The sequence below is a fragment of the Phycisphaerales bacterium AB-hyl4 genome, assembly GCA_041821185.1.
Lineage (GTDB): Bacteria > Planctomycetota > Phycisphaerae > Phycisphaerales > Phycisphaeraceae > Natronomicrosphaera > Natronomicrosphaera hydrolytica.
Window position 1 is genome coordinate 515,403 of the sequence record JBGUBD010000001.1, and the last position, 47,276, is coordinate 562,678.

The window sequence follows — 47,276 nt, forward strand, 5'->3', positions numbered from 1 at the left end:
CAGCCCGTAGGCAAGCCGCGCCCCCCGCTGGTCGATACCTTCGTGATCCATGTCACGGCAGAAAGACAGCAGCCGCACGATGCGCCCGTGAACCGCTTGGCGGTGTTTGCCGGGGTCGGCGTCGGTGGTTCGCTTTAGCGTCGTCGGCATCGACTTGGGCCGTGCCGGTCGTCCACGCCCCCGATACGGACGCGGGGGCAACTCCGTCGCCTGCTCTGCCGGGGTGTGGTCGATGATGAACCGCTGCCAAGGTTCGGCCAGGTCCGGGTGTGGTGGACGATTGACGAAACGGTCTAAAAGAAGGTGCTCCACTGCTGACATAGCATGCGCTCCCTGCCGGTATCCGGCGTTGGGGGTGATGCGTGTGGAGCGCGCGCGAAAAAGTCCGGCGTTGCTGCCGGATGGCGATGCGTCGATGCGTTACTATCATGGGTGTCATCCACTGGCGCGCTCCAACGCGTTGGTGGTAGGGTCGGTAGGAAGCTCACTACTTCCTGCCGGCCCGACTTTTTTGATACGCCCCCCATCATGACCACCCGCCGTCATCCCGTCAACAGGCTGGCACGAAATCACAATCAACCCTGTTTCTCTTCCTTGAATCGCTCTTGGAACAGGTCGTAGATGTTTCCGTATGCCCGGCCTGTTTCTTTTCTTTCCTCGCTGCTTAACTCGATCCTGTATCGTTCGGCAATCTTGCCGAACAATCTCACCACGAAATGCCACGCAAACAACAGGCAGACGTCAGGTCGAAATAGCGGCCTTGGGGCAAGTGCGAACGCGCTTGAGTGAACAGAGGCTCCAAGGTCATGGGTTAACAGCAGGTACTCATCCTTGTATCCGACTGCTTCCGCAATTTCCTTAAGGGTGCCAATTTTATGCGCATACCAATTGTGGGGGCGAGCATTACTTCCGGGCTTACGGTAGGAATCAACGCGACGCTGGTACTCAGCTTGTATCCGTGGTTCTGCGTTAGCCCGCAAGGGGCTAGTGCTTAGTCGACGGCTAAAGGCAGATGCGTCGTCGTCTACGCGTTTGATTAGCTCGTACTTCTCGATCGCGGCGAAGCCCTCGTACAACTCGCCCCGAATCTCCATTTGGTCGGGGTCTGCAATGATGTAAAGCGCTTGAAGCATGGCGTCGTAGAGAATGCGCAATAGCGACGTGGCATCCACGTTCCATTCATGCTCTGCATAACGCCGTAGGGTTGTGAGTGTGTCAGCGGACATGAACACGCGATGAGTAAGGTGCTTGACCGCAACTGCCGCTTTGCCAGTAGGGGGGATATCGACAAATTTTTTGCCGATCGTAAGTGCAATGGATGAATATAGAGCCCATGTCATCAGATCCGAACGGTGATCGCCCCATGGAAGCTGTCGAGCCGGGCGCTTGTCGCCCACAATTTCATATCGTAGATCATCCAGCCTTGCCAATACTCCCGGCAACTCGTCTTCGGATCGTGACGGTAATGTGGTAATCAGGTAATCGCGTTCACCGACAAGCTGTTGCCGCTTCGTTGACGTGTTCTCTTTCTCATCATGCGTCATCGACGCCCCCTTGTTTTCTGCCCTAAGCCTATGCCGGTTCCACACGATCTACGTCAACGCCTTTCGCTGCACCCTTTTGCATCGCGTCGGTCTGGTCAGTCGCCTGTACCACCACCTCAGTTTCAAAACCGCTATCACGGTCGCGGCCCCGCACGATGAACTTGCCCGGCCGCTGCCTCGCGGGCGGTGGTGTAGGCGTTGGTAGCGGTGCTGGCGCGGGGTCGGGTGGTGTAGTTGGTCCTACCGCCATACCTCCCCATTGGTCCCGAATCTCCACAAGCGTTTCGTAAATGCGAAAGATGATAATGACGGCCTCGGCCCACAGTCGCAGAAACAGCGGGCCAACCACCGCCACAACTCCCCCCATTACAATGGGGTACGCTTCCTCGTTCATGATGCCAACGATGAACATGCCAACGCCGACAATGACCGCGATCGCTGATAGAACCCAAAACAGCGCCGTTACGATCTCCGTCGTAATCATGCGATCAAAACGCATCGCCTTGGTCAAGCTCATAATGTCCCCCTGTAAAGGTGCTGAAGTGTCCCGGTGCGGTGAGCCAGTTTATAGCAAAATGCCGGGTCTTGTCACCTCTTAGCCTCACGCACCCATGCCGACGCCCACCGCACTCCCTCGAAGGCGAGCAGGGCCAGCACAACGGCTAACGCGATGACGTTGACGATGGCGACGATCATGGCTTGAAGTCGGAGCAGGATGCACAGCAGCCCGGCACGCCCTCGGCCTTACGCTTGACGGTGCAGCGTCAGGATGCGTCCCATGACCATTGGTCGGAGTTATTCGCCATTCGCATCAGCAGGAAGCCGCCATGTGCGGCAAGCGCGATAGGGGGGTTGGTCCCGGACCCTGTCCGTGGCGTCTCCCAATCCCACGTGATGTCCAGAGACGAATTCAGCCGAACCACAGAAACTGGCTGCGACATGCTTGTGCGGAGGCCAGCGTATACGTCGCTACCGTCGCGGGCCAACTTCATTACGGACCCAGGCATAGACACTGAACCGATCTCGCTGCCGGAAGATGCGTTCAGTCGCAGGATGGAATTGTTCGATGACGAACCAACAAGCAATTCCCCTGATGGACCAAGCACTATGCCGTTGAGGTTACCGCTGAACGTTTCATTCCATGTGTCATTGCCCGATAGATCCAGTCGAATCACACGACTGGTCGAACTACTACTGTTAAGTACGTACACAGCACCTCCGGCATAGTGGACATATTCCACCGCCCCACCGCCGAAAGTGAAGTTATCCCCCACGTTCACAATGCCGCCTGAAAGGTTGTATTCTTCCAGTCGCGCGTTGCTCGTTCCGATCTTCCGAACCTGCCAAATGCGGCTTGAGGCGACATCGAAATAAGTCGATCCTGACGTTGATTCCTGAGGCGCATCCCACAACTTCAAGCCGTCCAAATCCCACGCACTGAGATGAAAGTCCGATCTCGAATATAGTCGATTGTCGTGATAGCGAATCAAGCCCCCGACGTCATCGTCTTCTTCGCTCCAGACGGTTGTAGCTTCGCCGCGTTCGTACCGCTGGATAAGATTCGGAAATGCTTTAGCGGTGTAGGGGTTCGATTCCTCGTCCAGCGCGCAATGAAACGCGCTTGCGCTGGCATCAGCCAGCGCCCACTGCACGCTTGCGCCGACCTTGATATAGAACAGGCGAGCCGAAAACGCGGGCTTTACCAAGACACCTCTCGCTCCGCCCGCGCTCATGCGAAACGCGCCGCCCGGTGACATGTGAAAGCGGTAGCGGCTCATCAATCATCGTCCTCTTCAAGACCCCACACGCGGCCGGTGGTGTTCGTGTCCATCCATCGCAGCGGAACTTGCTCTTCCCCTTCCTCGACTTCAACACGTCTCGCCATCGGCGTACGTGTGGCGAGTATTTCGCTCGCGTGCTTCCCACCGCCACCAGTGATGTAAGGGGGCTTGGTCACCCACGTTTCATCATCCTCGCCGCTGATTGCCACCTCAACCGTCTGTGCGTCCGTGGTGGACACGCTGTCCACGTCCTCGTAATAAGCCGCGTCGTGACGTAGCTCAGGGGGCTTGGCGACGTTTACCGGGTCGCCGGTCATATCTCCATCCTTGTCGATGCGACGACACACCAAATAATCATTTTCAATCCCCGTCACCCTGAACGCGACAAGGGGGGAGGGGCTAGGCGCTGTCCGATTCTTCCGCCTCGGCGTACGACTCAGATTAATCGGTTGCGATTCATAGCCAATGACCGTGCGGGAAATCCGCTCTACCGACCGCCGATTGAATACGTAAGGTTGCTCAGCCATGATGCCGCTTTCAGGTAATCGCTATGGTGCCGTACTTCGCCCCGATGCGCTCAAGCCGCCTCTCAATCGCCGCGATGCGTTGGGCTTGTGCCTGCACCAATCGGCGCAGTTGCTCGACCTCGCGGGCCTCGTCCGTCTTCGTGTCGTTTGCGTTCATCGACTATCACCTTTCAAAACCCTCGCCGCCGCGCTAACGACGGCAAAGGGGAGAACACCGAAACCCCCACCACCGCCGGCTTGCAATGGCAGGGGGATGAGCAACAGCGTCAAATACGTAGGTGCCGAGCGCGTCCGCCTTCGCACTCCTGATTGTGCCGCTTTCGCGCGGCTTCCAGCGTTGCGACGCTATTGCGGATGGTCTGCGCCCGGTCCAATAGCTTGCGGTCTTCCACTTGCTGATTGCGTCCGGCTCTGGTCGATGGGTAGCCGCGTGCCGCGCGAGCCTCGGCGTCGAGCAGGTCGGCCAGCAAACTACGCTGCCCGGCGCGGGCCTTGCCGAGAACCATGCGGCGACCACGCAGATAGCTGGTGGAGACAATGGCGCGTTTTGCAGTTGCATGTTCGATCATGTTGTTTACTCGCTGTGATACTCGCGGGCTTCGCGCAACCAGCGTTCGGCCTGCGATGGGTTGGTGCCGTCGCTGACGGCCCACGGGATCGTTTTGACGTGCAGCCGCGATACGCGAACACCGCCGCACTTGGCGTCTTCGATGAACCGCCGTTCCTGCTCGGCCAGCTTCGCCAGCGCTTCGACGTGCTCGGCCATCTGACGAACAAGCTCGCTGTATGCGGGCTTCGCGGCGTCAGCCAGCTCCACGCCGGCGTCACGCTTTGCCTTGTCGTATCGGGCTTCGGCCCGCTCGATGGCTTGCTCAACGATGCACTGCTCGCGCTCAAGACGTTGTGTTTCGCCCTGCACGTCGAGCACGCTGGTCATGGCCTCGGCGCTGTAGCCTTCACCGGCCAAGGTGTCGACGACGTGCTCTGGCGCGTCCCGCCCCTTTTGAATCGCGTCATTCAATGCTTGGTCGATTTCGCGTTTGCGGTCTTTCAGGGATCGCAGCGCCTCGCGGACCTGCTTGACCTCGGGGTGGGTGTCGATGTCGAATTGAATCTTTTGCTTGCTCATCGGTGTATCTCTCCGGTCGGGGTTGTGGCGGTCACGCGCCGCCGTGTTTTGATAGATGCCGGCGAACGATCGCCAGCGCTTCAGTATCGAATAGTGGCCGGTCGTCAATCACAAGGGACGGTTTCACCTGCTCGGATGTGAGCGCCCGCGTCACCGCCGCGTAATCGGCCCCCGTCATCTTGACGAGTCCAGCCACGCTCATTAGCTGGGTAGGTTGTGATTGCGTCGCGTTCATGTTTTCAAGAGTATCAAGCATGAAATACGGCTTTCCATATATGGACTAATCCGCGATGACCTTGAAAGAAACTTTGCATATCTCACATTTGCAATATCGCTCTATGCGTTCGCCGTGTCCGTCCGATCCGTCACGGGGGCGGGTCTTATAGACTTCGTGGCGAATTGATCCGCACTCAGGGCAACGCGCCGCCTCCACCATCACCACCGGCAACGGTTGACGCTTTCGTCGTTCAGGATGGCGCGGCGACACCATGATCACGCTTCGGCCCCCTTCGCCTGCCGTGCCGTCCACGACTTCACAATCATGGCCTGGTAATCCTCATCCGACATGCCCTCATCCAGCACGGCCACCGCCCACAACGGCGTACCGTCGCTCCGGGTCGGCGAGTCGGCGAGCATTTCGTCGCGCACGTCCTCCCACGTTTCGCGTACCTGCTCGATGTTCTGCCATCGGGTACGTCGAGGGTCGTAGAGCATCAGCCCGATTTGCAGGGCCAGCCGTTCATTGATGTTCAGGTCGGCAAGCGTGATCCGCCCGCGCCGTGTCTTTCGTATCGGTTTCATCGTGATTCCTCCATTGCGGCAATTGCCACCACCTCGTCAGCAGTCAACAGATCCAGACGAGACAGATATTCGACCTCGGTTTCATACACCGCATGGAAGTCGTCAAGGACGCATAGCGACGCCGGACGGCCGTAATACAGTCGGTACATGGCTTGCTTGTAATCGCCAGCAGCTTTCGGCTTCGACGCGATGTGCTCGATGTGCTCGATGCGTTCCGGGTTATCGAACGGGTGCGGGGGGCCATCAACACGCTGGCGACGCTCCGGGGCGTCATAGCGCCACCACGCCCACGGTCGCGTACCTGGGTGATCCGCGATCCACTCCGGCAGCAGGTCGTCGCGCAACACTTCCCACGCTCGCCGGCGTTCGGTGTCGCAGGGGAACTCGCCGAACCAGTCGCAGCCCGTGCGCAGGATGCGGACATGATGTTCGCCATAATCGCCCGTGTCGTTTCTTCGCTTCGGTCGGCTCATCGCTTTGCACTCCGGGGTTGGGCCACCACCGCCGGGCGTCGGCCGGGGGCGTCGGCGTCGGGTTCCTCATCCAGTAAGCCGATAAACTTCACCGCCTGCCGATACTGGTGCATGTAGTCCCGCTGCGCCTTCGCGCTGGGATGCTCCCGCACCTGCTCGAAGCGGTCGCGGACGGTCGGCCCGTCGTTCGCCACGATCTGCCGATGCTGCTCGGCCGCGTCCATCGCTTCGCACGCCTGACGCAGCAGGTGCAGGTGGGCCGGCTCAAGGTCGAAGTCCTGAACGATTCGCAGCCAGAAAGCTTTTGACTCGGGTTTCAGGTGCTTCGGGGGTTGTGGGGTCTTTTCTGCCATGTTCAAGTCTCCTGAGAATTGTTAATCTGCTCGAAATCGCTTCCGTGTACGCGAGCGGAAGCAGACGGTCTGCGGCAATCTCACCTGCCGTACTTATTTGCCCCCCCCTGGGGGTGCCCACTACCCCACCCTGCTCACTGCGTCCGCTGTGTGGCGTCCCATCTTCATCACCGATGCTGTGTTCGCCCGCCTCACGCTCAGGCTCACGCGGGCTTGTATCGCCTTGGCGTTGACCGTCGGTGTGTCCGGCATTTCGGACAGCCCATGCAGGTGCAGGTAGCTCATCCAGATTGACCGGCTCGCTCGCGTTCAGTGCCAACGCTTCACGAGCACACAGACGCCCGACGTGATGTTCGGCGTCGTCGTGGTCGACGTGTCCCTGCTCCACATCGGCGGCGGTCTGCTCGATGTCGCTCGCCAGCTTGTGCCAGCGCTGCACGGTGACGGTGCGGGTGGGTGGTTGTTTCGTCATGGCTTCATTGCCTTTGTCCGTGGTCGTGGTACGTGGTCGGTTGCTTCACCTTCACCCGGTCGCCCGCGCCGTGCCCTACGTGGTCGGGTGGTCGGTGCCCCCTATAAGGGGCACCACCCCCAACGTGGGGGCACGTGGTCACGTGGTCGGGTACGTGGTCGATGACTCGCCGACCACGCCCTTTTCGTCGTGCTGGGACAGTTGATATTCACGGGTCTTATTGCCTCTGACTTCCACGTCGTTGGCGATCAGTTGACCGTCGGCGTACAGCTTGCCGATCAGTCGTTCGGCTCGGTCACGGCTCAGCCCGGTGTGGTTGCGGATCGCCCTTGCGGTCAGCGGCCCTGTCTGTAACGCCTTCGTGATGGCGTCCAACCCTTCGGCGTCGCGCTTGTCCTGTTTTTCCTCGCTTTGTGACTTCCGGCCCTTGAGCGCTTGCGTGTCAAGATCGTGCGCCCGCTGCCATGTAGGGAACTCCCACCGCAAGCCGACCGGATCAACGGGGGCGAATGACCGAACAGCAGCTTCCAGCACGATGCAGCCGGGTTCCTCATGTGGGCGGAGCACAAGGTGCGAGTCTGCCGCCCGGCTCTGTGCTCCAGCGCCCGCCCCCACGTCCGTTACCGATTTCTCGCCCTGGTTGCCCTTAGATGAATGGTGAATCACCACCCACGCCGCCCGTGTTTGTGCCGCGTAGTGGTCCAGTTGGTTGTAGAGGCTCATCACATCGGCGTTGCTGTTCTCATTCATGCCGGGGGGAATGAAGCGATACCACGCGTCCGCGATGATGGCCGAGTAGTGCCCAGCCTCGATGCGGCCGATGTAGGGTTGCAGGCTGGCGATTGACACGCCCAGCCCTCGAAGCGAAAGCACGTCCAGCTTGTCGGCGTACTCTGTCGCCTCGATATGCTTCGCCTCGGCCACCTTCGGGATGCGGTGGGCGATGGTCGGCGGGTGTAGCTCGTTGTCGATGAGCAGCACCGGGCCGGCGTGACACTGAAACTCCGTCAACCACCATTGCCCGGTGATGATGGATAGGGCAAGGTCGTATGCCAGCCACGACTTGCCGACTTTGGGTGAAGCGATAATGTTGCAGGTTTCCCCACGTCGCAGTAGTCCCTCGATTACGGGTGGGTTCAGCTTCGGGTTTTGCTGGCGAAGGGTGCCGAACGCTACTACCTCGACGGGCGGGGTATCGTCGGGCGCGTCTGCCATCTTCGGAACATCCGATGATGCGCTTCGCCGACTCGTACCTCGCATGTCGTTGCCGACGATCTTCGCCTCTCTCGGCGTTCCGTTTCTCCCGGCCGAGTTGACCTTATCGACGATCTCCGTATCCGTCAGCGGTTCGGGGTTGCGAGCGTTCCAGTCCCGCATCAGCCGGAGCGCGTCTTCGTGGTGCAGCGTTTCGCCGTTTTCATTGACGAACGCGAGAATATGCCCAGCCAAGCGGAACGCGCCGTTATCGCGGTCGCCGGTGATCTTCGGCTCGGCGTTGGCAACGTACCGCTCTGCTGCTGCGAGTAGCTTGGCGTAGGTGTCGCCGTTGCTGGCGACGGTGCGGATTGCTGGCGCATCTGTAAGATTCTTACAGTTGGGTTCCTTGAGGCCGACGCCCATGTGCTCGCGCATGATCTTGTCGATTTCAGCTTGTCGGTTGGGGATCGTCTTCATCGGTCCACCTCCATTCCGGTCGTGGCGAACCATCGCCCCTTGTGGTAGACCTCAAGCATTCCGCCCCACATCGCGCGGGATTTTGTGCCGGTCGTGGTCAATGCCAACGCGCCTTTAACCCACACCTTTACGCCAGTCTGAGAAGGTGATATTTCCGCGTATCCATCCAATGAGTTGATAAGCGCCATGGCGTCAGGGTGAATCACATCACCACTGACACAATCGTCTAGGTCAAAACCGACGAACGGGTCATCATCACTGAAGACGTAGCCCATGCCGGTGAACTGGTCGTCGTCGCCTTGCTTGTCTAGGAACTGCTGCAACGCCTGGTCGAACGTGCCCCACGTCGACGGGTCGTTCACCTTGGCACGGCCGCGTCGGGTTGGTGAGTAGGGAATCTTGGTTCCGCGTTCGCTTCGCCACGTCACCCACTGCGGACGATTGACAAGCTCGTCGGGCAAGTTGATGAGGCGCTCGGGCAGGGCATCGGTGGGGGTGATCGGCTCGCGGCATGTTTCGGCCGACAACTGGTTTTGCGGCAATGACTTAGTGGTGATCGCCGACGGTGATTCTGAGGGTAATTCATTGACAGGCAATGGGTTGGTGGTGGTGACCGGCGTCATGCTCCCCCCCCTTCCACGTCCGTCAGCGACGGCACGGGCGACGGCCACCCGCGTGCATCCGTCCAGCGTTCGACCTCATCACGCCATCGCTTCATCTGCTCCGGCGTCGCGCCCGCGTTGATGTGTCGTCGCGTTTCGTCAATGCCGGTGAGCACACCCGCGCGGTATCCGATCTGTCGGCGGTCGGTGTCGCCTTCCATCACCGGCCCCCTTTCAGCAGGGATTCGGCGACGAACACGGGCCGGCCGTTCGGCGAGCGCCAGTAGGTGAACTTGCGCGGCCCATCGCTCAGGGTCAGGCGGTTTTCGTTGGTCATCACATTGAAGTAATGGCCGTCGTGTGCGCCGCCTTGAATTTCGATCTGCTCCCAGCCCTCGGGCGGGGTCTTGTCTTTCTCTGTGTTTCGTGTGATCATGTGTTTGCTCTTTCGATTCGCCCCGTCTGACCACGGGGCTTTTTTTATGTTCAGACGTACTGCGGCACTGCCCGCTGTCGACGTCGGCGCGGAGTAGTGCGTTGGGTTGCGTTCGTGGTGAGACTGGATCGACGGCGCTCGAAGCGTTCGATGGCTTCGCTCGATATGCGCCATCGGGGGCGACCGATGCCGGGGCGGGTGGAAACGTCGATGGCCTCAAGCTGTCCGTCGCCAATCCACGCCAAAACCTTGGAGACATTGCAGCCGAGCAACTTGGCGTAGGCCGGCGGCGATAGATAGCGGGCGGTGGTCATCTCGCCACCTCCTGCTCCGCTGCCCGCTGGAGTAGCGCGCGCTCGACGGCCACACCGTTGAAACGGATTCGCCGTCCAATCTTGATGTGCGGTATCCGCCCGTCCCGCGCCTCGTCACGCAGCCACTTGGCGGGGATGCCAAGGTCTCGGGCCACCTCTTTTGCGGTCTGTAGCGACTGCCTTTCCATGTGTGCTATTGGAAAGGCAGTCGCGGGGCGGGTCTGGTCTATTTCGCGGGATTATCGGGGGATTCTGGTGGGACCAGCGAATAATGCGTGCCGTCTTTAGCAATCATGGTCCCTAGTGCTGGGTGCGTGACCTTCTTCCCGTTGACGGTGTTGCGGAAGGTCTTAGATATGCGAAACTCATCGCCCCCATCGACTTTTGATCCGATGCGTACCTCTGATATTTGCGGAGTGCCGTTGTCGTAGCGTTCTTTTAGCGCCGCCACCACCTTCGCCTGCATCGGTGTAAAGGTGAACGTGTGATCTCCCCATCGGACCACGTCGCACTCGTCCGAAAACGTCCACACCGGTTTACCGGATTCAGATTCGGTCTGCTGCGATGGCTCGGGCGTCGTCTGGTTGCGATCTCCAATCTTCGCGTTAACCATCCACGCCAGGCTGCGCAGGTAATCCGCTGTTTCCTCGGCGTAATCCATTACATCATTGAACTGCTCGCGGATGTCTTCCCCGTAGCGGTCCACCAACTCTACGTGACACCCTCGCTCGATCAGGTCGCGGCATCGTTCGTATGATTCGGGACTATTCGCAGCAGCCCGTGCCGCGTCTTCCCACGCTCGCAGCCTGTCCCGAGCTTCTGCTGTCCGGTTCTCAAACTCTGCTGCCGTCGCGCCGTTGATGAACATTTGAAGCCATCGCCGGGCCTGCTCCCGTCTCCCCGCTGGCACACGTCGATCAGGTCCACGGTATTGATCGGCCAGCCACCCGCTCGGGCGCTGCGTTGCCGATCCAGCTAAGCGGTCGGGTAGGTCTTTCGTCAGCGTGTGAGCCGAAAGATTCGCCAGTGCCTCGGCGATTGGTTTAATGGCGTCCCTGCACGGATGCCACGGCTGCCGGTTGCTGTTTGACATGATTGCACCTTTCATTGTCGGGCCGGTCGGCCAGCCGCAACGCGAAGGTGCAACGCGTCACGGCCGGCCAGCCGTTCACCGGGGGATCAATCCCGGTGCCCGATGGTTACATTTTACTTCGCGGTCGCCTTCGCGCCACGCTTCGCTTTGCCCTTGGATCGCGTCTGCCGCGTCTTCGCTTGCTTCCCGCCCTTGGCGTCGGCCTCGCCCTTGCTCGTCTTCGTGGTGGCGTCAGCGTCGGGGTACAGCCATTGGCGGACGTACTCGACTACCACGCGCAGGTCCGCAAGCTCCACATCCTCTAGGTAGTGCTCGATCATGCCCGCCCCAGCGTGCCCCATGATGGCGCTTACCGCGTCGTAGTCTTTCGTGCGTCGCCCCACGGTGTAGAACGTGTGCCGCAGCCATGAGAAGCCGCAGCCCTCGGGCCGTTCAATCTTCGCCTTCGTGAACAGCTTGCGGAACTCCTGCCCGACGTAATCTCCGTGCGTCACGCTCTTGATGCCGCCGTTGTCGTCGTGGTTGGCGCTTTCGGATTTCACCCACAGATAACCCCGGCGGGTGATGAACACGCGGTCGGCGTGTGCCTCATCACGCGGGGCCGGGCGTGTCGCCATCGCTTCGCGGATCGCGTCCACGGTGACAGTCCACAGCGGGGCCACGCGGTCTACCTCGGTTTTGAATCGGGCCATCATCACCACGCCCCGGTCTAGGTCAATGTCGCCGTGCCGTAGGTCGGCGCAGTCCACCGCATAGAAGCCGGCGTTAATGCCGAGCAGGATCATTGCCCGCATCTGCGGCGACGCCTCGGCGAGTAGGGCGCGGACCATCGGCCCGTCGAGTAGCTTTTTCCCCTTCTCCCGCCGGCTGCGACGTACCGCACGTTTCAACCCACGGGCGCGGAAGTCGTCACCGAACCGGGGGGCCTGCTCGATATGCCCCTGGTCGTATGCCCATGTGAACACTGACCGAATGGCGTTGATGTGGTTCGCCATCGTGGTTGTGACCATCGACGCGCTCAAGTGCTCTTTCACCACCGCGAAGTCTTGCGGGGTCAGCTTGTCCGCTGCCTTGTTCCGCCCCAGCGCCTCGGCCACGGCTCGGCCAGCACGCTGATACCGTCGCCACATCGTCGGCCCCATCGCCCGGTCCCGGTTGTGGTCGGTGTCGCTGCGCGATGGGCGAACGTCGGGGCGTCGATAGGCAAGGTAGCGGTTGAAGCAATCCGCCACGGTCGTAACGCCGGTGGGCGAAGTCTCGACGGGTAGGCCGGCGTGCAGCCTGCTCGCGTTTTCTAGGTAGCGGTCGCGTGCGCCGTCCGGGTCATTCCACGGGCCGAAATAGTGCAACCGCTGGCGAATCTTCTTACACCATTGGCCGTTGCGGTGGGCGGTCATCTTCACCGTGTCGCTATGCGGCCACTTCGGTTTACTCGCCTGCTTCGCCATCGTGATACCTCCCTTGGGCCGCCACTAGATTAGAACGATTCTAAACTAGATAGCTGCCGGTTGTCGTGAACGGTTGTCGTCACGTCAAACGGTATCACAATATGCCGTAAAAAGCTAGGTTCTAGAACTACAAAACAAACTTGCTCAAATCCTTGTCCTTTACGATCGACGCCACCTGCTCGCGAACAAATTCCTCCGTCACCTTCAACTGCGAATCGCCCGCTTCCACCCGATCCGGCGCGTCGAAGTTCACCTGCTCGAAGACCTTCTCCACGATCGTCATCAACCGTCGAGCGCCGATGTTTTCCAGCGACGCATTCGCGTCCGCCGCCAGTTCCGCCATCGCTTCAATCGCGCCATCCTCGAACGTAACCGTCAGCCCTTCAACGCCAAGCAGCGCTTCCTGTTGGCGCGTGAGTGCGTTGCCAGGTTCGGTGAGAATCCGCACGAACTCCTCCTTGCCCAACGGCGAAAGCTCCACGCGAATCGGAAACCGCCCTTGTAACTCCGGCATCAGATCGCTCACCGCCGCGGAATGAAACGCGCCCGCCGCCACGAAAAGAATGTGATCCGTCTTCACCATGCCATGCCGGGTGTTCACCGTCGAACCTTCAACGATCGGCAGCAGGTCGCGTTGCACGCCCTGCCTCGAAACGTCAGGCGAACCACCACCACCCCCACCGCCTTTCCCGCCGCCGCTGCCCGATGCGACCTTGTCGATTTCATCGAGAAAAATGATCCCGCTCTGCTCGGTGCGCTCGATCGCCTCGGCGGTGATCTTTTCCGTATCCAGCAGCTTCTCCGTCTCTTCCTCGGCGAGCACGCGGCGGGCGTCCGTCACCTTCATCTTCCGGCGCTTGCTCTGCTCGGGCATCATCTTCTCCAGCATGCCCGCCATGTCCGGGTCCATCTGGTCCAGGCCCATGTTCGCGAACATCATGCCCGTGTTCGGCTTCCGCTGAATGACAATCTCCACCTCCCGATCATCAAGCTTCCCCGCGTCAAGCTGCTCGCGCAGCCGCTCGCGAATGCGCTCCCGCCGCTCCTGCGAAGCCTCTGGCGGAACATAGCCCGAGGAACTCTCGCCGCCATCGGAATTGCTCACCGTCGCCCGCGAGCGAAACGTCGGCTCCGAGCCGGGCAACAACAGATCGATCAGCCGATCGTTCGCCGCCTCCGTCGCCCGTTCGGTCACCTTTTCCGCCTGCTCCGCGCGAACCATCGAGATCGCCTGCTCCAGAAGGTCGCGAATCATCGACTCCACGTCCCGGCCGTGGTAGCCGACTTCGGTAAACTTGCTCGCTTCAATCTTGATAAACGGCGCGGACGCAAGCTTCGCCAGTCGGCGGGCGATCTCCGTCTTACCCACGCCCGTGGGCCCGATCATGATGATGTTCTTGGGATATACCTCGCGCGCGATCTCGCCTTCAAGCCGACGACGACGCCAGCGGTTGCGAATCGCCACCGCCACGGCCCGCTTCGCATCGGCCTGGCCAATAATGTAACGATCCAACTCATCCACAATCTGTCGGGGGGTCATGTTCTCCATGGCTGTATCGTAGGGACTACGACCAGATCCAGCCAAGCGAGGTGCTCATCTGATGGGTTGACGACCTGCCAGTTGGATAATCTGACCTTTGGGGTGACACCGAGCGGCCACTCGCCCGCCCGCCCCACCGCTTCACATGTCCAACCCGAAATCCAGCGCCCGCACCGAATGCGTCAACCCGCCCACGGAAATACGGTCCACCCCCGTCGCGGCAATCGCGGCGGTCGCATCCAGCGTCACACCCCCACTCGCTTCCAGCAGCACGTCCACCCCCGCCGCATCGCGCATCGCCACCGCCTGCCGCAGTTGCTCCACCGACATGTTGTCCAACAGCACCATCTCTGCACCGCAAGGCAGCACATGCTCGAGTTGCTCAAGCGTATCCACCTCCACCTCGACGAACTTAAGATCAGCATACATCGCCCGCGCCCGCCCGATCGCATCGCGAAGCGTATCCGTCATTGCCTCAAGCGACACCCCAACAAGGTGATTATCCTTGATCAGCATCGCATCGTGCAGGCCCATGCGATGCGTCGCCCCCCCGCCACACGCCACCGCATATTTCTGCAACGATCGCAGGCCCGGCAGCGTCTTGCGTGTATCGCACACCCGCGCCTTCGTGCCCTTCGTCGCCGCGACATACGCAGCCGTATGCGTCGCGATGCCCGATAGATGCGACACGAAATTCAACGCCACCCGCTCCATCGCCAGCAGCGACCGCACCGGGCCGACAAACCGCGCGACTGTCTGCCCCGACACCACCGCCGCACCGTCGCGCGTCCCGCACGTTACTTCGATTCGCCCATCGTACGCCTTCGCCACCGCAGGCAGCACCGCCAACCCCGCCACCACACCCGCCTCGCGTGCAACCATCCGCGCGTCGCCCGACCGCTCCGCTGCGATCAACACCCGCGACGTCACATCCAACCCGTTGGGGCCAACGTCTTCCTCCCGCGCCCGCTGTACCAACCCCGCCACATCGTCCGCCGAGGCGAATCCGTCCAGCATCACATCGGTATCTATCATCAAGGCAGCCCTTTCGCATTCGCACACGCGAACGCCACACCATACCGCCGCCCGCCGAGCATCACAAAACGCACCCGATCGCCCGCCACCACCCCAGCGTCGGCAAACAGCGCCCGCCAACCACGCCATCGCACCCGTTGATCGCGGTACAACGTCGTCTGCACCACGTCCCCTCGGGGCAGCATCAACTCAAACGTGCCTTCACCGAAAAAACGTGAACGCCCCGCCACCGAAACATATCCGTTGCGCAGCGCCCCCGCCGTCAACGCCACCTCCAGCCACGGGCTCGCCTCGTCCGCCAGCACATGCCACGCCTTGTACGCCGACCGCCCATAGCTCGGCCCGACATCGCACGCCGCCACCTCACGCAACTCAACAAATGTCGCATATCGGCTCGCCCGCTTCGCCTGCCAGTACACATCATCCCCACACACCCGCGCGTCGAACCGCTCGCGCAGCCTCACCACCGCACTCGGCGTCAACGCCTCAAAAAACATCACCCGCCCCGCAACCGCCGTCGCCATGAACGGCCCGCCCGACGCCTTGATAAACAGCCGCTCCCCCGTCCGCACAACCCCATAAGGCTCAACCGCCGACTTCGTCAGCCGACTCTCCACCGTCTTCCGCCCCGCAAGCACCGCCCGCACATAAGGCCGCTGCAAAATCGCCACATGACACGCCATCAACACCCCCCCAACTCAAAACCAGAAACGAGAAACGAGATTCCAAAAACCCAAACCCCACCATTTACCCGTTCGCCGCCTCCCACAACATGTTCCCCGCCGCCAGCGCCGCCCCCACATACATCACCACCACAAACGGCCGCTCCGGTATCCGCTTGTACATCCATATCCCGATCACCACCCCCACCGGGATCATCGGCACGAACCACAACCCCTCAAGCAGTGTCGCCGGGTTGATCAACCCCAACCAGACAAACGTCGGCAGCTTCGCCACGTTTGTGATCATGAAAAACAGCACCATCGTCCCCACCAACGCCGCTTTCGCCATCCGCTGCTCTAACAGATAAATCGACACGATCGGCCCCGCCGAGTGTGACAACGTCGAGGTCAACCCCGCCGCTAACCCCGTCCCCCGTCCGCCCCAAGGCCCCGGCGGAATCCGCGGCACCGCGCCGCCCACCATGCGATAACACTGCAGCACCACAAACACCAGGCACAGCGACCCCACCAACAAATTCAGCCAGAACGTCAACGTCCCCCGCTCCGACAACTCCCACAGCACCGCCGAGCCGAGCACAATACCCGCCATCGCTCCGACCAGCAGCCAGTTCATATGTCGCCGAGACTGTTTGCGAAAATGCGTCCCCACCGCGAACACGTCCGCCACAATCAACAACGGCAACATCACCCCCACTGCCCGGTCCGCCGGCACGACGTTCGCCACCAACGGCAGCGCCACAATCCCCACACCACCGCCGAAGCCCGCCTTCGAGATGCCCACCAGCAGCACCGCCAGGCACATGGCCGTGACATACCACCACACCGGCGTGCCATCGGGTATCACAGGCAGCGGAAGCAGGTCGAACATGCCCGCCAGTGTAGTAACGCGGCGTCTGCCCTGCCCGCCCGACCTTGCCGACTGATCACACTTCCGGATACGCTTGCAGGCACGAGATGGCCAACAACCCGCATGACAATCCACCGCCTCCCAACCACCTTCACCCCTCAGCCGTCATCGCCCGCGGACGATTCGAGTTCAAACGTAAACTGATCGCACGCGCATGATCGTACGCCACACCCAACCCGGCCCCGAAACACACGGCCTCACGCCCGGCCGACTCTACGCAGTCATCGGCATTGAAGCCGACGATTACCGCATCCTCAACGACTTCGGCGAACCCACGCTCTTCCCGCCCGACGTTTTCGAACTCGTCGACACCCGCGAGCCTGCCGACTGGATCACCACCACAGGCGACGACGACGAACGCTACGCCTACCCCCCACCGCTGAACCGTCCCGGCTTCTTCGAAGGTTATTTCGACCGCGACCCCGCCACCGTCGCCGCCTTCTGGCAACGCGTCAACGACCAGTTGAACACCGCTGCGGCAGGGTGAGGAACATCGTTGGGTGCCTCGACACCGAATTCAACGAGCACCAAGCAAATATGCAATCCAACCCACCGTGCCGCCGAATATGCCGCCAACCAAACCGCTCGCAATTCCAACGAGAGCAATCTCAAAAATACCACTGACAACGTCACCAGTGGAGAAGGTTGGCTCCAAGGCCATAACCATCAAAACCACATAGGCGCTTATTGCGGCGACTCCAAGCACACAACCAGTGACTGCACCTGCAATAGCCCCTCGCCTAATCATGATTGGGTCCTCGCCAGCATAATGCACCAGCCTATATGATCTCGCTCACGTCAGGTACGTATACCCCTGCAATCCATCTTCATAAAACCGCCGCAGCACGCGCGACTCTTCCAGCGTCAGCTTCTTCTGGCGCAGCGCCTGCTCGACCGACTTGCGGAAGTTCCGTCGCAGGTCTTCCGTGTCGAACTGCACGTATCGCAACACTTCCGTGACGGTGTCGCCTTCGACGATTTCCTCGATTTCGACTTCGCCCTGTTCGTCGATGCTCACGTGCACCGCGTTCGTGTCGCCGAGCAGGTTGTGCAGGTCGCCGAGGATTTCCTGGTATGCACCGACGAGAAACGTCGCCAGATAATAGTCATCGCCCTGCGAGTACGGGTGCAGTTCCAGGACAGGCTTGACGTCCTGCTCGCCGATAAACTGGTCGATCTTGCCATCGCTGTCGCAGGTGATGTCCGCGATGATGCCCTGGCAGGTCGGCTCCTGCTCCAGCCGATGGATTGGCATGATGGGAAACAACTGGTCAATCGCCCACGCGTCCGGCATCGACTGGAAAATTGAATAGTTGCAGAAGTACGTATCGCTCAGCCCGGCTTCCAGGCCTTCAAACTCCTCCGGCACGTAAGGCAGTGTGCGGACGATCGCAAGCACCTTCGAACACACTCCGTAATACAGCCGCTCCGCCAGGCCGCGCAGCTCCAGCGTGCAGTAGCCGAGGTTAAATAGATGCAACACTTCGTCGCGTGCGAGCTGCGCATCGTGGTAATACTCGTGCAGGTTCTTTTCGCTGATCTCGTGGAAGCAGTCGAAAAGCATCTGGATCGCCTTAGGCAGCTTCGCTCGTTCGTCATCACTCGGACGGTCCGGCAACTCAAACTTGTCAAAGCCAGACCAGCCGAGCACGTTGAACACCAGCACACTGTGGTAAGCGACCATCGCCCTGCCCGATTCGCTGATCACCGTCGGATGCGGCACGCCCGCCGCGTCGCAGGTTTCCTTCACGTGATAGATCACATCGTTGGCATACTCCTGCAACGAGTAGTTGATGCTGCTGGCGAAGTTGGTCTTGCTCCCATCATAGTCCACCCCAAGCCCGCCGCCGACGTCGACGTACTGCAACCCCGCGCCCATGCGATGGATCTCAACATAAACGCGCATCAGCTCGATGATCGCGCTTTTGATGTTGCGGATATTGTTGATCTGACTGCCCAGGTGGAAATGCACCAGGTTGAGGCAGTCGAGCATGTTTTCGCTGCGCAGGTAGTCCACCGCTTCGACCACTTCGCTGACGAACAGGCCGAACTTCGACCGCGGCCCGCCGGACTGTTCCCATCGCCCCGCACCGCGGGCCGACAGCTTGACGCGGATGCCGATCTTCGGCTTCACGTTATGCAGCTTCGCATAACGCACGATCAGCTTCAGCTCGGAATACTTCTCAACCACCGGGATGATGTTCTTGCCGATCTTCGTCGCGAGGATGACCGCTTCGATAAACTGCGCGTCTTTGAAACCATTGCAGACAATCGGCGTCTCGTCGTCCTGCACCATCGCCATCACCGCGAGCAGTTCCGGCTTCGAGCCGGCCTCCAGCCCGAAGCCGTGCGCTTGCCCGAACGCCTGAATCTCTTCGACGACGTGGCGTTGCTGGTTGACCTTGATCGGGTAGACGCAGCGGTAGCCGCCTTGGTACTCGTTCTCGGTGATCGCCGTCTTGAACACCTCGGCAAGCTCGGCCAGTCGATGGCTGAGGATATCGCTGAACCGGATCAACAGCGGCGGCTGAACATCGCGCTTGCGCAAGTCATCGACAAGCTGTTTCAGGTCCACCTCGCGCTCGGCCCGCTTGTCGGGGCGGACGACGACGTGGCCTTTCTCGTTAATCGAAAAATAGCCTTGCCCCCACTGGTGAATGCCGTACAACTCGCCGGCCGCGTCCAACGACCAGCCTGCGGGTGCGGCGATCGGCGCGTCAGTCAGTTTGTCGGCAGCAGCGCGGTCTTCGGTGGCGGAACGCTTATTCGGCATGGCGATCGATTCCCTCCAGGTATGGCGGGGCGGGCGGGTCAAACAATGAGTTTAACGCAGGCGGCGCGGAGTTTCTCGTTTCTGGTTCCAGATATAAAGCCCACCAATGGCAGCCGGGAGCTTCTTCATCCCAACCCCAAACCAGAAACGCCCCCTCACGCCTTCTTCAGCGTGATGTGCACAATCTCCGCCGGAGCGTTTGTTCGCAGCGGGAACCAGTTGCCCGCGCCGTTCGAGACGATCAGCTTGCTGCGATCCTTCTCGTACAGCCCGGTCCAGTACTTGAACATCAGCGGGCCGGCCCCGAAGCCGTCATTGAGCATCAACTGTCCGCCATGCGTATGCCCCGCCAGCGTCAGCGGAATGCGATGCTCCGTCGCACGATCAAACGCATCGGGGTGATGCGCCAGCAAGATGGGGAATGCATCGTGATCACGCCGCGCCACCGCCCGATCCACATGCGGCGCGATCGGCTTGCCTCGGCCGTGCCAGGCAATGCCCATCAACTGCACCCGCTCGCCATGCACACGAACCGTTTGCGCCTCATCCACCAGCAACGGCGTGCCGTGCTCGCGTACCGCCTCGCGGAAATTCTCCCGCCCGTCGAACAGATCATGATTCCCCTCGCACACGAACAGGCCCGACCGCGGGTCGATGCGATCAATCATCCGCAACGCTTCGGGCAAGTCGTGCAACGTGTTATCAATCACATCGCCGGTGATCAGGACAAGGTCTGCAGCAAGATCGTTCGTCGCGTCCGCAATTCGGTCCAGAATACGGCCGCGCGTAAACTTGCCCACATGCGTATCACTTAAATGCGCAATCGTCATCCCATCCAACGCCGCAGGCAAATCATCAAACCGCAGCGTGTACTCGGTAATCTGAAACCGCCGCTTCTGCGGAATGCTGACCGCCGTCGTCCCCAACGTCGCGAGCATCGGCAACGTCACCGCCGCCGTGGTCATCATCTGTCGTCGCGTCATCCGATCACTCGGCAGCATTGCCGACTCGACCACCTCCGGCACGTCGGCCTTGCGGACCCACCGACGAACCCGCCGCATCAGCCACCCCCCGCCCCGCCAGATCGTCCACAACCCCATCGACGGCAGCGCCACGAACGGCAGAAAGATCAACCCCCACAACATCATGTACGCCAGAATCCACGAATGCGGCGTCCACGCCACACCCATCCATCGCGTGCCCAGCAGCCACAGGTAACAGACGCTGAACACAACAACGAACACCCCCATCAACAGCCGCCACCCCCAGTTGTAAGGCAGCCCGCGCAGCCGACGGTCGGCCCACCACCACCAACCCAGCCCCGCCACCAGCGGCAAGCCCAGGATCGCCAGGTAGTAGATGACTCGTATGCTTTCCATAACCTCACACTATACGCGAGCAACCGCCGCAACGGACGCTTTATTCCGCGTCACCCCGCCGATCGCCGATCACCGAATCAACGACGTCGCCGTCATCGCCATCGGCTGCTCCAGCCCCATCATCGCAAGACAGGTCGGCAGCACGTCCGCCAACTTGCCCCCATCATGCAGCGCGGGCGACGCCTTCTCCGGATCGCCCGTCGCCTCGGCCTTGCGATCCGGGTCCACGATGATGCACTCGACCGGAAACAACGTATGAGCCGTGTGCGCCGCGCCGGTGTCCGGGTCGAACATCTGCTCCGCGTTGCCGTGGTCAGCCGTGACGATAAGCTTCCCGCCGCGCTTCAAAGCCGCTTCGACAATCTTGCCCACGCACGCGTCCACCGACTCCACCGCTGCGATCGCGGCGTCCAGCTTGCCGGTGTGCCCCACCATGTCGCCGTTGGCGAAGTTCACCAGGATGAAGTCTTCACAATCCTCCGCCGCGATGCGATTGAGCACGATCTGCGTAATCTGCGGCGCGCTCATCTCCGGCTGCAGGTCATACGTCGCCACCTTCGGCGATTGCGCCATCTCCCAACGCTCACCCTCAAACGGCTCGTCCCGATAGTCATTAAAGAAAAACGTCACGTGCGGAAACTTCTCCGTCTCCGCGCAACGAAACTGCGTCAGCCCCTTCGCACTCAAATACTCGCCCGCAATGTCCGTCATCTTCGGCGGCTTGGGAAACGCCACCGCAAGCCCCGGGAACGCGGCAAACCCTGCCTCATACGCCGTCAAACAGACATAGCGCAAATCACGCTGATCCCCGCGGTCAAAGCCCTTCTCGCCGCTGTCCGGGCTCGGCGGAACGTTGCCATAGAAGTCAGGCTGCATGAACGCACGCGTGATCTCGCGCGGGCGGTCGCCGCGATAGTTGTAGAAGATCACACTATCGCCATCTTTGATGCGCGTATCAGCCGCATCGTTGGTCGGCGAAACCGTGCGCGGCGTAATAAACTCATCGCCGTTCTGCGAGTCGTTCGTCGGATGGTCGTAATAGTCCTGAACCGCAGCGCCCGCCGACGCATGATTCTCCGCCGGGCCGCGCCCGGTGAGCAGATCGTACGCCTGCTTCACGCGCTCCCAACGGTTGTCGCGGTCCATCGCGTAGTACCGGCCGACGATCGAAGCAATCGCTCCAACGCCCAATTCCTTGCACTTCGCTTCAATCCGCTCGATAAACCCCTTGCCCGAATACGGCCCCGTATCGCGCCCGTCGGTAAACAGATGCAACGCCACCTTCGTCTGCCCGCGCTGCTTGCACAGCTCGATGCACGCATACAGATGATCCAGCAATCCGTGCACGCCCGCGTCCGACGCGATGCCCAGCAGGTGCACCGTCTTGCCGTTCGCCTTCGCACGATCCACCGCTTCGACCAGCGCTTCGTTGTTGAAAAACGCGCCTTCGCGGATCGCCTTCGTAATGCGCACCGACTCCTGGTCCACCACCCGCCCGGCCCCGAGGTTCTGATGCCCCACCTCGGAGTTGCCCATCGTGCTTTCAGGCAACCCCACGTCTTCACCGCTGGTGTGAATCAACGTCCACGGATAATCGCGCAGCAGCGCATCGCCCACCGGCGTCTTCGCCAGCTTCACTGCGTTGAACTTGTCATGGGCCGCGTTCGGATTCCGCCCCCACCCATCGCGAACGATCAACACCATCGGTTTCGGACGATCTGCCATGCCAAATACCTTCTCTTTTTCATGCAACAATCGGTCAAGAATAACCCGAAACTCACGGATTCAATCCGCCAGTTCCCGCTTCCCCCGCGGAATGGATCATTGTATACGAACAGCCCTACGGGGCAGGGCGTTCCGACACAGGCTCGCCCTTGACGGTCAGGCGGGCGGGGTGAGCGAACCACGCGTTGTTGGTTTTGCCGGTGTATTGCTTTTCGAGCAGCTCTGTAACATCCTGCATGTTGCCGTCCGCGGGAACCCACGCAGGCGAATGGGGCGTGCCTTCCACGTCGGGGAAATCGATCTTGCAGTTCTCGCATTTCTTGCTGCTGTCGAATCGGATCGGGCACCAGAATGATTCGACATTGCGAAGCATTTCCGAGCCGAGCGACCAGACGCCGGTCATCCAGTCGCAGTAGAGACACCAGATCAGGTCGTGTCCGACGAGGCCCTGGAACTTGTGTCGTGAGACATTAACCCAGTCCCCCGTGCGGTACCTGGGCAGGCCGACGAGCCAGGTGATCGGCGGGTAGACGATGATTTGTGTGACGCGGACGATCCAGAACAGCGGGACAGCAATCCCGGTGATCCAGACCGCGGTGTGGTTTCGCCATCGGCCGACGATGCGGTTGAGCGTTTTGACGATGCGCGGCCCCTTGCGAGCGGCGGGGTTGGCGAGTTCGTGAAGAAAGACCCATGTTTGCAGGCCGACGATCTGCCCCACCACCGCCGCGAGCAGCCCCAGCCAGCCCGCGACGATCGCCCCCCCGAGCGGCGGGCCGATGAGGAAGTAGGTGATGGCGATGTCCAGCGCCGGCGCACGACAAAAAGCAGCGGACACGCGACGCCCCACACCGCCAAGCCGCGGCAACAAATGCAACACACCCGCCCCCGCAAGCATGGCGACGACGGAAGCAAGCACGATATAGAGAAAAGTCATCATGCCCCCAGCATACGGGCAAATTCGCCCTGCGCCGTCATTGGCCTCACAGGAATTGCCAGTTTCGGCTGACTGGGCGCCATAGGCTGACTTGACGCCATGGGCGTGCTATATTGAACAGCCACACATTCAACGTCACCTGGAGGCGATGACATTGACCACCCACGCTGCTGCAATCCGCCTGCACCCTGTGATCCGCACCAGACTGTTCCTCACGGTTGCCGCGGTGATGCTGGCCCTGCTTTCAAATCCAGCCGGGCTGCTTGCGGACGATTTGTCCATCGTTTATCGCGGCACGTTCGACCTGCCGGGCTCGACCACCGATCAGCACGGCAACGTGTTCGACATCGACGGACTCAGCGGCATCACCTGGACAGGCGGCAACAACTACTGGGCCGTCATGGACAACTCCGACAAGCTCGTCCAGCTTCAGGTGGACCTGAGCGCCAACGGCTCGATCGCCTCGGCCAGCGTGGCCGGCGGCCTCACCCTCGCCCACAGCCGTGACCACGAAGGCATCGCCTACACCAACCCGCAACGCAACAGCGTGTTCATCTCCGATGAAAACAGGCCGATGCCCGGCGTCCGCGAATACAGCCTTGCCAACGGAGCGCTGATGCAAACCGTCAGCATCCCCAGCGTCTTCAGCAACATCCGCAGCAACTACGGCTTCGAATCACTCACCCGCCAACCCAACGGGCAGGTCATGTGGACCGCCAACGAAGAAGCACTCACCGTCGACGGCTCACTGTCCAGCACAAGCGCTGGCAGCGTCGTCCGACTTCAACAATTCGACGTCGACGGCAACAACGTCGCCGCCGGCCCGCAATACGCCTACATCACCAACCCCGTCCACCGCAGCACCAACGACGACCCCACACAGACCGGCGCCCGCAGCCGAAGCGGGCTGGTCGAGCTGGTCGCTATGCACGACGGCCGACTCCTCGCCCTCGAACGTTCCTTCGCGCAGGCGGGTATCTTCAACCTCAGCTCCGCCTACCGCAACAGTATCTTCCTGATCGACCTCAACGACGCCACCGACGTCTCCGACATGGCTGGTCTCATCGGGCAGAACTACACCCCGGCAAGCAAGTCCCTGCTCTGGTCCGCCACCCGCGCCATCGACCCCATCGCCCCCATCGACCCCATCGGCAACCTCGAAGGGCTCACCCTCGGACCCCAACTGCCCAACGGCAACTGGTCGCTGCTGGGCATCGTCGACTGGTCCGACCCGATCGATCTGATCAGCGCCAATCGACTGGTGGCGTTTGAACTGATCGGCGTCATCCCCGAACCCGGCACAGCCGCCACGTTGCTTACCCTCGCCGGCTTCACCCTGCTGCGCCGCCGACGCCATACCGCTTGTCCATCATAAAAGCTGTGAGAACACTGCACCGTGTTGCGTCGCATGTCGACGAATGTAGTTCACCGCAGCAAGTTGATGCCCACGATTCCGGATCGGTTCAACCTTCGGCCGACGCGCCCACAGCCCCGCGGGCACATCGCAAAAGTGCCCCCGCTGCTTCAGTTCATGCGTCACCCATGATCGCGCGAGGCCTAGAATCCGACGCGGCACCGGATCGTGATCATACGCCGAAAGCCCACGCGTTGAATGCCCACCTGTTGAACGTCCACGCGCCGAAAGCCCACGCCCGCCGGGGCGTGGGCCCCCGCCCCCGCGGGGCGGGGCTTTCGGCGTGTGCGCGCCTTTTGAATCAGACACGTTTTTCCGCGCATGCGTGAGCTTGATACCCAGGTTTTCCAGATGTTCATACGGGTCCATCCCCACGGGCACGAACCGCGCCAGCAGGTGATAGTGAATCCCGCCCACACTTAACTCCACCACCTCGGCCTTGTAATCGTCGCGCAGCGTATCCGCGAACAGTCGGCAGACCGCCGGGCGAAGTTCCGCCGGGAAATACACCGTCGGCCGCTTGAGCAGTTGCTTCGATCGCTCGAACAGATCGTCGTAGATGCCCGGCGGGGGCGGAAACTTGTAGTCCCCTTCCACATGCTCGCGATGATGCCGCGTCCGAAACCCCCGCGGATCCCCCGGCAGCCACGTGCCGTACGTGTTCCCCATGCAGTGATACCAGTTGTTCCACGGTGCGGGCATGAAGTAATGATCCCCCTCCCCTTCACAAGCGTCACAAAAGCAACCCCCCACCGCCCAACGTCTGCCCTTGTTACACCCGTCCGAGAAAATCCCGCTTTCCGCACTGCCACCCGCATCACCCCACCCGCGACCCCGCTTGCGCGTAGGCGCAAGCGTCTAATGACTACTCATAAGCCTCTAAAACCTACTCATAAGCCCCTTGTGAGTAGGCGTAAGGCTCTAAAATCTACTCATAAGCCTCTTGTGAGTGGGCGCAAGCGTCTAAAGACTACTCATAAGCCTCTAAAACCTACTCATAAGCACCTTGCGCGTAGGCGCAAGGCTCTAAAACCTACTCATAAGCTTCTTGCGCCTACGCGCAAGGGTCGAAATCCTACGCGCAAGAGTCGAAACGCTAGGCGCAAGCTCTTTTCGCCGCCTCGTCAGCAGAATCTGTGGGCCGGGTGCCACACAGCATCCCGAAGGGTGCTGTGTGAAGGAGCCTCAAACTGCTGTCGGCACACAGCACGCTGCGCGATGCTGTGTGGCACCCATCCTCGGGGCACCCTCACTCGGGGCAGCCGACGTTCTCCCGCCTATTTGCATTTCATTTCCTTCCGAATCTCATCGATGACCTCATCAATATTCATGCTACCTTGCCAACTTGGCTCATACCCCCTCATCTTTTTGAAAAGCTCAGGATTTCTCGGTTCTGCTGCACTGCCAGTTAATTGATATCTAGTAGCTTTTTTGAGAAGCCGAAACCCTGGAATCTCAAGATTAATTCGTGGCTCCCATTTTCGATAATGCAACATTTCTCCCTGAGAATCATTTTCTGAATCTACGACCATTCCCCTTCCAACCATACGACATCGTGAGGATCGGAATGGCTTCGCGGTTTCGATTGCGCGCCGCATCTCACCCGGCGCAAGCAGCCCGCTCCCACCAAACAATAACTGACTGCAGTTAACTCCTTGGAGTACATTGATATCTCGAATATTATTCAAGTTATTGAGACTCAGAATGCGGCTTCGACCGCCCAACTTGTAGGTGCCATCGTCAAAGAGAACAAGACATAGAAATGGCGTTAACGGCAACGTGATCACTAGCCCCTTGTTAGCAACACCTGTAATCGATGCCCATTTTACTTTTCTTTCTAAGAACGGATTCCAAAATACACATGGATGATCAGACGTTACGAATGGCGTGTTTGTTTTATTTTGGATTAAACCCGCCTGAAGATCGATTGCGTATGGCAGCGAATTAAAGACAGCTGAAAAATGCATCTCCAACGTACCGGAAAACGATAAATTCGTTAGATCGCCGAGATCGTTAGCATCGGGATGCCCCTTGATCGCCTCGCGCATAAGCTGTGCAAGACCGTGACTCGCTTCATCCATATGCGTTGGTGTTCTAGCGTGCATTAATATAAGAAAGGCAACTAAAATAAAATGAGAAAAAGACCCTTTTTCGGGTAGCTGGTGAGTTTCAATCACGTTTCGAATAATCGGAGCCGCGGCCCCCTCGAACGAACCCAAGAGCTTTTCGTTTTCAACATTTTCGTATAAGTTGCGTCGCTGCGCTTGATGGCGAATTGATGCCCCAGAAACAAACCGACCTGTCTTAGCGTTAAGCAAGCTAATTTGACGCCCGGTTTCGTCGGAAAAATTTCGCAAATAGAATTGAGGAATAAAGTGTTGTTTCTGGAATTGAGCCACTAAATACATCCTAACTGACCATGGATTCCGCGTTATAGGAACGCAAAAACAGCGGGGCCGCTTGCGCGGCCCCGCTGCTAAAAACTTCTCACAGTGTTGCCCGCCCGGTTGAGCGAGCATTCTACCACATGGATCAATAATCCATGTCATCCATACCCGGTGCGCCGGCGGCGGCTTTCTTCTTGTCCTTGCGTTCCACGACGACGGCGTCGGTGGTCAGCAGCAGGCCGGAGATGCTCGCGGCGTTTTGCAGCGCGACGCGTTCGACCTTGGTGGGGACGAGGACGCCGGCCTTGAGCATGTCGCCGTATTCACCGCTGAGCGCGTTGAAGCCGTACGCGTCGTCCTTGCTGGCTTCGACGTTCTGGGCGATCACCGAGCCGTCGTGGCCGGCGTTGACCGCGATCTGCTTGATCGGGGCGGAGACGGCGCGGCGGATGATGTCGACGCCGACCTTTTCGTCACCGACGAGGCCCTTGATGTTGTCAAGCGCTCGGCGGGCACGAAGGATGGCGACGCCGCCACCGGGGAGAATGCCCTCTTCGACGGCGGCACGGCAGGCGTGCATCGCGTCTTCCACGCGGGCCTTCTTCTCTTTCATTTCCGACTCGGTGGCGGCACCGACATTGATCTGGGCCACGCCGCCGGCGAGCTTGGCGAGACGCTCCTGGAGCTTCTCGGCATCGTAGTCGCTGGTCGTGCCTTCGATCTGTCGCTTGATCGATTCGATGCGGGCCTTGATGTCGCTGGTCTTGCCGGCACCTTCGATGATCGTGGTGTTTTCCTTGTCGACGACGAGCTTCTTCGCTCGGCCGAGGTCGGACAGTTCGAGCTTCTCGACGTCGATGCCGAGCTCTTCCATGATCGCGCGGCCGCCGGTGAGGGTGGCGATGTCATCGAGCATGGCCTTGCGACGGTCGCCGAAGCCCGGCGCCTTGACGGCGACAACCTTGAGCACGCCGCGCAGCTTGTTGACCACGAGGGTGGTCAGCGCTTCGCCGTCGATGTCCTCGGCGACGATGAGCAGCGGCTTGCCGCTTTCCGCGACCTTGCCGAGGATGGGAATCAGATCCTTGGCGGAGCTGATCTTCTTCTCGTGGATGAGCACGTAAGCGTCTTCGAGGACGGCTTCCATGCGACCCTGGTCGGTGACGAAGTGGGGGCTGAGGTAGCCCTTGTCGAACTGCATGCCTTCGACGAGGTCGACGTAGGTTTCGAGGCTCTTGCCTTCTTCGACGGTGATGACGCCGTCCTTGCCGACCTTGTCCATCGCGTCGGCGATGATCTGGCCGATGGTTTCGTCCTGGTTGGCGGAGCAGGTGCCGACCTGGGCGACTTCCTTGGAGGAGTTGACGTTCTTGGAGATCTTACGCAGTTCGCCGACGATGGCTTCGACGGCCTTGTCGATGCCGCGCTTGATCTGGTTGGCGTTGGCGCCGGCGGCGATGTTCTTCAGGCCTTCGGTGAAGATGCTCTCGGCGTAGATGGTGGCGGTGGTGGTGCCGTCGCCGGCGTCCTTGGAGGCCTTGGAAGCGACTTCCTTGACCATTTGGGCGCCGATGTTTTCGATGGCGTCTTCGACTTCGACTTCCTTGGCGACGGTGACGCCGTCTTTGGTGACGGTCGGCGAGCCGAAGGATTTTTCGAGGATGACGACGCGGCCGGACGGGCCGAGCGTGACCTTGACGGCCCGTGCGAGCTTGTGGACGCCGCGGCGAATGGCTTCGCGCGCCTCGGCGTCGAACTTGATGGTCTTAGCAGCCATTTGGATGCTCCTTGTATGGTGTGTGGTTGATTTCGTGTTGGAAAATCCGGGGCTTCGCGATGCTCAGCCCTCGGCTTGGTAACTACCGGGTTGCGACACTGCCGGAATCAGGCGACGACAGCGAGGACTTCGTCTTCGCCGAGGACGACGAATTCCTTGTCGTCGAGCTTGACTTCCGTACCGCCCCACTTGCCGAGGAGGACGGTGTCGCCTTCTTTGACCTGGAATGGGGCTCGCTCGCCGTTGTCGAGCAGTCGTCCCTGGCCGAGCGCGATGACCTTGGCCTGTTGGGGCTTGTCAGTCGCGGATTCGGGGAGGTAGATACCGGACTTCGTTTTGGTCTCCGGCTCCACGCGTTGCACAAGAATGCGATCTCCGAGCGGTCGTACTTTCATCGATGGCTCTCCTTTCAGTCGGCTGGTTTGTCCAGCTTGGGTTGTGAGGAAGAAAAAACGTCGTTGGATTGATTCGGTTCGGTTCGACCGGCGGGCCAGGCGCCGGCATAGCGGCGGTCGATCAGTCGACGGATGACCTGCAACAGCGGGTCGAGGTCGACCGGCCGATTGATGACGGAAAACGCGCCGAGGCGGAGGGCTTCGTTAAGGAAGCGCTGGGCCTGGCGGAGGGTGTAGGCATCGTTGGCGACGACCACGACCGGCGGGCGGTTGGGCTTGCGGCGGAGGACCTGGAGCAGCCAGAGGCCGCCGGGCATCGGGTCGCGCGACGCGGATCGCATGTCGTCGGCCGGGGTGAGCAGGTCGACCACGGCGGCATGCACATCAAGGCGGGTCGCCAGGTCGACGGCCTCGCGGCCGGTGCGGGCAAGGTGGGCATGGACCCCCTGCGGCTCGAGCAGGCGCGGGAGCTGGCGCGTCCAATGCTCAATAGCATGATCGCGGTCCTGCGTCAGCAGAACATTGAACCGCGGCGGATTGACAGAGCGCACACTCACCATGGTAGGAGAGAAGATGCAATGGCGATGCCGGAAGGGAGCATGGAGGCGGAGACGGGGCAGATGGGTCTCAAAATGTTATTTTACATATGTTTACGCACTATACGCACATCGAAATGAACTGCCACGGAGGCCAGTCGGGCTGTCGAAGTGGGGGCTGGCCAGAGGCGGGCGTGCCGAATTGGCAGGTGGGCGAGGGCGATTCGGGTGCCCGCTGGTCAGCGTCAATTCTGGGATTGAGAAGAGCCCACGGATTCGCTGCGCTACATCCGTGGGCTTTAATTAATTTAGTGCTTAATCAACCGTGACACATGGCTTAAGCAACTCACGCCACCGGGCGCGTCTCGGCCAGCGGGAAGCCGGCCATCCGCTCCAGCACGGAGATCGGCGCCACGTCCGGCGCTGCCAGGCTTTCGCGGGCGACCATGAACGTCTGCTCCAGGGCATATTGCCCCGACAGGCAGCCGTGGCTGGTCGTATCGGTGAAGCACATCCACGTCGAGCCGGGCGGGAAGGCCCACTGTTCGCCCTTCGCGTGGTCCTGCACTTCGGGATGGTGCTTGAGGTAGTCGTGGAACTTGAGCATGAATCGGTCGTAGTCCGGCCGATCGATCACGGGCAGGCCCGCCTTCGCCATGGCTGAGACCGCCTGTCGGCCGAGCTTCGTGATCGCCGAGGGCGGCTGCGGCAGGCCGGCGTCCTTCGCATACCGCTCGGCCAGTTGCTCGAACGTGCCCGCCGACACCCACACGCGCTCGCGGTCCATGTTGATGTTCGTGAAGATCCGCATCAGCCGATTGCCATGCGACGGCCGAGTGGGGAACGAGTCGACGTGGATCAGATCGTTGCGTGCCTTGAACTTGACCTTCCGCCCCTTCTCCTCGATGGGCCTGAAGCTGGCGTAGTCGATCCGCCACTGCTCGGCGTACTGCGGCAGGAAGCGGGCGCAAAAGTCGATCGCCTGCTGCGAGTAGCGACGCATCACGTCGTGCATCTTCGCGAACGCTTCGGAGTTGTCCGCGTCGACGCCCTTGAGCCGATCCTGCTTCGGCCGATAGCTGATGTTCTTGTGAAACCGCTCCGACTGCTTCTGCGCGAGCAGAAACTGGCGGTCTTCGTCGGAAATCTCAAACGGCGTGGTGGGGAAAAACAGAACGTCGCCACTTTCGATGTGTCGATATTCCGCTTCCGTCGCCGACCGCTCGAGCGGATGTTCTTCAATAGTCACGCGTGCCATGGGTGCCTCTCCTGATGTGGGACGATCCAGTCGGTTATATCACACGCCGACCCGGCATGCATCGGGTTTTTCGAGTCAGCCGGACGTATCGAGCACGGCCCATAGCGTGTGGGCATATCGATTGAGAAACGCCCGTTTGGGCCAAATGAATCGCCGAAGCGTGTTCTTCGCGCCCGGGTTCACGCTGGCTGACATCTCTGCGATGCGGTAGCCCAGCGGGTCCTGTTTGTCGGTGAGAAAGCGGGCGATGTCTTCCACGTTAAACACCCACCGATGCCGGTCCGCCGGCGGCTCGGCGGGCAACCCGTAGTGGCGAATCTCACCCCGGCCTTTGCGGATCGGCTGACGGAACGTGTACCAGCAGTTCGGCAGCGACAGCACAACCTTCCCGCGCGACACGCGCACCAACTCGGCGAAAATCTGGTGCAGGTTGTCCAGATGCTCCAGCACATCGGTGCACACGATCGTGTCGAACGACTTGTCATCGAACGGCAGCTTGCCCGCCGCTTGCAGGTCGACCTGCATGTCCGGCTCGCCGCCGATGTCGATGCCCAGGTAGTCCAGCTCCGGCCGCAGCTTTTTGATCCGCTTCATATCGCAGCCCACGTCGAGCACACGGCCGGTCAGGGCCTTGCCATAACGACGCACGATGTGATCCGCGCGGGCGTTGCGGTTGGAAAGGGAGACCGTCTCAACGTGAATGGGGGGGAGTTGCGCCATGAAGAGCGGCATTCTATCAACTGACGCATGACGAGCCCAACGTGAAGCTGACGCCCACGGCGTCACGCCGTGGGCTTCTAACGCAATAAGCGGACCGCGACGCAGCGAACGTACAAGCGAGTTCCGTGCGGCGTGAAGTAACCCCGGCAATACAAACGAAAACGGCCCGCTCGCATGAAGCGAACGGGCCGTATCATCGCACGGCCAACGCGGTGGCCCGCAACCGTCAACAGCGTGCTATATCAGCGCGTCTCTTCGACGCGGATTTCCTGTGTCTCAATGGTGCGTCGCTGCACGTCGCCTTCCTCAAGGAAGAAGAGGCGATGCTGATTGCCGCTATACAACGCTTCCTCAGCGACCGGTCGGCCATCGACCGTGATACGGCCGCGCTCCGTGTCAACAATCACCGTTTCCCCCTTTTGCACCCGACCGGCGTAGACCATCTGCTCTCTCGTCGCGTCGTAGACGTACGCTTGCCCGTTCTCCGGTACGCTGTATGAAAGCCGCTCACTCCCTTCCGCCCCGAGCATCGCATTGGCGGGTATGTCCGGATGACGTTCCACTGTCGCGCAGCCGATGATCATCAACAGGATGGTCAGCACTGTGGCACTGATAATTCCCTTGGACATGCTTCTAAACATCCTTGCATCTCTCCTTCTTCTTGCCGGTTCGCCGCGCCTCATGCGCCGCGAACACTAAATGCCTGGCCAGTTAAACAACGCGTTCGCCGTCGAGCATCTCGACGACTGAGTACCGGTCTCACCACCCATACCTACGGTTATGCGGGTCGTATCGGTTTTCATGTCTTGCATGTTCTTTGATGATGGCCATCGCTGGCAGGTCGGCTGGCTTGGGCACAAAAAAACCGGCCCGCTCACATAAATGCGAACGGGCCGGGGCGGGTGGGGTATCGGTTTTATTCGCCACAACTCAGCAAGCTGCGGCCGTCACGTTCAGGCCGTCGCGGTAAGGCCCGCAGATTCGGCGAGTTTGTCTGCCAGGTCGGTCTTCTCCCAACTGAACGCGCCGTTGGCCTGCGGCTCGCGACCGAAGTGGCCGTGGGCAGCCGTCTCGCGGTAGATCGGCTTGAGCAGGTCCAGATGCTTGATGATGCCCTTGGGCGTCAGTGGGAACAGTTCGCGGACCAGTTCGCCGATGCGGGCGTCTTCGATCTTGCCCGTGCCGAACGTGTCGATGTGCACGCTCGTCGGCTCGGCGACGCCGATGGCGTAGCTCAACTGCACTTCGCAGATCTCCGCCAAGCCCGACGCGACGATGTTCTTCGCCACGTAGCGAGCCATGTACGCCGCCGAGCGGTCGACCTTCGACGGGTCTTTACCCGAGAACGCGCCGCCGCCGTGTCGGCCTCGGCCGCCGTACGTGTCGACGATGATCTTACGGCCGGTCAGGCCCGCGTCGCCGTGCGGTCCGCCAATTTCAAACTGGCCGGTCGGGTTCACGTGGATCGTGACCTTGTTTTCATCGAACAGCTCAGCCGGCAGGATCGGCTTGATGATGTGCTCGATGACGGCTTCCTTGAGTTCCTTCTGCTTCGCTTCGCCGTTCCAGTCGGCGGTGTGCTGCGTGCTGAGCACCACCGTGTCGATCCGCACCGGCTTGTGGTCGGCGTCGTACTCGACGGTGACCTGACTCTTCGCGTCGGGGCGAAGGCCCTTGATCACGTTGTTGCGGCGAACCTCGACGTGACGCTCGACGAGCTTATGCGATAGGTCGATCGGCAGCGGCATGAGGCTCTCGGTCTCACGACAGGCGAAGCCGAACATCAGACCCTGGTCGCCGGCGCCTTCCTTGTCGACGCCCATGGCGATGTCTTCCGACTGGCCGTGCAGCGTGCGGATGACGGCACACGAGTCCGCGTCGAACTTCATCGCCGGGTCGGTGTAGCCGATTTCACGCAGCGTATCGCGAACCGTGTCTTCCACGTCGTGCAACGCCTTGATGCCCTTCTCGTTGTGCACCGTCACCTCGCCGGCGACCACGACCAGGCCGGTCGTGCAAAGCGTTTCGCAGGCCACACGAGCCTTCGGGTCCGCTGCGAGCAGCGTGTCCAGAATGGCGTCCGACACGCGGTCGGAAACCTTGTCGGGGTGGCCCATCGAGACCGATTCACTGGTGAAAAGATAGTTGTCACGGTTGGTCGGGGTAGTCATAAATCTGTTTCCATCCAAAATTTGAGGAAAATACACCTGCTCGGCTCGCGGTCTCGCACACCCGCGTGCGGCCGCCCTGTCACCGGGCAGATGCCTGAACAAAACGGTTGCCTGAGACCCCTTTTTACAGGCTCCGCCGACAGATCGCAACCGCCTTCTCGCATTTTATCCGGATGAACGGGTGAATGTCGAGCGGAAACCGCCGAAATCCGGCTTCCACGCCCCAATCCCGACTTTTTGCTACGCTCCCCCATTGAAACGCCGGACGGGTGGCAACTGTCATGGGAGACGCTGAGATGAGCGAAAAGATGCGGATCGAAAAAGACTCGATGGGCGAAATGCAGGTTCCCGAATGGGCACTCTGGGGCGCGAGCACGCAGCGGGCGCGCGAAAACTTCCCCATCGCCCACCGCGGCGTCCCGAGCGAAGTCGTCCACGCCTTCGGCCACCTCAAGGCCGCCTGCGCTCAGGCCAACGCCGACCTCGGCAAGCTCGACAAGAAAATCGCCCAAGCCATCATCGACGCCGCAACCGAGGTCGCCCAAGGCAAGCTCGACGACCATTTCGTCGTCGACATCTACCAGACCGGCAGCGGCACCAGCACCAACATGAACGCCAACGAGGTCATCGCTCACCGCGCCACCCAGCTGCACGGCAGCGCGATCCACCCCAACGACCACGTCAACATGGGCCAGTCCTCCAACGACACCTTCCCCACCGCGATGCACATCGCCGCCGCGGTCGCCCTCAAGAGCAAGCTCACCCCCGCCCTTCAACGCCTGCACGACCAGCTCGACAAGCAGGCGAAGCAGTGGGACGACATCATCAAGATCGGCCGAACGCACCTCATGGACGCCACGCCCATCCGCGTTGGCCAGGTATTCTCCGGCTATACCCAGCAAGCGAAATTCGCCCTCCTCCGTGCCGGCTACGCCCTCGAAGGCATGCGACAGAACATGCCCATCGGCGGCACCGCCGTCGGCACGGGCATCAACACCCACCCCGACTTCGGCAGCAAGGTCTGCACCGTGCTCAGCCAACGCCTCGACATCGACTTCGTCGAAGCCGAAAACCACCGCGAAGCCCAGGCCGCCGCCGACTGTTTCGTGCAGGCACACGCCTGCCTGAAAACCATCGCCGTCAGCCTCTCCAAAATCGCCAACGACATCCGCTGGCTCGGCTCAGGCCCGCGCTGCGGCCTCGGCGAGCTGCAACTGCCCGCCATCCAGCCCGGCAGTTCCATCATGCCCGGCAAGGTCAACCCCGTCATCTGCGAGTCCGCCATGCAGGTGAGTTGCCGTGTCATCGGCAACGACGCCACCATCACCACCGCAGGCCTCGGCGGCGTGGGCTCGCTGCTGGAACTGAACGTCGCCATGCCCGTGATGACCGACGCCATGCTCGAATCGATCAATCTGCTCGCCAACGTCGCCAACGTCTTCGTCGACAAGCTGCTCGTCGGCCTCGAAGTTAACGCCGAGCGATGCACCGGCCTGATCGAACAATCCCTGATGATGTGCACCAGCCTCGCCCCCGAGATCGGCTACGACAACGCCGCCAAGCTCGCGAAGCAGGCCTTCAACGAAAATAAAACCATCCGCGAGCTCGTCCTCGAACAGAAGCTCATTCCCGAGCCCCGCCTCAACGAGCTGCTCGACCCCCGCTCCATGACCGAGCCCGGCGAAGGCTGACGCAACCCCAACAACGCCCCAATAAAGCCCACGGATGTAGCGCAGCGAATCCGTGGGCTTCCCCACCCCGATAATGCCAAACCACGAAACGCGAAACCAGAAATCTCATCCCCTGCCTCCCAAACGCCGATGACATTGCAACGCAAAGCCCGATCGGGCTTTAATTTCGGTTATCGGGCATTCCCTTTCCCCACACGGCCGTGCACGATTGCCTACACTAGAGGCCTGATCGGTGCAACCGCATCGACCGTGGGATCGTAGATGCAGATCAAGAAAGGCATACCGGTTTCGCCTGGCGTGGCGATCTATCCCGCCCTCGTGCTCGACGCCGAGGACCAGCCCATTCCGCGCCGCAGCGTCTCCGCCAGCCGCGTGCCCCACGAGCACGAACGCCTCGACCAGGCCATCGCCGCCAGCATCGACGAGCTCGAACAGCTTCGCCAGCAGACCGCGACGGCCCTTGGCGAAGAGCTTGCCAAAATCTTCGATTTCCATCAGGGCATGCTCCGCGACGAGTATCTGATCAAGCAGATCCGCGCCATCGTCGACGCTGACCGCGTTACCGCCGAGTACGCCGTCTACCAGGCCACCCACCGCCTCGCCGAGACGTTCCTCCAACAGGAACGTTCCTACCTCCGCGAGCGCGTCAGCGACGTCTACGATCTTCAAAAACGCATCCTCAAGCATCTCGTCGGCTACACCCGCACCGAGCTCAGCCAACTCACCAGCCCTGCCGTCGTCGTCGCCCACGATCTGACGCCCTCCCAGACCGCCGCCCTCGACAAGACCAAAATCAAGGGCCTCGCCACCGACGCCGGCGGCCGCACCAGCCACACCGCCATCCTCGCCCACGCGCTCGGTATCCCCGCCGTCGTCGGCCTGGGCAGCATCACCCGGCAGATCGCCTCCGGCGAAACCGTCATCATCGACGGCCACCAGGGCCAGATCATCATCGACCCCGACGCCGCCAAGCTCATGGAATACCGCCAGGAGCTGCGGCGCATGGCCGCCATGGAGGACACGCTCGGCGAGCTGAGCAAGCTGCCCGCTGTCACCAAAGATGGCACGAAGGTCAATCTGCTGGCCAACATCGAATTCCCCAGCGAAATCCCTCCCGCCATCCACAACGGCGCCGTGGGCATCGGCCTCTACCGCACGGAGTTTCTCTTCCTCGCCGCCGACAACGAGCCTGCCGAGCAGGAGCAATACGAAACCTACGTCGAAGCCATCCGCAACCTCGACGGCCTCCCGCTCACCGTCCGCACGCTCGACCTCGGCGCGGACAAGCTCACGCATCAGATGACCCTCGCCGGCGGCGACACGCACGAGCGAAACCCCTTCCTCGGCTGCCGATCCATCCGCCTCTGCCTCCAGAACCTCCCGCTCTTCAAGACACAGTTGCGCGCTATTCTCCGCGCGAGCACGCAGGGGCCGGTTAAAATCATGTTTCCGCTGATCTCCAACATCATGGAGCTGCGGCAGGCGAAAATGATCCTTAACGACGTCATGGAGGACCTCGACGAACAGGGCATCGAGTATGCCCGCGACATTCCGATCGGTATCATGGTCGAAGTCCCCTCCGCCGCGCTGCAAGCCCGGGCGTTTACGCGCGAAGTGGACTTCTTTTCGATCGGGACCAATGACCTGATCCAGTACACGGTGGCGGTGGACCGCGGCAACGAACGGATCGCGAGTCTCTACTCCGCCGCACACCCGGCCGTGATCAGCCTCATCAAGGAGATCATCCGCGCTGGGCAACGGGCTAAAATAGATGTCAGCTTGTGTGGTGAAATGGCCGGCGAACCGGAATTCACCATGCTGCTGCTGGGGCTCGGATTGCGGTGCTTCTCGATTACGCCGCCCGCAATTCCGGAAATCAAGCGTATCCTGCGCTCGGTCAATATCGAGCAGTGTCAGAAAGTCGCCAGGCGCGTCAGCGCCTTCGACTCGGATCGCGAAGTGTTGAACTACCTTCGCGACGAACTGGGCAAAGTCGTTCCCGAGGCCATCGGCGGAAGGTCCGCCAGATATTGATGCTTCGGACAACCGTTAGCCGGATCGCCCCGCTCGCCAAAGGCGGACTCACGTAACCTCCGCCGGGCTTGAGCAGGTGATCTATAACCGAAAGGAGTTTCGAGTTTCGAGTTTCCAGTTTCCAGTTGTCGCATTCCAAGGCCAGGCGCATCATGTTGCACGGCCAACCTTCCAAATGCGTAACTCGAAACTCGAAACTCGGAACTCGAAACTGATTTGAAGTGCCAAAAACAGAAATGCTCATCAACTACGTCCCGGGGGAAGAATGCCGCATCGCCATCGTACGCGACGGCAAGCTTGAAGAGTTCTACCAGGAACGCGCCTCCAACGAGAGCCACGTCGGAAGCATCTACAAAGGCAAAGTCACCAACGTCGAGCCCAGCATTCAAGCCGCGTTCGTCGACTTCGGCCTGGAACGCAACGGCTTCCTCCACGTCTCCGACCTTCACCCCATGTTCTTCCCCGGCAAGGACCGCGAAGAATTTGAACAGGTCGGCTCAAAGACGCCCCACCGCGATCGCCCGCCCATTCAAAAATGCCTCCGACGTGGACAGGAAATCCTCGTCCAAGTGCTCAAGGAAGGCATCGGCACGAAGGGCCCGACGCTCACCAGCTATCTCTCCATCCCCGGCCGATTCGTCGTGATGATGCCCCAGATGCAACGCCTCGGCGTCTCGCGAAAAGTCGAAGACGACGACGCACGCAAAGAGGCCCGCAAGCTGCTCGCCGAGCTCAACCCGCCTGAAGGCTTCGGCTTCATTGTCCGTACCGCAGGCATCGGACAGACCAAAACCGACCTCAAACGCGACCTCGCTTATCTCGTCCGACTCTGGAAAAACATCGAGCGCAAACAAAAGCGCATCGGCAAGACCGGCGAACTCTATACCGAGTCCGACCTGGTCATCCGAACCATCCGCGATGTCTTCTCCACCGACATCGACCGCATCGTCGTCGACGACCCCACCGCCGCGAAGCGCGCCCACGATTTCCTCACCATCGCCAGCCCGCGCTCGCGATCCAAGTGCGTCTACTACGAAGACCACGTGCCGCTGTTTCACCGCTTCGGCATTGAAAGCCAGATCGAATCGATCAACGCCCGCGAAGTGCCCCTGCCCTCTGGCGGCTCGCTGGTGTTCGACTCGGCCGAGGCGCTGGTCGCCATCGACGTGAACTCTGGCAAGAGTCGCGACGCGCGCGACGCCGAGTCCAACGCATTCAACACCAACAAGGAAGCCGTGGATGAAATCGCGAGGCAACTGCGCCTTCGCGACCTCGGCGGCGTCGTCGTGCTCGACCTGATCGACATGCGCGACCGCAACCACCGCCGAACGGTCGAGCAGCGCTTCCGTGAGATGATCAAAAACGACCGCGCCCGCACGCGCATCGGCGGCATCAGCCAGTTCGGGCTACTGGAAATGACCCGCCAGCGCATGCGGCCGTCGTTGCAAAGCTCGCTCTACAACGAATGCGAACACTGCCACGGCTCGGGCCACGTCAAGAGCGCCGAGTCCGTCGTGCTCGACGTCATGCGACGCCTGGCGCTCGCGATGCAGCATAAGAACGTCACGCGCGTCGACCTAACCATCAGCCCGGACGTCGCCTTCCAGTTGCTTAACCGCAAGCGAACTGAGCTGGTCGCATTGGAAAACCGCCACAGCAAGGCCGTCACCGTCCGCGTCGGCGGCCACAGTATCGACTACGTCGACGCGACCGCTTACGACGAACGTGGCGGCGCGGTCGACCTCGAATCCCTGCTCAGGCCCGCCAACCTCTCCGAGCCAACCGACACCACGTTCCGCGAGTTGACCAGCGACATCCAGGTCGAAGATCTCGTCGACGACGATGACGTCGATGATGACACGGTCGATCTCAGCGACGTGCCCGACCGACCGGCCGTCGAAGCGATCGACGCCCCCGCCCAGTTGGACGCGAGCGGCGATGGCCAGGGCGACGGCGACGGCGATGGCGAAGGCGGCGGCAAGAAACGGCGTCGGCGTCGGCGACGGCGCGGCGGCCGCGGTCGCAACCGCTCGGATGACGACGGCTCAACGCCATCGACAGACGATCGCGAAGCGTCGGCGCAGGACCGTGCCAAAGATACCGCCGACGACACCGTTGACGATGAAGCACCGTCGCAGCCGAAGAAAAGGTCGCCCAAACAGGCTTCACGCACGCGATCGAAGCAAACCAGCGACACGACCGCTGACGAAGGCCCCACTGACAAAGCCGCGCCGCAGACCGAGGAGGCCGACGGCAATGCCAATGCCAATGCCGGTGAGGGCACGGGCGAGGGCGAAGGGGAAGGCGCGGGCACGGGCAAGAAGCGTCGGCGACGTCGCGGTGGCCGCAGCCGACGCCGCGGAAAGCAGTCCGCCGAGGCCAACGGCGACGGCCAGCCATCCGATGGCAACCGGGCTGACGGCAATCAAGCTGACGGCAATCGGGCTGACGGAAAACAGGCCGATGGTAATCAGGCCCAAAGCAAGCCGGCCGACGATAAGTCGACTGACAGCAAGCCGAGCGGCGGTAACCAGGGCAACGCCGATCGCCCCAAGCCGGCCGCGACCCCGACCGTCGGCTCGGGCTACAGCAACAAGATCATCGAATCGAGAGCAAGTGAGAACGCATGAGCGACGCCGACGCCCGCAAGCTGATCGTGCTGGGCTCGACCGGGTCCATCGGCGTCAATACGCTGAACGTGGTCGAACACCTCCGCCGCACCCGCGCTGCCACCATTGAAGTGGTCGGCCTTGCGGCGTCGCGCTCCAGCACGAAACTCATCGAGCAGGCGAAACAGCACCACGTACGCCACATTGCCGTCGCCGACCCTGCCATTGCCGACGAGGTCCGCGCCGCCCTGCCCGATGCGAAGGTATACGTCGGCGACGCGGCCGCCGAAACGCTTGTACGAGAAGTCGAAGCGACTGATGTCGCCGCCGCCGTCGTTGGCTCGGCAGGTCTGCCTGCCACACTCGCCGCGGTGCAACTCGGTCGGCGGGTCAGCCTCGCCAATAAGGAAACACTCGTCGCCGCCGGCATGCTCGTCACGCCGTTGGTCCGTGAGCACGGCGCTCAACTGCTGCCTGTCGACTCGGAACATTCAGCGATCTTTCAATGTCTTGCCGAGCACCCCCGCCGCGAGGTGAAGCGGATCGTGCTCACTGCCTCGGGCGGGCCGTTTCGCACCGCGGACAAGACAACAATCGAAAACGCTACCGTGGAGCAAGCGCTCAAACATCCGACCTGGACGATGGGCCGAAAGATCACCATCGACTCGGCGACGATGATGAATAAGGCGCTGGAAATCATCGAAGCGCACTGGCTGTTCGGCCTCGCGGGTGAGAAGATCGATGTGATCGTGCACCCGCAGTCGATCGTGCACAGCTTCGTCGAGTTCGTCGACCACAATGTGCTCGCGCAGCTCGGCTCGCCGGACATGCGCGGGCCGATCCAGTACGCCCTGACCTGGCCTGACCGCCCCGTCGGGTGTAGCGAGGCGATGGACTGGTCGGCGCTCAGCCAGTTGACGTTCGAGCCGCCGGACCTTGAGCGGTTCCCCGCGTTGAAGCTGGCCTACGATGTAATCGACGCCGGCGGCACGGCCGGGGCCGTCTTCAACGCCGCCAACGAAGCGGCGGTGCAGGCGTTCCTCGAACGGCAGGTCCGTTTCGGTCGTATTGTGGAACTGGTGACCGAAGCCCTCGCCGCCATCGAGCCCGAGCCGGTCGAATCATTGGAGACCATACTGGACGCGGACCGCAAAGCGCGGGCGTTCGTCGCGCAGCGCATCCGCACAACGCCCAGCGCCGTAAGTTAGCCGCGAAGCGCCGCGGAGCGCGTTCGTGAACGTACACTCACGCGGCCCTCCGCGACGAACGAATTGAAAACATACGACCTCATCGGGTCACACTGGATGCTCAACTGCCATGGACTTGCTGACACATACCCCGATTGCTTTGCTGGCCCTGATCCTCGGGTTCGGTTTCCTCATCTTCGTTCACGAGTTGGGCCACTTTCTCGTCGCGCGAGCCGTGGGCATCAAGTGCACGCAGTTCGCCATCGGCTTCGGACCGAGCATGATCACGTGGCGTAAGGGCATCGGCTTCCGCGTCGGCACGACCGAGCCCGAATACCAGAAGCGCATCAACGAAGGCGTCGACCCCGCCTCGCTCGGCGAAACCGAATACCGCCTGAACTACCTGCCACTGGGCGGCTACGTCAAAATGCTCGGCCAGGAGGACATGGACCCCAACGCGCAAAGCGAAGACCCCCGCGCGTTCAACAAAAAACCCGTGTGGGCGCGTGCCTGCGTCATCTCCGCCGGCGTCGTGATGAACCTGATCTTCGGCCTGCTGTTCCTGATCATCGCCTTCATGTCCGGCGTGCAGTTCCCGCCCGCCCTCGTCGGCGGCGTGCAAAGCGGCGCACCGGCAGACGTCACCTATGCACAGGGATATGAAGGCGATCCGGATTATCGCGGCTTGCGCGTCGGCGATCACATCACGCACATCAACGGCGACGAAATCGGCGACTTCATGGAGCTCCGTCTCGCCGCGGCGCTCGGCCGACCTGACGTCCCCATTGAGTTCACCATTGATCGCGAAGGGGCGGATCAACCGCTGATCTACCGCATGGCGCCCCGTCGCGACCCGATCGAAAACCTGCTGAGCGTCGGCATCGCGCCGATCAGCAGCCTTGAAGCCGCGCCGCGTGAAGGTGGCACGTTGGACCGGGCAGGCGTGCGTGAGGGCATGCGCGTCGTCGCGGTGAATGGTGAAGCGGTGGATGGCTACGGGCAACTATACCGGGCCGTGCAGCAGTTCGGCACGCAGCCTTTCGAGGTGACGTTCGCAACCGACGACGGCAGCGAACAGGTAAATGTGTCATTTGAAAACACGACGCCGCAGTTGATGGTGGATGTCGATGATCGTCATCGCGCATTGGGTCACCTCGCCGGCCTCGTACCCGCAGTACGGCTGACACCGGCCGCGAACAGCCCTGCGGAGCAGGCAGGCATTGAAGCGGGGGATGTGCTGGTTTCACTCGGCAGCGACCGTTGGCCTTCAACGCGACAGTTGCCGCAGCTGGTCGAAGCCGCGTCGCGCGAGGGGCTGGACGTGACGGTGTTACGTGATGGTGAGACGATCGTGCTGGAGTCGCGCGTTCGGCCGAGCGGTGGGCGCATCGGCGTGGCGCTCGAGCCGGCGATGGAACACCCGATCGTGGCGGGCACGCTGACGGGCACGGCCGCGGCGTCGCTGGACCTGCCGGCGGGATCGCGCGTGGTGGAGCTGGCCGGTGAGCCGGTGAGCAACTGGGCTCAGATGCAGGCGGCGCTGATCGCCGCAGCGCGGGCCGCCGACGGCGACGACGTGTTGGATGTTGAGATCACGTACGAGTTGAACATCGCCGGCTCGCCGACCGAGACCGACGTGCTCAGTTTTGATGCGGAAACCATCGCGGCGTTGGCCCGGTTGCAATGGCAGCCGCCGCGCGAGTTGCAGCGCGATCTGCTCATGCTTCGCGAACGGCTGTCGGGCGACAACCCCATCGAAGCCACGGTGATCGGCCTGCAAAAGACGCATCAGTTCATGCTGCAGACCTATGTCACACTGCTGCGGCTGATCCAGGGGTGGATCGGCTTCGAGCAGCTGCGTGGGCCGGTGGGCATCGTCGATGAAGGCAGGCAAGTCGCGGCAGAAGGCTGGGCGTATCTGTTTTTCTTCCTCGGTTTGATCAGTATCAACCTGGCGATCATCAACTTCCTGCCGATTCCGATTGTGGACGGCGGACTGATGGTGTTCCTCATCATCGAAAAACTCAAGGGTTCGCCTGCGGGCCCGCGTGTACAGACCGCCGCAACCCTGGTGGGGCTGGCGCTGATCGGGTTCGTGTTCGTGACGGTAACGTTTTACGACATCGTGCGAATCGCGGGGGGGTGAACCGTGACAAGGTGAGGGGGTGACAGGGTGACAAGGTGAGCAAGCCGAAGTCCAACGCGCGCGAGGTATCGCCTTGTCACCCTGTCACGGCGCCACCTAGTCATGCCCCCTCCGCCATGAATGTGGTGCGCCACTGGTTTACGCAGCAGCGCGGCTACACGCCGTTCGACTTTCAACAGCAGACATGGGACGCGCAGCTCGCGGGGGCGAGCGGGCTGGTGCATGCGCCGACCGGGATGGGCAAGACGTTCGCTGTGGGGCTCGGGCCGATGATGCGCTGGTGCGATGCGCACCCGGATCGGCAATCGTGGGCGGCGTTGAAATCGCCGCCGCTGACGATGCTGTGGATCACACCGTTGCGCGCGCTCGCCAGCGATACCGCCAATTCGTTGCGCGAGCCGATTGAAGACGTCGGCTTGCCATGGACGCTGGAGCTGCGCACCGGGGATGTGAGTTCGTCGATCAAGGCGCGGCAGAAGAAGCGCTTGCCGAGCGTGCTGGTGACAACGCCTGAGAGTTTATCGCTGCTGCTGAGCTACGCGGACGCGAAGGCGAAGTTCGCCCACGTGCAAAGCGTGGTGGTGGATGAATGGCATGAGTTGATGTCGACCAAGCGCGGCACGCAGACAGAGCTTGGCCTCGCGCGACTGCGGCGGTGGAACCCGGCTATGCAGACGTGGGGGCTGTCGGCGACGATGGGCAACCTCGAACAGGCGCGCGATGTGCTGTTGGGTCGCGCGAAAGCAAAATCAGGCGTGCTGATTCGCGGCGAATCGCAGAAGGCTGTCCGGATTGAGACCATCGTCCCCGACGATCTGGAGCGATTCCCCTGGGCGGGGCATCTGGGGTTGAAGCTGCTCCCGCAGGTGCTCGATGAGTTGGACAAGGTGGGCAGTGCGCTGCTGTTTACGAATACGCGATCGCAGGCGGAGCTTTGGTTCGCGGCGATTGTGAAGCATCGGCCGAACTGGATCGGCGAGGTCGCGTTGCACCACGGGTCGCTGGATCGCAAGTTGCGGCAGAAGGTGGAGGACCTGCTTCGCGAGGGCAAGCTGCGTTGCGTGGTGTGTACGTCGAGTTTGGACCTGGGGGTGGACTTTTCGCCGGTGGATCGGGTGTTTCAGGTGGGCAGTCCGAAGGGGGTGGCGAGGTTGATGCAACGGGCCGGCCGCAGCGGGCATCAGCCGGGCGCGGTGAGTCGTGTGCTCGGCGTGCCGACGCATGCGTTTGAGTTGATCGAGTTCGCCGCGGCGCGGGTGGGGATTGAGGGGAAGCGGGTCGAGTCGCGTCGGCCGCTGGATCGGCCGATCGACGTGTTGGTGCAACATCTGGTGACAGTCGCGGCGGGTGGTGGGTTTGATGAACATGCGTTGTATGAAGAAGTGAAAGCGACGTATGCGTTTCGCGACCTGTCGGCCGAGCAGTGGCAATGGGCGATGGACTTCGTCACGCGCGGCGGCAAGGCGTTATATGCGTACCCGCACTACCGCCGAGTCGCGCCGCCGAACGGCGACGGCCAGTATCACGTCAGTTCGCAGCAGATCGCGAAGCAGCATCGCATGGGCATCGGCACGATCACGAGCGATGCGGCGATGATCGTGAAGCTTGCACGCGGGCGGTCGCTGGGCACGGTGGAAGAGTCGTTCATCGCACGTTTGAAGCCGGGTGATCGCTTTTTGTTTGCCGGGCAGCCGTTGGAGCTGATTAAAACGCAGAACATGACAGCGTACGTGCGGCGGGCAACGCGGTTGTCGGGCAATGTCCCGCGATGGCAAGGCGGGAAGAGCCCGCTGTCGACGCAACTGGCGGACGCGGTGCGGGCGAAGTTTGATGATGCGCTGGCTGAGCGATTCACCGATGATGAAATGCGGGCAGTGCGGCCGCTGCTTGAGTTGCAACGACAATGGTCGCGATTGCCCGCGGCGGACGAGTTGCTCATCGAGTCGGCTACGTCGCGCGAAGGGCATCACCTGTTTGCGTATCCATTTCAAGGACGACTGGTGCATGAAGGGCTCGGGGCGTTGCTGGCGTATCGTTTGTCGCAGCAGGCGCCACGGTCGATCACTGCGACGGTGAATGATTATGGACTGGAGTTGATGTGCCCCGAGCCGATCGCGATGGATGAAAAGGCATGGCGTGACGTGCTCAGCACGGATCGGCTCGTCGAAGACCTGCTGGCTTGCCTGAACGCGACGGAGCTTGCCCGCAGGCAGTTTCGCGAGATCGCTCGTGTGGCGGGATTGATCTTCACCGGCTATCCGGGGCAGTCGAAATCGACGAGGCAACTGCAAGCGTCCAGCGAACTGTTTTACGATGTGTTCGCCGAGTTCGATGCGGACAACCTGCTGCTGGATCAGGCCCGGCGGGAAGTGCTTGAAGAACAGTTGGAAGTGAGGCGACTCAAGCAGGCGCTGGAGCGGATCGAAGCGATGAGGCTGGTGCGGGTGACGCTTGAGCAGTTGTCGCCGTTGGCGTTTCCGCTTTGGGCCGAGCATTTGCGTGAGAATCACGTGACCAGCGAACATTGGAGCGACCGGGTACGGGCGATGGCGGTGGCGTTGGAGAAGGTGGCGGATGACGGGTGAATGATGATGGACCGAATTGCAATCACATGGCATGGGCATCGCTTTGAACTGCTGGCGCAGCGCGGGGCGTACTGGCATGCGCAGCGGGCGTTGATCGTGGCGGATGTGCATTTCGGCAAGGCGGACCATTTTCGGCAAGCCGGCGTGCCCGTGCCTTGGGGCACGGCGGAGGCGAACCTCGGCCGACTTGATGCGATGCTCGGCGCGACACAGGCGGCGCGATTGATCGTGCTCGGCGATCTGTTTCACGCACGGACGGGGCTGTCCGATCGCCTGCTCGACTGCTTGTCACAATGGCGGCAACGCCGACGAGCGATGGAGATCGTGGTCGTGCCGGGCAATCACGACGCAACGCTGGCGGACGATGTGGCAACGCTGGACATGCACTGGGTCGAGCCGGTGTGGGAGTTGGCAGGGTTGCGGTTTGAACATGAGCCGCCGAGCCAGCCCTCGGCCGAAGGGGCGTGCTCAACGCCGACGCTTGCGGGGCATGTGCACCCGGCGGTTCGGCTGCATGGTGCGGGGCGGGCGAGCTTGCGGTGGCCCTGCTTCTGGTTTGGCGAGCGGGTTGCGGTGCTGCCGGCGATGGGAGCGTTTACGGGCATGCACCCCGTTCGGCCACGGGCGGGCGATCAGGTCGTGGTGGTACACCCGCAGGGCGACGGGGTGATGGCGGTGTAGGGGAGGGGGCGGTTTGTGGTTTGTGGTTGGGGCGGGGGCGGGCAGGGCCGTCGAGCCAG

Annotated in this window: 47 protein-coding genes (1 of these 47 only partly in view); 9 read left to right on the top strand and 38 right to left on the bottom strand. The window is 61.5% G+C overall.

Annotation, left to right across the window (positions count from 1 at the left end):
* From ACERK3_02210 to ACERK3_02325, 24 genes are all read right to left on the bottom strand, one after another.
* Positions 1–321, bottom strand: partial view of a hypothetical protein gene (locus tag ACERK3_02210; GenBank protein MFA9477099.1) — the 5' end (the start) only. It extends 429 nt beyond the left edge of the window; only the first 321 of its 750 coding nucleotides appear in the window; its start codon is at positions 319–321; its stop codon lies beyond the left edge, outside the window.
* A 254-nt stretch (positions 322–575) separates the two neighbouring features.
* A complete protein-coding gene (locus ACERK3_02215) occupies positions 576–1,544 on the bottom strand; it encodes a DUF5677 domain-containing protein (protein ID MFA9477100.1) in 969 nt (322 codons plus the stop codon).
* Between the two features lie 28 nt (positions 1,545–1,572).
* On the bottom strand, positions 1,573–2,061 hold the full coding sequence (locus tag ACERK3_02220; GenBank protein MFA9477101.1) for a DUF4282 domain-containing protein: 489 nt from the start codon (positions 2,059–2,061) through the stop codon (positions 1,573–1,575).
* Between the two features lie 247 nt (positions 2,062–2,308).
* On the bottom strand, positions 2,309–3,322 hold the full coding sequence (locus tag ACERK3_02225) for a YncE family protein (GenBank protein ID MFA9477102.1): 1,014 nt from the start codon (positions 3,320–3,322) through the stop codon (positions 2,309–2,311).
* Entirely contained in the window at positions 3,322–3,642 is a 321-nt protein-coding gene (locus tag ACERK3_02230) for a hypothetical protein (protein MFA9477103.1), read from the bottom strand. Before ACERK3_02230 ends, ACERK3_02225 begins: the two co-directional genes overlap by 1 nt.
* A gap of 220 nt (positions 3,643–3,862) precedes the next feature.
* Entirely contained in the window at positions 3,863–4,009 is a 147-nt protein-coding gene (locus ACERK3_02235; protein ID MFA9477104.1) for a hypothetical protein, read from the bottom strand.
* A gap of 109 nt (positions 4,010–4,118) precedes the next feature.
* On the bottom strand, positions 4,119–4,421 hold the full coding sequence (locus ACERK3_02240; GenBank protein ID MFA9477105.1) for a hypothetical protein: 303 nt from the start codon (positions 4,419–4,421) through the stop codon (positions 4,119–4,121).
* A 5-nt stretch (positions 4,422–4,426) separates the two neighbouring features.
* On the bottom strand, positions 4,427–4,981 hold the full coding sequence (locus ACERK3_02245) for a hypothetical protein (GenBank protein ID MFA9477106.1): 555 nt from the start codon (positions 4,979–4,981) through the stop codon (positions 4,427–4,429).
* A 31-nt stretch (positions 4,982–5,012) separates the two neighbouring features.
* Positions 5,013–5,237: a hypothetical protein gene (locus tag ACERK3_02250; protein ID MFA9477107.1), complete on the bottom strand. Its 225-nt coding sequence runs from the start codon at positions 5,235–5,237 to the stop codon at positions 5,013–5,015.
* Positions 5,238–5,473: 236 nt separating this feature from the next.
* On the bottom strand, positions 5,474–5,782 hold the full coding sequence (locus tag ACERK3_02255) for a hypothetical protein (GenBank protein MFA9477108.1): 309 nt from the start codon (positions 5,780–5,782) through the stop codon (positions 5,474–5,476).
* Entirely contained in the window at positions 5,779–6,255 is a 477-nt protein-coding gene (locus ACERK3_02260; protein ID MFA9477109.1) for a hypothetical protein, read from the bottom strand. Before ACERK3_02260 ends, ACERK3_02255 begins: the two co-directional genes overlap by 4 nt.
* Positions 6,252–6,608 (bottom strand): P27 family phage terminase small subunit, encoded by a 357-nt coding sequence (locus tag ACERK3_02265; GenBank protein MFA9477110.1) that lies wholly within the window; start codon positions 6,606–6,608, stop codon positions 6,252–6,254. Before ACERK3_02265 ends, ACERK3_02260 begins: the two co-directional genes overlap by 4 nt.
* 610 nt (positions 6,609–7,218) lie before the next feature.
* Positions 7,219–8,754, bottom strand: coding sequence for an AAA family ATPase (locus tag ACERK3_02270; GenBank protein ID MFA9477111.1), 1,536 nt, complete (start codon positions 8,752–8,754; stop codon positions 7,219–7,221).
* Complete coding sequence (locus ACERK3_02275) at positions 8,751–9,377, bottom strand: hypothetical protein (GenBank protein MFA9477112.1); 627 nt, start codon at positions 9,375–9,377, stop codon at positions 8,751–8,753. The genes ACERK3_02270 and ACERK3_02275 overlap by 4 nt, the downstream gene beginning before the upstream one ends.
* Positions 9,374–9,577 carry a hypothetical protein gene (locus ACERK3_02280; protein MFA9477113.1) on the bottom strand — a complete coding sequence of 68 codons (204 nt, stop codon included), beginning with the start codon at positions 9,575–9,577 and terminating at the stop codon, positions 9,374–9,376. The genes ACERK3_02275 and ACERK3_02280 overlap by 4 nt, the downstream gene beginning before the upstream one ends.
* A complete protein-coding gene (locus ACERK3_02285) occupies positions 9,577–9,792 on the bottom strand; it encodes a hypothetical protein (GenBank protein ID MFA9477114.1) in 216 nt (71 codons plus the stop codon). The genes ACERK3_02280 and ACERK3_02285 overlap by 1 nt, the downstream gene beginning before the upstream one ends.
* Positions 9,793–9,842: 50 nt before the next feature.
* On the bottom strand, positions 9,843–10,106 hold the full coding sequence (locus ACERK3_02290; GenBank protein ID MFA9477115.1) for a helix-turn-helix domain-containing protein: 264 nt from the start codon (positions 10,104–10,106) through the stop codon (positions 9,843–9,845).
* Entirely contained in the window at positions 10,103–10,294 is a 192-nt protein-coding gene (locus tag ACERK3_02295) for a helix-turn-helix domain-containing protein (GenBank protein MFA9477116.1), read from the bottom strand. Before ACERK3_02295 ends, ACERK3_02290 begins: the two co-directional genes overlap by 4 nt.
* A 38-nt stretch (positions 10,295–10,332) precedes the next feature.
* A complete protein-coding gene (locus tag ACERK3_02300) occupies positions 10,333–10,974 on the bottom strand; it encodes a hypothetical protein (protein ID MFA9477117.1) in 642 nt (213 codons plus the stop codon).
* A 338-nt stretch (positions 10,975–11,312) separates the two neighbouring features.
* Positions 11,313–12,647 carry a tyrosine-type recombinase/integrase gene (locus ACERK3_02305; GenBank protein MFA9477118.1) on the bottom strand — a complete coding sequence of 445 codons (1,335 nt, stop codon included), beginning with the start codon at positions 12,645–12,647 and terminating at the stop codon, positions 11,313–11,315.
* Positions 12,648–12,774: 127 nt separating this feature from the next.
* A complete protein-coding gene (gene hslU, locus ACERK3_02310; GenBank protein ID MFA9477119.1) occupies positions 12,775–14,196 on the bottom strand; it encodes an ATP-dependent protease ATPase subunit HslU in 1,422 nt (473 codons plus the stop codon).
* A 132-nt stretch (positions 14,197–14,328) separates the two neighbouring features.
* Complete coding sequence (gene nadC, locus ACERK3_02315; protein MFA9477120.1) at positions 14,329–15,222, bottom strand: carboxylating nicotinate-nucleotide diphosphorylase; 894 nt, start codon at positions 15,220–15,222, stop codon at positions 14,329–14,331.
* Complete coding sequence (locus ACERK3_02320) at positions 15,222–15,893, bottom strand: hypothetical protein (protein ID MFA9477121.1); 672 nt, start codon at positions 15,891–15,893, stop codon at positions 15,222–15,224. Before ACERK3_02320 ends, nadC begins: the two co-directional genes overlap by 1 nt.
* Before the next feature lie 76 nt (positions 15,894–15,969).
* A complete protein-coding gene (locus ACERK3_02325; GenBank protein MFA9477122.1) occupies positions 15,970–16,773 on the bottom strand; it encodes a sulfite exporter TauE/SafE family protein in 804 nt (267 codons plus the stop codon).
* A gap of 193 nt (positions 16,774–16,966) precedes the next feature.
* Here ACERK3_02325 and ACERK3_02330 point away from each other — a divergent pair, with 193 nt between their 5' ends.
* Complete coding sequence (locus ACERK3_02330) at positions 16,967–17,299, top strand: hypothetical protein (protein ID MFA9477123.1); 333 nt, start codon at positions 16,967–16,969, stop codon at positions 17,297–17,299.
* A 30-nt stretch (positions 17,300–17,329) separates the two neighbouring features.
* On the opposite strand, the gene ACERK3_02335 is transcribed toward ACERK3_02330, so the two are convergent.
* The 5 genes from ACERK3_02335 to ACERK3_02355 form a co-directional block, all read right to left on the bottom strand.
* Positions 17,330–17,560 (bottom strand): hypothetical protein, encoded by a 231-nt coding sequence (locus ACERK3_02335; protein ID MFA9477124.1) that lies wholly within the window; start codon positions 17,558–17,560, stop codon positions 17,330–17,332.
* 45 nt (positions 17,561–17,605) lie between these two features.
* Entirely contained in the window at positions 17,606–19,585 is a 1,980-nt protein-coding gene (gene speA, locus ACERK3_02340) for a biosynthetic arginine decarboxylase (protein MFA9477125.1), read from the bottom strand.
* 155 nt (positions 19,586–19,740) lie between these two features.
* Positions 19,741–20,964, bottom strand: coding sequence for a metallophosphoesterase (locus ACERK3_02345; GenBank protein MFA9477126.1), 1,224 nt, complete (start codon positions 20,962–20,964; stop codon positions 19,741–19,743).
* Between the two features lie 69 nt (positions 20,965–21,033).
* A complete protein-coding gene (gene gpmI / locus ACERK3_02350; protein MFA9477127.1) occupies positions 21,034–22,689 on the bottom strand; it encodes a 2,3-bisphosphoglycerate-independent phosphoglycerate mutase in 1,656 nt (551 codons plus the stop codon).
* Between the two features lie 115 nt (positions 22,690–22,804).
* Positions 22,805–23,629, bottom strand: coding sequence for a hypothetical protein (locus tag ACERK3_02355; protein MFA9477128.1), 825 nt, complete (start codon positions 23,627–23,629; stop codon positions 22,805–22,807).
* Between the two features lie 145 nt (positions 23,630–23,774).
* Here ACERK3_02355 and ACERK3_02360 point away from each other — a divergent pair, with 145 nt between their 5' ends.
* Positions 23,775–25,001 carry an esterase-like activity of phytase family protein gene (locus ACERK3_02360; GenBank protein ID MFA9477129.1) on the top strand — a complete coding sequence of 409 codons (1,227 nt, stop codon included), beginning with the start codon at positions 23,775–23,777 and terminating at the stop codon, positions 24,999–25,001.
* On the opposite strand, the gene ACERK3_02365 is transcribed toward ACERK3_02360, so the two are convergent.
* The 9 genes from ACERK3_02365 to metK all read right to left on the bottom strand — a co-directional run bounded on the left by ACERK3_02365 (position 24,996) and on the right by metK (position 34,284).
* Positions 24,996–25,742, bottom strand: coding sequence for a hypothetical protein (locus ACERK3_02365; protein MFA9477130.1), 747 nt, complete (start codon positions 25,740–25,742; stop codon positions 24,996–24,998). The genes ACERK3_02360 and ACERK3_02365 overlap by 6 nt on opposite strands.
* 575 nt (positions 25,743–26,317) lie before the next feature.
* Entirely contained in the window at positions 26,318–27,439 is a 1,122-nt protein-coding gene (locus ACERK3_02370) for a DUF4238 domain-containing protein (GenBank protein ID MFA9477131.1), read from the bottom strand.
* Between the two features lie 133 nt (positions 27,440–27,572).
* Entirely contained in the window at positions 27,573–29,204 is a 1,632-nt protein-coding gene (gene groL, locus ACERK3_02375; GenBank protein ID MFA9477132.1) for a chaperonin GroEL, read from the bottom strand.
* Between the two features lie 107 nt (positions 29,205–29,311).
* Positions 29,312–29,599 carry a co-chaperone GroES gene (gene groES / locus ACERK3_02380; protein MFA9477133.1) on the bottom strand — a complete coding sequence of 96 codons (288 nt, stop codon included), beginning with the start codon at positions 29,597–29,599 and terminating at the stop codon, positions 29,312–29,314.
* 14 nt (positions 29,600–29,613) lie between these two features.
* Positions 29,614–30,150, bottom strand: a complete 537-nt coding sequence (locus ACERK3_02385; protein ID MFA9477134.1) for a response regulator — start codon at positions 30,148–30,150, stop codon at positions 29,614–29,616.
* A gap of 331 nt (positions 30,151–30,481) precedes the next feature.
* Positions 30,482–31,393 carry a Kdo hydroxylase family protein gene (locus ACERK3_02390; GenBank protein ID MFA9477135.1) on the bottom strand — a complete coding sequence of 304 codons (912 nt, stop codon included), beginning with the start codon at positions 31,391–31,393 and terminating at the stop codon, positions 30,482–30,484.
* Between the two features lie 75 nt (positions 31,394–31,468).
* Positions 31,469–32,113, bottom strand: a complete 645-nt coding sequence (locus ACERK3_02395; protein ID MFA9477136.1) for a class I SAM-dependent methyltransferase — start codon at positions 32,111–32,113, stop codon at positions 31,469–31,471.
* A gap of 242 nt (positions 32,114–32,355) precedes the next feature.
* On the bottom strand, positions 32,356–32,742 hold the full coding sequence (locus ACERK3_02400; GenBank protein ID MFA9477137.1) for a hypothetical protein: 387 nt from the start codon (positions 32,740–32,742) through the stop codon (positions 32,356–32,358).
* 324 nt (positions 32,743–33,066) lie between these two features.
* Positions 33,067–34,284, bottom strand: coding sequence for a methionine adenosyltransferase (gene metK, locus ACERK3_02405; protein MFA9477138.1), 1,218 nt, complete (start codon positions 34,282–34,284; stop codon positions 33,067–33,069).
* 296 nt (positions 34,285–34,580) lie between these two features.
* On the opposite strand from metK, the gene ACERK3_02410 reads away from it, so the two are divergent.
* The 7 genes from ACERK3_02410 (at position 34,581) to pdeM (ending at position 47,217) form a co-directional block, all read left to right on the top strand.
* Positions 34,581–35,975 (top strand): class II fumarate hydratase, encoded by a 1,395-nt coding sequence (locus ACERK3_02410; protein MFA9477139.1) that lies wholly within the window; start codon positions 34,581–34,583, stop codon positions 35,973–35,975.
* Positions 35,976–36,236: 261 nt separating this feature from the next.
* On the top strand, positions 36,237–38,009 hold the full coding sequence (ptsP, locus tag ACERK3_02415) for a phosphoenolpyruvate--protein phosphotransferase (protein MFA9477140.1): 1,773 nt from the start codon (positions 36,237–36,239) through the stop codon (positions 38,007–38,009).
* 221 nt (positions 38,010–38,230) lie between these two features.
* Positions 38,231–40,639 carry an Rne/Rng family ribonuclease gene (locus ACERK3_02420; protein ID MFA9477141.1) on the top strand — a complete coding sequence of 803 codons (2,409 nt, stop codon included), beginning with the start codon at positions 38,231–38,233 and terminating at the stop codon, positions 40,637–40,639.
* Positions 40,636–41,826 (top strand): 1-deoxy-D-xylulose-5-phosphate reductoisomerase, encoded by a 1,191-nt coding sequence (gene dxr / locus ACERK3_02425; GenBank protein ID MFA9477142.1) that lies wholly within the window; start codon positions 40,636–40,638, stop codon positions 41,824–41,826. Before ACERK3_02420 ends, dxr begins: the two co-directional genes overlap by 4 nt.
* A 109-nt stretch (positions 41,827–41,935) precedes the next feature.
* A complete protein-coding gene (locus ACERK3_02430; protein ID MFA9477143.1) occupies positions 41,936–43,951 on the top strand; it encodes a site-2 protease family protein in 2,016 nt (671 codons plus the stop codon).
* A 116-nt stretch (positions 43,952–44,067) separates the two neighbouring features.
* A complete protein-coding gene (locus ACERK3_02435) occupies positions 44,068–46,536 on the top strand; it encodes a ligase-associated DNA damage response DEXH box helicase (protein MFA9477144.1) in 2,469 nt (822 codons plus the stop codon).
* Positions 46,537–47,217 (top strand): ligase-associated DNA damage response endonuclease PdeM, encoded by a 681-nt coding sequence (pdeM, locus tag ACERK3_02440; GenBank protein MFA9477145.1) that lies wholly within the window; start codon positions 46,537–46,539, stop codon positions 47,215–47,217.
* The last annotated feature ends 59 nt before the right edge of the window (positions 47,218–47,276 follow it).

Excerpts from the sequence above, each read along its gene's own strand:
- ACERK3_02215 (MFA9477100.1), bottom strand. The coding sequence starts at position 1,544 with ATGACGCATGATGAGAAAGAGAACACGTCAACGAAGCGGCAACAGCTT.
- ACERK3_02220 (MFA9477101.1), bottom strand. The coding sequence starts at position 2,061 with ATGAGCTTGACCAAGGCGATGCGTTTTGATCGCATGATTACGACGGAG.
- ACERK3_02225 (MFA9477102.1), bottom strand. The coding sequence starts at position 3,322 with ATGAGCCGCTACCGCTTTCACATGTCACCGGGCGGCGCGTTTCGCATG.
- ACERK3_02230 (MFA9477103.1), bottom strand. The coding sequence starts at position 3,642 with ATGACCGGCGACCCGGTAAACGTCGCCAAGCCCCCTGAGCTACGTCAC.
- ACERK3_02235 (MFA9477104.1), bottom strand. The coding sequence starts at position 4,009 with ATGAACGCAAACGACACGAAGACGGACGAGGCCCGCGAGGTCGAGCAA.
- ACERK3_02240 (MFA9477105.1), bottom strand. The coding sequence starts at position 4,421 with ATGATCGAACATGCAACTGCAAAACGCGCCATTGTCTCCACCAGCTAT.
- ACERK3_02245 (MFA9477106.1), bottom strand. The coding sequence starts at position 4,981 with ATGAGCAAGCAAAAGATTCAATTCGACATCGACACCCACCCCGAGGTC.
- ACERK3_02250 (MFA9477107.1), bottom strand. The coding sequence starts at position 5,237 with ATGCTTGATACTCTTGAAAACATGAACGCGACGCAATCACAACCTACC.
- ACERK3_02255 (MFA9477108.1), bottom strand. The coding sequence starts at position 5,782 with ATGAAACCGATACGAAAGACACGGCGCGGGCGGATCACGCTTGCCGAC.
- ACERK3_02260 (MFA9477109.1), bottom strand. The coding sequence starts at position 6,255 with ATGAGCCGACCGAAGCGAAGAAACGACACGGGCGATTATGGCGAACAT.
- ACERK3_02265 (MFA9477110.1), bottom strand. The coding sequence starts at position 6,608 with ATGGCAGAAAAGACCCCACAACCCCCGAAGCACCTGAAACCCGAGTCA.
- ACERK3_02270 (MFA9477111.1), bottom strand. The coding sequence starts at position 8,754 with ATGAAGACGATCCCCAACCGACAAGCTGAAATCGACAAGATCATGCGC.
- ACERK3_02275 (MFA9477112.1), bottom strand. The coding sequence starts at position 9,377 with ATGACGCCGGTCACCACCACCAACCCATTGCCTGTCAATGAATTACCC.
- ACERK3_02280 (MFA9477113.1), bottom strand. The coding sequence starts at position 9,577 with ATGGAAGGCGACACCGACCGCCGACAGATCGGATACCGCGCGGGTGTG.
- ACERK3_02285 (MFA9477114.1), bottom strand. The coding sequence starts at position 9,792 with ATGATCACACGAAACACAGAGAAAGACAAGACCCCGCCCGAGGGCTGG.
- ACERK3_02290 (MFA9477115.1), bottom strand. The coding sequence starts at position 10,106 with ATGACCACCGCCCGCTATCTATCGCCGCCGGCCTACGCCAAGTTGCTC.
- ACERK3_02295 (MFA9477116.1), bottom strand. The coding sequence starts at position 10,294 with ATGGAAAGGCAGTCGCTACAGACCGCAAAAGAGGTGGCCCGAGACCTT.
- ACERK3_02300 (MFA9477117.1), bottom strand. The coding sequence starts at position 10,974 with ATGTTCATCAACGGCGCGACGGCAGCAGAGTTTGAGAACCGGACAGCA.
- ACERK3_02305 (MFA9477118.1), bottom strand. The coding sequence starts at position 12,647 with ATGGCGAAGCAGGCGAGTAAACCGAAGTGGCCGCATAGCGACACGGTG.
- hslU (MFA9477119.1), bottom strand. The coding sequence starts at position 14,196 with ATGGAGAACATGACCCCCCGACAGATTGTGGATGAGTTGGATCGTTAC.
- nadC (MFA9477120.1), bottom strand. The coding sequence starts at position 15,222 with ATGATAGATACCGATGTGATGCTGGACGGATTCGCCTCGGCGGACGAT.
- ACERK3_02325 (MFA9477122.1), bottom strand. The coding sequence starts at position 16,773 with ATGTTCGACCTGCTTCCGCTGCCTGTGATACCCGATGGCACGCCGGTG.
- ACERK3_02330 (MFA9477123.1), top strand. The coding sequence starts at position 16,967 with ATGATCGTACGCCACACCCAACCCGGCCCCGAAACACACGGCCTCACG.
- ACERK3_02335 (MFA9477124.1), bottom strand. The coding sequence starts at position 17,560 with ATGATTAGGCGAGGGGCTATTGCAGGTGCAGTCACTGGTTGTGTGCTT.
- speA (MFA9477125.1), bottom strand. The coding sequence starts at position 19,585 with ATGCCGAATAAGCGTTCCGCCACCGAAGACCGCGCTGCTGCCGACAAA.
- ACERK3_02345 (MFA9477126.1), bottom strand. The coding sequence starts at position 20,964 with ATGGAAAGCATACGAGTCATCTACTACCTGGCGATCCTGGGCTTGCCG.
- gpmI (MFA9477127.1), bottom strand. The coding sequence starts at position 22,689 with ATGGCAGATCGTCCGAAACCGATGGTGTTGATCGTTCGCGATGGGTGG.
- ACERK3_02355 (MFA9477128.1), bottom strand. The coding sequence starts at position 23,629 with ATGATGACTTTTCTCTATATCGTGCTTGCTTCCGTCGTCGCCATGCTT.
- ACERK3_02360 (MFA9477129.1), top strand. The coding sequence starts at position 23,775 with ATGACATTGACCACCCACGCTGCTGCAATCCGCCTGCACCCTGTGATC.
- ACERK3_02365 (MFA9477130.1), bottom strand. The coding sequence starts at position 25,742 with ATGCCCGCACCGTGGAACAACTGGTATCACTGCATGGGGAACACGTAC.
- groL (MFA9477132.1), bottom strand. The coding sequence starts at position 29,204 with ATGGCTGCTAAGACCATCAAGTTCGACGCCGAGGCGCGCGAAGCCATT.
- groES (MFA9477133.1), bottom strand. The coding sequence starts at position 29,599 with ATGAAAGTACGACCGCTCGGAGATCGCATTCTTGTGCAACGCGTGGAG.
- ACERK3_02390 (MFA9477135.1), bottom strand. The coding sequence starts at position 31,393 with ATGGCACGCGTGACTATTGAAGAACATCCGCTCGAGCGGTCGGCGACG.
- ACERK3_02395 (MFA9477136.1), bottom strand. The coding sequence starts at position 32,113 with ATGGCGCAACTCCCCCCCATTCACGTTGAGACGGTCTCCCTTTCCAAC.
- ACERK3_02400 (MFA9477137.1), bottom strand. The coding sequence starts at position 32,742 with ATGTCCAAGGGAATTATCAGTGCCACAGTGCTGACCATCCTGTTGATG.
- metK (MFA9477138.1), bottom strand. The coding sequence starts at position 34,284 with ATGACTACCCCGACCAACCGTGACAACTATCTTTTCACCAGTGAATCG.
- ACERK3_02410 (MFA9477139.1), top strand. The coding sequence starts at position 34,581 with ATGAGCGAAAAGATGCGGATCGAAAAAGACTCGATGGGCGAAATGCAG.
- ptsP (MFA9477140.1), top strand. The coding sequence starts at position 36,237 with ATGCAGATCAAGAAAGGCATACCGGTTTCGCCTGGCGTGGCGATCTAT.
- dxr (MFA9477142.1), top strand. The coding sequence starts at position 40,636 with ATGAGCGACGCCGACGCCCGCAAGCTGATCGTGCTGGGCTCGACCGGG.
- ACERK3_02430 (MFA9477143.1), top strand. The coding sequence starts at position 41,936 with ATGGACTTGCTGACACATACCCCGATTGCTTTGCTGGCCCTGATCCTC.
- ACERK3_02435 (MFA9477144.1), top strand. The coding sequence starts at position 44,068 with ATGAATGTGGTGCGCCACTGGTTTACGCAGCAGCGCGGCTACACGCCG.
- pdeM (MFA9477145.1), top strand. The coding sequence starts at position 46,537 with ATGATGATGGACCGAATTGCAATCACATGGCATGGGCATCGCTTTGAA.